The sequence below is a fragment of the Ramlibacter sp. genome (genome assembly GCF_036383835.1).
GTDB lineage: Bacteria > Pseudomonadota > Gammaproteobacteria > Burkholderiales > Burkholderiaceae_C > Ramlibacter.
This window is the reverse complement of record NZ_DASVNN010000020.1, coordinates 1-56,416: the sequence shown is the minus strand read 5'-3', so window position 1 is coordinate 56,416 and position 56,416 is coordinate 1. Positions and strand designations below refer to the sequence as shown.

Sequence of the window (56,416 nt, the reverse complement as noted above, 5' to 3'; positions counted from 1 at the left end):
GAAGCACTGGATCCCCGCCTCCGCGGGGATGACGAAGTCATGAAAATCTTCCAGCGCGAGCAGCGCTCGCTCTTCGGCGAGATCCTCGACTGGATGCTCACGCCGCTGTTGCTGCTGTGGCCCGTGAGCCTGGCGCTGACCTGGCTGGTGGCGCAGAGCATCGCCGGCAAGCCCTTCGACCGCGCGCTCGAATACAACGTGCAGGCGATCGCGCAGCTGGTGACGGTGCAGAACCAGCGCGCCGCCTTCAGCCTGCCGCAACCCGCGCGCGAGATCCTGCGCGCCGACGACTCCGACCAGGTCTACTACCAGGTGCTGGGCTCCCGCGGCGAACTCCTTTCGGGCGAGCGCGACCTGCCCCCGCCTCCCGAGGACGAGCGCCTGCTGCCCGGCGAAACGCGCCTGCGCGACGACGAGATGCGCGGCCTCGACGTGCGCGTGGCCTACACCTGGGTGAAGGTCGACGCGCCCGGCGCGCAGCCGGTGCTGGTGCAGGTGGCCGAGACGCGCGAGAAGCGTTCCGTGCTCGCCACCGAGATCATCAAGGGCGTGATGCTGCCGCAGCTGGTGATCCTGCCGCTGGCGGTGCTGCTGGTGTGGCTGGCGCTGGTGCGCGGCATCAAGCCGCTGTCGGAGCTGGAGGAGCGCATCCGCGCGCGCAAGCCCGACGACCTCAGTCCGCTCGACGAAAAAGTGGTGCCGCTGGAAGTGGCGCCGCTGGTGTCCTCGGTGAACGACCTGCTCACGCGCCTGAAGGGCTCGATCGCGACGCAGAAGCGCTTCCTCGCCGACGCCGCGCACCAGCTCAAGACGCCGCTGGCGGGGCTGCGCATGCAGGCGGACCTGGCGCAGCGCGAACAGTTCAACGCGGAGGAACTGAAGCAGTCGCTCAAGCAGATCGGCCGCTCCAGCATGCGCGCCACGCACACCGTCAACCAGCTGCTGGCGCTGGCCCGCGCCGAAAGCAGCGGCAAGACCCTGGTGCGCCAGCCCTGCGACCTCGCGGCGCTCGCCATCGAGGCGGTGCGCGACACCGTGCCGCGGGCCATGGAGAAGCGCCTCGACCTCGGCTACGACGGCGCCGAGCCCGGGTCGGCCGGGGTGAAGCTGCAGGGCCATCCCACGCTGCTGAAGGAGATGATCCGTAACCTCCTGGACAACGCGGTCAACTACACGCCTTCGTCCGCGCAGCAGCCCGGCGTGGTCACGGCGCGCGTGCTCGCCGATCCCTTCGGCCGCGTGCTGGTGCTGCAGGTGGAGGACACCGGCCCCGGCATCCCCGAAGCGGAGCGCGAGCTGGTGTTCCAGCCCTTCTACCGGACGCTGGGCACCAACGTCGACGGCTCCGGGCTGGGACTGCCGATCGTGCTGGAGATCGCCCGCCAGCACGGCGCGACGATCGAGCTGCAAGATGCAAGGCCGGGCCACGTGCCGCCGGGGACGCGGGTGGCGGTGCGGTTCGATGTGGCGGCGGCGGATGCGCCGGCGGAAGAAATGGCGCAGGCGGCCTAGTCGTCATCCCCGCGCAGGCGGGGGTGACGATCAAGGCTTGTACAGGTTCAACTGCAGCCGCTCCCGCTCGATCGCCTTCGCCACGCCCGGCAGCTGCGCCACCTTCTGCACGTGCGCCCACAGCGCCGTGAACCCCGTCGGGTCGATCTGCGCGAAGCCGCCCCAGCGCAGCAGCGTGAGCGCATAGGCGTCCAGCGGGCCGAACCGGTCGCCGCCGAGGAAGGCCTGGCCCTTCTCCGCGGCCTGCTTCGCCAGCTGTTCGAGGTCGGCCAGCAGCCCCGCGTAGGCCTTGGCGTTGAAGGTCTTCAGCTCCGCCTGCGCCTCCGGCGTGCCGGCGAACTTGTAGGGCATGAACACGTGCGTGAAGGTGGGATGCACGGTGTTGTTCATCCACGCGAGCGTTTCCAGCACCCGGGTGCGCGCCAGCAGGTCCTGGGGCAGGAAGCCCTGCTGCGGATACCGGGCATCCAGGTACTGCACGATCGCCACGATCTGCGTGATGGTCTGCTCGCCGTCCACCAGCACCGGCACCTGGCCGCGCGGGTTGACCGCGCGGAACGGCGCCTCGTTCTGCTCGCCCTTGTGCAGCTTGACCATCACCGGCTCGAACGCCACGCCCGCGCTCTCCAGCAGGCTGTGCGGCACGAAGGAACAGGCGCCGGGGGAGAAATACAGCTTCATCGTCATCGCGGGTCTCCGTGGGGGTCAGCGGCAGGGCCGCAGGGGTTTGGCGGCGAGCACGGGCTTGAGTTCTTCCAGCCGCGGCCGCAGGTTGTCGTCGACGGCCGGCAGCGTCAGGCGCTGGCCGCGCTGCTCGGGCCGCTCCTGCACCACGCGCGCGGTGCGCACGCCGCGCGCGGCCAGCGCGGCGAGCTGCTGCTGCGCCGCGGCTTCGGCCGGGAAACTGCCCAGGGACAGGCCCGGCTCCAGCGCGGGATTCGTGAGGCTCTCGAAGGAGACCCCCAGCTGCCGCAACTCGGCGCGCTTGCGCGCCACCTGCTCCAGTCCCGCGTACGGGCCCATGTAGACGATCCAGCGGGCCGGCTCGGCGATGGGCTCCAGCGTCCAGGCGGCCGAGGGGAAGCTGGCCAGCAGCGGCCGCAGGCTCGCGACCTGCGGCTCGTCCAGCATGGGCGAGGCCAGGCATTCCGGCGGGCGCGGCGCCTGCGCCAGCTGCGCCTCCAGCGAACGCAGCTCGTCGGGGCGCAGCACGCGCACGCTGTCCGGGTGGATCTGCTGCTGCACCCGCTGCGGCTCCGACTGCTGCGTGGGACCGACGCCCCAGGCGAGCAGGTAGCCGTGCGACCAGGCGTAGAAGCCCGCGTTGGCCAGCAGCAGGAACAGGACGATCAGGCGAAGCATGCGTGTGGGGTCAGGAGGCCGCCGGCCGCACGCTCACCTCGGAGCTGCTGATGGCCTGCAGGCCGGCCGCAGTATGCACCAGCAGGCTGCCGTCCTCGCCGACTCCGTGGGCCGTGCCGGACCGGCCGTCGCTGAGCGTCACGGCGCGGTCCCGCAGGACGTCGCGCGCCTCGAAGCGCAGGCGGAAGGCGGCAAAGCCCGCCTGCTCGAAGACCTGCACGTCGCGCACCAGCGCCGGCGCGATGCGCAGCAGGGCCGCCGGCGCCTCGATCCCGGGCAGCAGCCCGGCCAGCGCCGCAGGCGGCGTGGACAGGCCGGAGGCCGGCCGGACCGCGATGTTGATGCCGATGCCGATCACCGCGTAGCGGGCGCCCGCGCCGAAGCTCGCCGTCTCGATCAGGATGCCGGCCAGCTTGTGGTCGCGCACCCACAGGTCGTTGGGCCACTTCAGCCCGATCGCCGGATGCAGGCTTTCCGCCACGCTCACGCCCACGGCCAGCGACAGGCCGGACCAGTCGGCGGGCGCCAGCGGCAGGCCCAGCGAGAAGGTCAGCGAGGCGCCCGCGGCGCTGTCCCAGCCCCGGCCCAGGCGGCCGCGGCCGGCCGTCTGGCGTTCGGCCACCAGCAGCACCGGCTCGTCGCGGCCGGCCCGGGCGCGGCGCATCAGCTCCGAATTGCTGGAGTCGACCTCGGGCAGGATCTCCACCGTGAAGCCGGGGAGCGCAGGCGCGACGGCTTCCCAGATCGCCTCGGCGGGCCAGGTCACAGGGCCGGACGGCCCGGCGGTCCTCATGGCTCAGCGGCGCCGTTTGGGCGCCAGAAGGGTGCCCCTGCAGCTCTTGCTGCCGCACCAGCAGGGATACTCCGCCTTGAGCTTCTTCGTGTAACGCTCGTCGATGATCAGGCCGTAGTCGTAGTTCAGCTCCTCGCCGGCCTGGATGTTGCGCAGCGCCTTGATGAAGACGCGGCCCTCGTCCTCGTCGGCCTCGCAGTTCGGGTTGCAGGAATGGTTGATCCAGCGAGCCGCGTTGCCGCCGACCGCGGCGTCGATCACGCGGCCGTCGTCGATATGGAAGTAGAACGTATGGTTGGGCTCCTCGGGATTCCACGGGTGGCGGCGCTGGGCCTCCTTCCACGTGATGATCTCGCCGATGTATTCGATCAGCGTCTCGCCGGCGGGGATGTCCTGCAGGGCGAAGACGCCCTTGCCGTGCACGCCCGACCTGCGGACCTGGATTCGGCGATTCGTTCGGGGGGCGGCCGGAGCGGGCTTGGCGGGCATCGGAAAATTTCTGTTAAGTTGAATTCGTACACGTGCGCGCGTATGCGCGCGCGAGAAGAGCGCAGATTGTAAGAACCCAAGGAGGGGCGGCCGCAAGGCAGCCCGCTGGATCCCGTGAGCAAAACATTGGTCATTGCCGAAAAGCCGTCCGTGGCCCAGGACATCGTCCGGGCCCTGACGCCCGTGGCCGGCAAGTTCGACAAGCACGACGAGTACTTCGAGAACGACAAATACGTCGTCACCAGCGCGGTGGGCCACCTGGTGGAAATCCACGCGCCGGAGCAGTTCGACGTCAAGCGCGGCAAGTGGAGCTTCGCCCACCTGCCGGTGATCCCGCCCTGGTTCGACCTGAAACCGGTCGACAAGACCAAGACCCGCCTGAACGCGGTGGTCAAGCTGGCCAAGCGCAAGGACGTCACCGACCTGGTGAACGCCTGCGACGCGGGCCGCGAGGGCGAGCTGATCTTCCGGCTGATCGAGCAGTTCGCCTTCGGCAGCGACGGCACCAACGCGGCGGCGGGCAAGAAGTCGGCGGCACTCAAGCCGGTCAAGCGCCTGTGGCTGCAGTCGATGACCCCGCAGGCCATCCGCGAGGGCTTCGAGAAGCTGCGCACCGACAAGCAGATGGAAGGCCTGGCGCACGCGGCCCGTTCGCGCTCCGAAGCCGACTGGCTGGTGGGCATCAACGGCACCCGCGCGATGACCGCCTTCAACTCGCGCGACGGCGGCTTCTTCCTCACCACCGTCGGCCGGGTGCAGACGCCGACGCTGGCGATCGTGGTGGAACGCGAGGAGCAGATCCGCAAGTTCGTCAGCCGCGACTACTGGGAGATCCACGGCAGCTTCCTGGCCGATGCCGGCGAGTACCCGGGCAAGTGGTTCGACCCGAATTTCCGGAAGGACCCCGAGGACCCGGAAAAACGCGCCGATCGCCTCTGGAACGAGAAGGACGCGATCGCGATCGCCAACGCGGTGCGCGGCAAGGCCGCCACGGTCACCGAGGAATCCAAGCCCTCGACCCAGGCCTCGCCGGGCCTGTTCGACCTCACCTCCCTGCAGCGCGAGGCCAACGGCCGCTTCGGCTATTCGGCCAAGACCACGCTGGCGCTGGCGCAGTCGCTGTACGAGCGGCACAAGGCGCTGACCTATCCGCGTACCGATTCGCGCCACCTGCCTTCCGACTACGTGAAGGTGGTGCACGAGACCATGGACGTGCTGGCCGGCAGCGGCATGCCGCACCTCGCGCCCTTCGCGCGGCAGGCGAAGGACGAGGGTTACGTCAAGCCGATCAAGCGGGTGTTCGACGACAGCAAGGTCTCGGACCACTTCGCCATCATCCCGACGCTGCAGGCGCCCAGCGGCCTGTCGGACGCCGAGCAGAAGATCTACGACCTGGTGGTGCGCCGCTTCCTGGCGGTGTTCTTCCCCAGCGCCGAATACCTGGTGACCACGCGCATCTCGCAGGCCGTGGGCCACCACTTCAAGACCGAAGGCAAGGTGCTGGTCAAGCCGGGCTGGCTCGCGATCTACGGCAAGGAAGCCGTCGACGTCGACGAGTCGACCGGCAAGGAAGGCGAAAAGGGCCAGAACCTGGTGCCGGTGAAGCCGGGCGAGATGGTGCGCACCGAAGCGGTGGACGCCAAGGGCCTGAAGACGCGGCCGCCCGCGCGCTACAGCGAAGCCTCGCTGCTCGGCGCCATGGAAGGCGCCGGCAAGTTCGTGGAAGACGACGAACTGCGCGAGGCGATGCAGGAGAAGGGCCTCGGCACGCCGGCCACGCGGGCGTCCATCATCGAAGGCCTGATCAACGAGAAGTACATGCTGCGCGAGGGCCGCGAGCTGATCCCCACGGCCAAGGCCTTCCAGCTGATGACGCTGCTGCGCGGCCTGGGCGTGGAGGAACTGAGCAAGCCCGAGCTGACCGGCGAGTGGGAATACAAGCTCTCGCAGATGGAGCACGGCAAGCTCTCGCGCGACCAGTTCATGCACGAGATCGCCGACATGACCAAGCGCATCGTCATGAAGGCCAAGGAGTACGACCGCGACACGGTGCCGGGCGACTACGCGACGCTGAAGACGCCCTGCCCCAACTGCGGCGGCGTGGTGCAGGAAACCTATCGCCGCTACAACTGCGTGGGCAAGAACGGCCAGGAGCCCTGCGGCTTCTCCTTCACCAAGATCCCTGCGGGGCGTGCCTTCGAGCTGGACGAGGTCGAGGCCTTCCTGCGCGACCGGCGCATCGGCCCGCTGCAGGGCTTCCGTTCCAAGGCGGGCTGGCCCTTCACCGCCGAACTGGCGCTCAACTACAACCAGGAAGAAGAAAACTGGAAGCTGGAGTTCGACTTCGGCGAGACCAAGGACCCGGCCGAAACCGGCGAGATCGTCGACCTCTCCACGCAGGAGCCGCTGGGGCCCTGCCCCAAGTGCGGCCACCAGGTCTTCGAGTGGGGCAGCAACTACGTGTGCGAGCGCTCGGTGCCCACCGAGAAGCATCCCACGCCCACCTGCGACTTCCGCAGCGGCAAGATCATCCTGCAGCAGCCGGTGGAGCGCGAGCAGATGGCCAAGCTGCTGGCCACCGGCAAGACCGACTTGCTGGACAAGTTCATCTCGATGCGCACGCGCCGGCCCTTCAAGGCCTTCCTGGTGTGGGACGCGGAAGCGAGCAAGGTGAATTTCCAGTTCGAGGAGCGCAAGTCCAAGTTCCCGCCGCGCAAGGGCGCGGGCGCCGCGACGAAGACGACCGCCACCAGTCGCGCCAAGGCCAGGGAGCCGGCGAGCGAGGTCAAGGCGACGGCGAAAGCCGCAAAGGCAGTGGTGGCCAAGAAGGCGGCGCCGGCGAAGAAGGCGGCGCCCGCCAAGAAGGCCGCGGCGAGGAAACCCGCCGCCGGCCTGAAGCCGAGTCCCGAGCTCGCCGCCGTGGTGGGCAGCGAGCCGATCGCGCGCACCGAGGTGATCAAGCGGATCTGGGACTACATCAAGGAAAAGGGCCTGCAGGACAAGAAGGACAAGCGCTCGATCAATGCCGACGAGAAGCTGCGTGCGGTGTTCGGCAAGCCGCAGGTGACGATGTTCGAGCTGGCCGGCATCGTCGGCAAGCACCTGTCGTCCCAGTAAGGTCCCCTCACTTCGGCAACTTCGTCGCCAGCGTCGCCCAGTCGATCAGCACCTGCACCGTCTCCGGCGGCTGCATCTCGCGCGTGATCGGCACGGTGGCGCGGCCGATGTTGCCCATGGGGATGCGCCGCAGGAGGTGGCCCAGCGGCAGCAGCGCGATGCGCACGACCTGCCCCGCCACTTCCTTCCAGTCCTTCGCCTGCTGCGCGAGGGCGAGCATGCGGCGATGGCTGTCGAGGTGCATGCCGGCATCGTGCTGGCCGACGACGTGCGCGGCCATCAGCCAGGTCCACTGCGTTTCGAGTTGCCGTCCTTGCGAGGCCGTGTCCGCGTACCCGCGCACGAGGCGGGCGTAGACGATGCGCCGCTCGGGCAGGGAGAGGGTGTCCATAGCACAATTTGTAACATCGCGCCCTCGTCCGCGTCAACAAACGTGAAGCTGTTGGCGATGTACGGCCCCGCTTGTGGCCGTCGCGAGACAGCCCGCCGGCTTCGTTGCATGATCCGCCCGGCATCCACAACGACCGGAGACCCGCCATGAACCGCTCCCTGCTCGCTGCCGCCGTGCTCGCCTTCGCCGCCGCCGGCGCCCATGCCGCCTTCAAGCTGGAAAGCCCCGACATCAAGGCCAATGCGACGATGGACAGGAAGTTCGAGGCCAACGTCTTCGGGTGCAGCGGCGAGAACAAGTCGCCGGCGCTCCAGTGGAGCGGCGCCCCGAAGGACACCAAGAGCTATGCGGTCACGGTGTACGACCCCGACGCGCCGACCGGCTCGGGCTGGTGGCACTGGGTGCTGGTCAACGTCCCGGCCAACGTCACCGAACTGAAGCCCGATGCCGGCAACGGCAACGGTGCCAACGTACCGCAGGGCGCACGCCAGGTCCGCACCGACTACGGCACCAACGCCTGGGGCGGCGCCTGCCCGCCGCCCGGCGACAAGCCGCACCGCTACGTCTTCACCGTGCACGCGCTGAAGGTCGACAAGCTGGAGCTCCCGCCGGATGCCACCGCGGCACTGGCCGGCTTCATGATCAACGCCAACGCGATCGGCAAGGCGACTTTCACGGCGAAGTACGGGAGGGCGAAGGGGAAGTGAGCCGGCGCGGGAGAATGCGCGGGTGAACGACACATCGCGCCTTCCCCCCGAACTCGTCGATTCGATCGAGAAGCTGCGCCTGCGCAGCATCCTGGTCGGCACCGTGCTGCTGCTGGGCGTTCTCTGGCTGCACCTGCTGTCCGCCGTCTTCGCGGGCCTCGCGGGCTTCGTGCTCTACCGCCGCGTGCGCGCCTTCACGGGGCCGGCGCACGGCGCGTGGCAGACGCGCGCGGTGCGCTGGCTGATCGTCTTCGCCGTCGTCACCGCCGTGGGGCTGGCCTTGCTGGCCGCCACGGAGCTGCTGTTCAAGTCGGGCGGACTGGGCCGCCTGATGCAGTTGCTGGCCGACACGCTGGACCAGATCCGCGCCACGGCGCCGGGCTGGGTGGTCGACCGGCTGCCCGAATCGGCGGAGGCGGTGCGCGAGGCGATCACCCGCTGGCTGCGCGAGCATGCGGGCGAGATGCAGCGCTGGGGCGCCGAGGCGCTGAAGATCCTGGTCCACATCATCATCGGCCTGGCGATCGGGCTGATGGCCGCGTCGGCGCGCCACGCGACGCCCGCCGCACCGCGCCGGCCGCTGGTGCTGCTGGCGCAGGCGCGCATGCTGCAGCTGGCCGAGGCCTTCGGCGACGTGTTCTCGGCACAGCTGCGCATCTCCCTGATCAACGCGGTGCTGACGGGCATCTACCTGCTCGTCCTCCTGCCCGCCTTCGGCTACCGCGTCCCGCTGGGGCCGACGCTGGTGGGCTTCACCTTCTTCGCCAGCCTGGTGCCCATCGTGGGCAACCTGCTGTCCAACGCGGCGATCACGGTGGCGGCGCTGACGGTCTCCGTGTGGCTGGGCGTCGCCTCGCTGGTGTTCCTGGTGGTGATCCACAAGCTGGAGTACTTCCTGAACGCCCGCATCGTGGGCGGTCGCACCAATGTGCCGACCTACGCGATGCTGGCCGGCATGCTGGTGCTGGAATCGGCCTTCGGCATCGCCGGGCTCGTCGCGGCGCCGATCTACGTGGCGTGGCTGACGCGGGAGTTGCGCGAGGGCGGCTGGATCTAGCTGCGTCGGGATTGGGGATCAACCCGCCCCGCGCAAATGCCATGCCTTCGCCCGCGTGAACGCCTGGATGCCGTACTTCGACAAGGTCAGTCCCACGCCCGAATCGCCCACCCCGCTCCACGGCAGGCGCGGGCTCACGCGGTCGCAGCAGTTCCAGTAGACGGTGCCCGCGTGCACCCGCGACAGGATGCGGCGGGCGCGCTGCTCGTCCTTCGTGAACACGCCCGCGGTGAGGCCGTAGCGCGTGTCGTTCATCCAGTGCACGGCCTCTTCGTCGTCGCGCACCTTCATGATGCCGACCACCGGACCGAAGCTTTCCTCGCGCATGATCTCCATCGTGTGGTCCACGTGGACCAGCACGGTGGGATCGAACCAGTTGCCTTCGCCGATGCGGCGCTCGCCGCCGACCAGCAGCGACGCGCCCTTGGCGATCGCGTCGTCGACCTGCGCTTCCAGTACATCGAGCTGCGGCGCACGCGTGATCGCGCCGATGTAGGTGTCCTCGCGCAGCGGGTCGCCCATGCGGAAGCCCTTCACCGTGTCCACGAAACGATCGACGAAATCGTCGTGGACCTTCTCGTGCACGTAGATGCGTTCCACCGAGCAGCAGCTCTGGCCGGTGTTGTACATGGCGCCGTCGGCCAGCGATTCGGCGGCGGCCTGCACCTCGGCGTCCTCGCAGACGTAGGTCGGATCCTTGCCGCCCAGTTCCAGCTGCAGCTTCACGAAGCGCTTGCCCATGGTCTCGGCGATGCGCTTGCCGGTCGCATGCGAGCCGGTGAAGAACACGCCGTCGACCTCCTGCTCCAGCAGCGCGGCGCCGACTTCGCCCGTGCCCACCAACGCCATCATCACCTGCCGCGGCACGCCCGCTTCGTGCAGCAGGCGCGCGATTTCCAGGCCGGTGAGCGTGGCGTATTCCGAAGGTTTGTACAGCACCGCATTGCCCGTCAGCAGCGCCGGCAGGATCACGTTGCAGCCGACGAACCAGGGATAGTTCCAGGCCGAGATGTTGGCGATCACGCCCAGCGGCTCGTGGCGGATCTCCTCGCGCATGCCGCTGTCGTCGTGCATGGGCTCCGGCGCGGTCGCGGCCTCCACCTCCTGCAGGAAGAAATCGATGCGCGGCAGCAGTCCGTTGAGCTCGTTGCGCGCCATGCGGATCGGCTTGCCGGTCTCGCGTGTCAGCACCAGAGCGAGCTGTTCGAGGTCGCGCACCACGCCCTCGCGGAAGCGCGCGATGCAGGCCTTGCGCCCGGCCAGCGGCACGGCGGCCCATTCGGGCTGCGCCGCGCGCGCGATCTTCGCCTTGGCAGCGACCGACTCGGCGTCGTCGGCCGGCAGCTCGATGATCAGTTCGTCGGTGGCGGGATTGAGGATGGCGAGGGTGCTCATGTCTTGCGGACCGCGCGTGCGGCCTCCAGGAAATCGCGCAGCAGCGGCGTGTCGTCGATCACGCCCAGCTCCGGGCGATGGAACTCGGGATGCCATTGCACGCCGGCGATCCAGGATTCGCCGGTGTGGCGGATCGCCTCGACCACGCCGTCTTCCGGCGACACCGCCTCCACCACGAAGCCGGGCGCGAGGTCCTTGACGCCCTGGTGGTGCACGCTGTTGATCTTGTGGCGGCCGGCCGGCAGCAGTTGCGCGAGGCGCGTGTCCGGCAGGATGTCGACCTCGTGGAAGTTGAGGTCGTAGGCGACGGCGTCGCGATGCACCAGCGACCGCGGCTTCTGCGTGCGGATGTCCTGGTAGAGCGTGCCGCCATAAGCCACGTTGAGCAGCTGCACGCCGCGGCAGATGCCGAACACCGGCTTGCCGGCGGCGCTGAAGGCCTTCACCAGCTCGATCTCGTACTCGTCGCGCACGCGGTCGCCGTGCCATTCGGGGCGCAGCGGCTGCTCGCCATAGCTGCCCGGCCAGACGTCGGCGCCGCCGTGCATCACCAGGCCGTCGAGCCACTGCGCGTAGTCCTCCACGCGCACCTCGCCGCGGAAGGTCTGGCCGGCGAAGGACGGCACCATCACCGGCAGCGCGCCCTCGGACATCACCCAGTGCGCGGTGGACTGCTCGATCCACAGCAGGGTCTTGGACGGCGCGGCCTTGCGTTCGCCGTCGGGATGGAAGAAGCAGGCGGAGATGCCGATCCGGAGTCGATTCATGTCTTGCTTCGCATCGCTGGGGTTCCACCCCAGCCTACAGGTTGCGCGTGTTGCATCTACATCGCCGCCGTGAAGAGCCGCTCGAAATCCTGCGCCGTCACCGGCCGCGGATTGGTCTGGTGGCAGATGTCCTTCACCGCGATCTCCACCAGCCGCGGGATCTGCTCCTTCTTCACGCCGTGCGTGGACAGCGTGCCGGTGATGCCGACCTGCTGCTTGAGGTGGCCGAGCCAGCGCACGAAGCCGGGGCCGCCGCCGCCCACGCGGCAGACATGCGCCAGCTCCTCGAACTTGTCGGGCGCCGCCTCGATATTCCAGGCCAGCACCGTCTCGATCATCAGCGCGTTGGCCAGGCCATGGTGCAAGTCGCACACCGCACCCAGCGCATGCGCGCAGGAGTGCACCGCGCCCAGGTCCTTCTGGAAGGCAATCGCGCCCATCATGGAAGACATCATCATGTCGCTGCGCGCGGCGATGTTCTTCGGTTCGCGCACGGCGCGCACCAGCGAGCGCGCCGCGATGCGCGCGCCTTCCAGCGCGATGCCGTCGCACAGCGGGTGGTAGGCGGGCGACAGGTAGCTCTCGACGTTGTGCGTGAGCGCGTCCATGCCGGTCGCGGCCGTCACGTGCGCCGGCAGGTCGACCGTGAGCTCCGGATCGGCGAACACCTTCTTCGCCAGGATCTTCGGGCTGAACACCACGCGCTTGAGGTGCGTGGCGTCCTCGCTGATCACCGAAGAGCGGCCCACTTCCGAGCCGGTGCCGGACGTGGTGGGCAGCGCGACGAAGTACGGCAGGTCCTTTTCGATCTGCCGCACCCGCGGGTGGTCCCACGCGTACTCGATGATGTCGCCCTCGTGCGTGGCCGCCAGCCCCACCACCTTGGCGACGTCGAGCGCCGCGCCGCCGCCGAAGCCGATCACGCAGTCGGCGCCGTGCTCCCGGTAGGCCTGCGCGCCCGCCATCACCTGGCTGGCGACGGGATTGCCGGCCACGCCTGAATACACGGCGACGGCCAGCCCCTCGAGATGCGAGCGGAATTCCTGCAGCACCGGCAAGGCGGCCAGCGCCTTGTCCGTGACGACCAGCGGCCGCTTCAGGCCCTGCTCCTGCAGATGCTTGCGCACCTCCTTGCGCGCGCCGGGGCCGAACGCGATCGCCGTGGGAAAGGAAAAGCTCGACAGGCTCATGGTGCGCGGTCCAGGTGCAGTTGCATGTGGTTCTTTCCGAAGGAGCGGCCGTGCACGCGGATCGCATCGGGCTCGACGCCGAAGGAGCGGAAGCCGGCCTGTTCATAGAGATGCAGCGCCGCGGCATTGCCGTCGGTGACCGTCAGCACCAGCGACTCCAGGCCTTCGTGGCGCGCATGGGCGATCAGCGCGTCGAGCAGGGCGCGTGCCATGCCCTGTCCCGCGACTTCGGCGGCGACGTACATGCCGACCACCGTGGCCTTGTGCCGGTTCTTCGGCCGCGGCTCGCGCTCCAGCCCGATGAAGCCGTACAGCTCGCTCGCGCGGTAAGCGCCCCAGAAGGCATGCGAAGCGAGGCGCGCGGCCGCCGCCTCCACCGGCTGCGTCCGGTCTTCCTCGTAGCACGAGGTGAAGGCGTCCGGGTGCTCGCGCAGCGCGCGCAGCCGCAGCGACCGGTAGAGCGTGGCATCGGCGGGGGTCAGCCGGCGGACCTGCATCAGATGATCTCGAAGTAGCGGCGCAATTCCCAGTCGGTCACCGCATCCTGCCACTGCCGCCATTCCCATTCGCGGGTCGCGGCGAAATGCTCGACGAAGGTGTCGCCCAGCCAGTCGCGCGCGATCTCCGAGTCGCGGAAGATCCGCGTGGTCTCGATCAGCGAGCGCGGCGCCCGCGGCACGTCCTCGCCGCCCTGGTTGGTGCCGGTGATCGGCGGCGTGGTGAGCTTCAACCCCTTCTCGACGCCGTGCATGCCCGCCGCGATCACCGCGGCCATGGCGAGGTAGGGATTCACGTCGGAGCCGGGACAGCGCGTCTCCAGCCGCGTCGCCTTGGGAGAACCGGCCAGCACGCGGAAGCTGGCGGTGCGGTTGTCGATGCCCCAGGTCGGCTTCACCGGCGCCCAGAAGCCGTCGACGAGGCGCTTGTAGCTGTTGACGGTGGGCCACAGCATCGGCCCGAACTCCATCATGCAGGCGACCTGGCCGGCGAGATAGCTCTCGAACAGCGGGCTCATCCTGCGCGGCGAGCCCTCGTCGTGGAACAGGTTGGTCTTGCCGTCCGACAGGCTCTGGTGGATATGGCCGCTGCAGCCCGGATAGTGCTGGCTCCACTTGGCGATGAAGCTGGGCATGATGCCGAAGCGCTTGCCGATCTCGCGCGCACCGGTCTTGAACAGGATCGCGCGGTCGGCCTGCTCCAGCGCGCTGGAGAAACCGATGGCCGCCTCGTACACGCCGGGGCCGGTCTCGGTGTGCAGCCCCTCGATCGGCACGTTGAAGGCGAGCATCTCGTCCATCAGCGCGTTGAAGAACTCGCGGTGGTCGGCCATGCGCAGGATCGAGTAGCCGAACATGCCCGGCGTGATCGGCTCCGGCGGCGCGCCCTTCTTCTGCGCCCAGGTGTGCGGGGTCTCGCGGAAGTTGAACCACTCGAACTCCATGCCGGTCATCACCTGGAAGCCGAGCTTCTCCGCGCGCGCCAGCACGCGCTTGAGCGTCTGGCGCGGACACACCGGGAACGGCGAGCCATCGGCATTGATGAACTCGCCGAGGAAGAAAGGCACGTTGCCGTCCCAGGGGACATTGCGTGCCGTGTCGAGATCGACCCGGGCGAGCGCATCGGGATAGCCGTGCTGCCAGCCGGTGACGCTCGTGTTGTCGTAGGTGACGTCGTGGGCATCCCAGCCGAACACCACGTCGCAGAAGCCGAAGCCGCCGCCGGCGGCGCTGTCGAACTTGTCGATGTGCAGGAGCTTGCCGCGCAGGATGCCGTCGATGTCGCTCACGGCGACCTTCACCTTGGCGGCACCGCTCTTGCGCAGCTTCTCGAGGGCGGGATGGTTGCTGGCCACTTGCACTTGCTCCCTGCAGGACAGTCGTCCTTCATCTTGACAGCGTTCACGGCCGTCGTGGGGCAAGCGCAAGCGGATGCAAGCCGGCGGGTTCAGCCGGTACGGTCGTCCTGGGGTGGTGCGGTGTCCAGCTGCGGCGAACCGTCCTCGCCGTGGCTGCTCTCGATCTTCGTGCTCTCGCTCAACCGGGCCAGTTGCTTGCGCAGCATCTCGCGCTGCAAGTCCTTGCCCAGCTCCTTCGTGTAGTAGGCGATCTCGAATTCCGGCCTGCCCCCGTCGGGTTTCCTGTTGCTGTCGGGCATAGCGAAGCAGGATAGCAAGCAGGCGCTCACATTCTGTAGGAGAAAGACGCTTCGCTTGTGGGACGGGGATGACCCCGCGATGGCGCGCTCTCCGGCGCCGCGTGCAAAGGCGCGTTGTCCTCGTTGCGAAGCGCGCGCCGCAAGGCGTACGATGGCCCTCCCTTTGATCGCTGGAGGGTTTGCAGTGGCAACGCATCGCGACATCGCCTCGCGGCGCACCGTGGCCCTCGTCGGCCCGAGCGCCGCGGGCAAGACCAGCCTGGCCGAAGCCTTGCTGTGGAAGGCCGGGGCGGTGGGCGCGCCCGGCAGCGTCGAGAGGGGCAGCACCGTCTCCGACCACGATCCCCTCGAGAAAAAGGCGCTGCGCTCGCTCAACACGACGCTGCTGCACTTCACCCACGGCGAGATCACCACCCACCTCATCGACACACCCGGAGCGCCCGATTTCCTCGGGCAGTCGCTACCGGCGCTGGAGGCGGTGGAGACGGCGGCGATCGTCCTCAATGCGGCCACCGGCATCGAGCCGATGGCCGTTCGCATGATGGAGTGGGCAAAACAGCGTGAGCGCGACCGCATCGTCATCGTCAACAAGATCGACGCACAGGGCGTGAACCTCGAGGCGCTGGTGGGCCAGATCCAGGCCGCCTTCGGGCGCGAGTGCCTGCCGGTGAACCTTCCCTCGCAGAAGGGCGAGCGCGTGCTCGACTGCTTCTGGAAGCTCAAGGACGACGGCCCGCCGCCGGATTTCTCCTCCGTCGAGCAGGCGCACCGCGCGCTGGTGGAGCAGGTGGTGGAAGTCGACGCGGCGTTCGTGGAGCGCTACCTCAACGACGGCGACGTCGACCCGGCCGAACTGCACGCGCCGCTGGAGCAGGCGCTGCGCGAGGGGCACCTGGTGCCGATCTGCTTCGTGTCCTCGCGCACCGGCGCGGGCGTGCCGGAACTGCTGGACGTGATCGAGCGCCTGCTGCCCGACCCGACGGAGAGCAATCCGCCCGCCTTCCTCGAAGGCGAAGGCGGCGACGCGAAACCGGTCGAGGCCGTGGTCGACCCGGACAAGCACGTGCTGGCGCACGTCTTCAAGATCACGCAGGACCCTTACGTGGGCAAGATGGGCGTGATGCGCGTGCACCAGGGCACCATCACGCGCGACAGCCAGCTCTACGTGGGCGACGGCCGCCGCCCTTTCAAGGTGGGCCACCTCTTCATGCTGCAGGGGAAAGAGCTGGAGGAGGTGGCGAAGGCGGTGCCCGGCGACCTCTGCGCCATCGCGAAGGTGGAGGAACTGCACTACGACGCCGTGCTGCACGACGCGGCGGAAGACGCGCGCATGCACCTGAAGCCGCTTGAGTTCCCGGTGCCGGTGCACGGCCTGGCGATCGCGCCCAAGCGCCGCGGTGACGAACAGCGGCTGCACGACATCCTGCTGAAGCTGGTGAGCGAGGACCCCTGCCTGAAGGTGGATCACGTCGCCAGCACCAACGAAACCGTCGTCTACGGCCTCGGCGAGCTGCACCTGAAGACGCTGCTCGATCGCCTGACCGACGTGCACAACTGCCAGGTCGACACGCGGCCGCCGCGCATCGCCTACCGCGAGACGGTCACCGCCCATGCCGAAGGCCACCACCGCCACAAGAAGCAGACCGGCGGCGCCGGCCAGTTCGGCGAGGTGTTCCTGCGCATCGAGCCGTTGCCGCGCGGCAGCGGCTTCCAGTTCGTCGATGCCGTCAAGGGCGGCACGATCCCCGGCAACTTCATGCCCGCGGTGGAGAAGGGCGTGCGGCAGGCGATGGAGGAAGGCGTGGTGGCCGGCTATCCCGTCGTCGACCTCAAGTGCACCGTGTACGACGGCAAGCACCACGCGGTGGACAGCAAGGAGATCGCCTTCATCACCGCCGGCAAGAAGGCGCTGATCGCCGCGGTGCAGGCGGCGCGTCCCTGCCTGCTCGAGCCGATCGTGAACGTGGAGATCACGGCGCCGGAAAACAACATGGGCGACATCACCGGCGACCTCGCCTCGCGGCGCGGGCAGGTGAGCGGCACGCGGGGCGACACCACCGGCGCGCTCACGGTGCTGGCGCTGGCGCCGCTGTCGGAACTGGCGAGCTACCAGTCGCGGCTGAACTCGCTCACCGGCGGCCAGGGCCGCTACACGATCGCCTTCAGCCACTACGAAGCGGTGCCGCCGACCGTGCAGCAGCAGCTGGCGTCGAAGTACCAGTTGAAGGAGGAATGAAGTCACCCCCGCGCAGGCGGGGATGACGAAGTCTAGTCCTCGCGCCCGATCCGTCGTACCAGCCGGCCGTGTTCGCGCGGCTCGCGCTGTGCCGGCGGCGTGTGCGCCTGCGCGGGCACGACCTGCTGCTGCGGCACCACCGCGCGGGGTTGTTCGACCTGCCGGTGCGGGCGGGCGGCCGCTTCGCGCTCCGGCTGCGCTTGCTGCTGCTGCACTTGCTGCTGCCGCTCCCGCTGCTGGGCCCAGCGTTCACGATGCGTCCGCTCCTGCTGCACCTGCTGCTGTTGCTGCTGGATTTGTTGCTGCTGGATTTGTTGCTGCTGTTGTTGCTGTTGCTGCAGCAACTGCTGGCGGCGCATCTGCCAGGCTTCGCGCTGGCCGCGCTCCTGGTCGCGTTGCTGCGCTGCTTCGCGCTGCGCGGCACGCTCGTTCTGCTGCCGCACCGATTCCTGCTGGCGACGGAAGTCGCCGGCGCGGCGCTGCTCCTCCGCCTCGCGGATCTGCTGGCGCGCGGCCCGATCGGCATCGCGCTGCAGGCCGTCCTGTTCGCGCTGGGCGCGGAGTTGCTCCTGCACCGCCGGGGCGACGAGGCGACCGCCCCACTGGCGACCCGGCGCGACGGGCTGCACCTGCGCCTGCGCCGGCGGGGCGGCCTGCAGTCGCGGCATCAGGCGGTTCTCGCGTTCGCGGCGGAAATCCGGACGCTGCGGCGCGACCCCGGGCTGCACGTTGGCGATCATCCGCGGCTCCACCGCCTGCCAGTGCCGGTTCACCGCGCGGCCGCGGCGGAAATCGTCGTCGCGCATCGCCGTGATCGCGAAGGGCCGCTGGCGCCACACGTGGTCGCTGTAGTGCCGCGGATAGCGGTTCAGGTCGATGTTGAAGTTGGCGAAGTTCACGTAGCGCGGGGACGTGCGGTACCACGGCCACCAGGCCTCGCCGGGCGCGAGCGGATACCAGCCGACGCCGGGACCGCTGTTCAGGCTGAAGTGCGATGCGCCGCCGCCCACGAACACCACCAGCGCCGGCGAATACACCGGACGCGCGGCGAGGCGCCCTGGCACCCAGGCCCAGCGGTCGCCGATCATGGCCCAGCGGCCGTAATGGAAAGGCGCGAAGCCCCAGGGCGCATCGTCCACCCAGGTCCAGCCCCAGGGCGAGACCCAGGCCCAGTGGCCGTAGCGGTAGGGCGCCCAGTCCTGCACCGCGACCTGCGGATACCAGACCGCGCCGTAGTTCGGGTCCTGGCCCCACGTGCCGTACGGGTCCAGCTGCGAATAGCCGACCACGCCGCGCGGCACGTAGCGCGCCGCCATCGACTGGTCCTCGGCGCGATTGCGTTCCGCGGCCCAGGCGGCGAATTCGTCCTGCCGGAACGCGGGCACCTGGACCTGCGCGAGGCCGCGGCCGGAGAAGCCTGCCGTCTGGCCGGCCCCCAGGTTCACCGCCTGGCCGCCTTCGCCGAACACCGTGACCATGCCCCTGGCCACCGTCACGCGCGTGACGCCCGCCCGGTCGTCGACGTCGACGCGGAAATCGCCCGGCTGCGTCGCGCGCACCGCCACGTTGGGCGTGTCGATCTCGAAGTTCTCGCCCTGCGCGAGGTCGCGCACCCGTGCATTGACCGTGCCCTGCTGCAGGATGAACTGCGCGCTGCGGTCGTCCAGGTCGCTCACCCCGAGGTGGCTTTCCGCGTCGACATGCAGGGTGGCCGAGCCGAGCTGCAGCTCGGCGCGCGCGCCGCGGTCGGCCCAGACGCGGTCGCCGGTGGTGAGCGGCCGGTTGGGGGGCAGCTCCACCCACTCGTCTTCGCCGTCCGCGGCGAACACGATGCCGCCCTGGCGCGCGCTCACGAAGGCGGCGCGCCCGGGCGGGTCCGCTTCCGCCTGCGCGAAGGCGACGGAAGCGATCGGGAAGAAGAGCAGCGCGGCCAGCCAGGGCAGGCCGCGCCGGACGAGGGCGGAGGTACGGGTTTGCATGGCAGTGGTTCCGCGGGACTTCATGGTCCCTCAACGCGCGAGCGTGAACCCCTGCCGTAAACCCTGCGTAAATTGCGCAACCCGCCGCGCGGCGGGATCCCCGTACGTGATTTCTTCACGCGGCGCCGGGCCGGGCGCCGTAAAGACTACGCGCGGAAGATGGCTTCCAGGTCGGCCTCGCCGTTGCTCTGATCGAGCTGCAGGCTGCCCTCGATATGGTCGAGGTGGTCGAGCATCAGCTTCTCGGCGCGCGCGCGATCCCGCTTGGCCACGGCGTCGATGATCATCTGGTGCTCGTCGTCGCGGCAGCTCTGCGCCGTGGGCGCGTCGTAGAGGAAGATGGTCAGGCAGGTGAGCATGCACAGCTCGCGCATGCTGCGCAGGTAGGCGGAGTTGCCCGCCATTTCCGCCACCAGCGTGTGGAATTCGCCGGAGAGGCGGATCACCGCGCGCTTGTCGCCGCGGCGGCGCGCATCGGCTTCCAGCTCGATGTGCGAGCGCAGGCGGGCGATCTTCTCCGGCGCCAGGGTGTCGATGAGGCGGCGCAGCACCGCCGGCTCGATCAGGCGGCGGGCCTCGAAGACGTCGCGCGCCTGCTCGGTGGTGGGCTTGGCGACGTAGGCGCCGCGCTGCGGGAACAGCTCCACGATCTGCTCGTGCGCCAGGCGCGCCAGCACCTCGCGGATGCGTGCGCGGCTCACGCCGAAGATGTCGGCCATCTTCTCCTCGCCCAGCTTGGTGCCGGGATGCAGGCGGTGCTCGAGGATGGCGACGTAGATGCGCTCGTAGACCTCGTCGACGGTCTTCTCGCGCTCGGCGCGGACGGGTGGCGTCTTGCGCGCGCTGGCAGCGGGCATGGTTGCGGTCTTGCCGGAATGGGGGTGGGAGTGGCCGGCGGCGATTCTATCGGCGGCCCTCGCCCCTCGCAGGTTCAGGTCCATTGGAACAACTCCCCCCAGACGGTAATCGCGGCCGGCGAGCGGCCGGCGGCGCGCGCCAGGCCCCACACGGTGGTGCTCACGGTGTCCAGCAGCGGGATGCCGTGCGCGCGTTGGATGTCGCCCGCGAGCTGCGCGGCGTTCAGGTTGGTGCAGAAGGTGGTGATCGCCTGCGGCTTCGCCTTCGCGACGTCGTCCATCAGCTCGCGCAGGGTGTGCGGCGTGACGCCGGCGAAGTCGTGGTTGACGCGGATGCCCAGGTGGCGCTCGGCCACCACCTCGATGCCGATCGCCCGGTAGTTGGCGACGATGCGCTCCTGCACGTCGGGGGTGTAGGGCGACACCAGCGCCAGCCTCTTCACCTGCTTGATGGCGAGCAGCTCGTTGAGCGCCAGCACCGCGGTGGTGGCCGGGATGCCGGTGCGCTCGCGGATGCGCTCCACCAGCTGCCGGTCGCGGTCGAAGCCGAGCCAGCCGGAGGAGGTGCCGCTCCAGCCGATCGCATCCACCTTGGCGTCGGCCAGCAGTTCGGCCGCCGCCAGGATCTTGCTGTCGTCGAACTGGCCCAGGGCGGCCGCGTCCAGCGCGATCTCGGTCACCTTGAAGCGGGAGAAATGGGCGCTGGCGCCGGGCAGGCCGGCCACGATGGCGCTGGTCAGCGGTTCCAGCGCGGTGTTGGAAGAGGGGGTCAGCACCCCCAGGCGCAAGGGTCGGGTCAAGGGAAGTTTCTCCATGGGCCGGGCGTCCGGTGCCCTGCAGTATGGGCGATGGGCGCCAGCGGATTCCACCTATTTCGGTCGAAATTGTCGACATTGGTGTAAACACCGAAGCCGCGCCCGGGTCCCGTCAACCATAGTTCGCCGGTCGAGAGGTCGCCCGAAAGTACGCCTTCGGATGGCCCGGAAGTTGCAGTCGTCCTCCTGGAAACCATGACCCACCTGAACTTCGCCCCAGGCCGCAGCCTGGAATCATTGTCGACAATGTTGTCTGCACTTCAACGGCGCACGCGCCGCACTGATGTGGTGCGGAAAGGGCCGGCGCATGGCTGACCCGACCCTGGACCTGGTGATCCGAAACGCCCGCGTGGCGACCGCCAGCGACACCTTCGCCGCCGACATCGGCATCCGCGCCGGCCGCATCGCGCTCCTGGGCGAGGCGCTGCCCGCCGGCAAGCGCGAGATCGACGCCGCCGGCCGCACCGTCACCCCCGGCGGCGTGGACGCCCACTGCCACCTGGACCAGCCGATGGAAGGCCCGGCGAAGATGGCCGACGACTTCCTGACCGGCACCCGCTCGGCGGCCTGCGGCGGCACCACCACCATCATTCCCTTCGCGGCGCAGATGAAGGGCCAGTCGCTGGAAGCCGCGGTGGTCGACTACCACGGCCGCGCCGAAGGCAAGGCCTGCATCGACTACGCCTTCCACCTGATCGTGAGCGATCCCACGCCGCAGGTGCTGACGAAGGAACTGCCCGCGCTGATCGCCCAGGGCTACACCTCGTTCAAGGTCTACATGACCTACGACGACCTGAAGCTGGACGACGCGCAGATCCTCGACGTGCTCGATATCGCCCGCCAGCACGGCGCGCTGGCGATGATCCACGCCGAGAACGCCGACTGCATCGAGTGGCTCACCAAGCGGCTGGAGGCCGCCGGCCGCACCGCGCCGCGCTGGCACGCGCATGCGCGCCCGATGCTGGTGGAGCGCGAGGCCATGCACCGCGCGATCGCGCTGTCGGAACTGGTCGACGTGCCGATCCTGATCGTGCACGTGTCCGGCCGCGAGGCGATCGAACAGATCCGCTGGGCGCGCGGCCACGGCCTGTCGATCTTCGCCGAGACCTGCCCGCAATACCTGTTCCTCACCGCCGAAGACCTCGGCATCGACGACAGCTACCAGGGCGCGCGCTGCGTCTGCAGCCCGCCGCCGCGCGACAAGGCCAACCAGGAAATCATCTGGGACGGCCTCGGCGATGGCCTCTTCACCGTGTTCTCTTCCGATCACGCGCCCTTCCGCTTCGACGATCCGCAGGGCAAGAAGATCGGCGGCCAGGAAGTGCCCTTCCGCCACATTCCCAACGGCATCCCGGGCCTCGAGACGCGCCTGCCGCTGCTGTATTCCGAAGGCGTGCTGGGCGGCCGCATCACGCTGCAGAAGTTCGTCGAGCTCACGTCCACCAATCCCGCCAAGGCCTATGGCCTGCACCCGCGCAAGGGCACGATCGCCGTCGGCAGCGACGCCGACCTGGTGCTGTGGGACGAGCGGGACGTGACCGTGGACAACGCGAAGCTGCACCACGCCGTCGACTACACGCCCTACGCGGGCATGCAGCTGAAGGCCTGGCCCGGCCTCACGCTCTCGCGCGGCGAAGTGGTGTGGGACGGCAAGGACTTCACCGGCCAGGCCGGCCGCGGCAAGTTCCTGCCTTGCGGCACGCCCTCGTTGCTGCCCAGGCGCGCCTGAGGAGACCACCATGCGCGTGCTGCTGATCAACCCCAACATCACCGACAGCGTGTCGGACCTGATCCGCGCCGAGGCGAAGCGCAGTGCCTCGCCCGGCACCGAGATCGAAGTGCTCACGGCGCCCTTCGGCGTGGCCTACATCGAGACGCGCTTCGAGGCGCTGGTCGGGGCCTACGCCACCGCGCAGGTCGCCGCCGAACACTGCCACCAGGCCGATGCGGTCGTCGTCGCCGCTTTCGGCGATCCGGGCCTCACCGGCCTGCGCGAGCTGCTGCCCGTGCCGGTGACCGGCATGACCGAGGCGGCGCTCGCCAGCGCCCACCTGCTCGGGCACCGCTTCTCCATCATCGCGATCTCGCAGCGCATCCAGGCCTGGTACCGCGAGGTCGTCGAGAGCTACGGCTTCGGCGACCGCCTGGCCAGCATCCGCGCGCTCGATCGCCCGCTCAGCAGCATCGGCGGCGTGCAGGAAGAACACGCACAGGCGTTGAAGGACCTGGCCGAGCGCGCCGTCGCCGAAGACGGCGCCGAGGTGCTGATCCTCGCCGGCGCGCCGCTCGCGGGCCTCGCCCGTTCGCTGCAGGGCCAGCTGCCGGTGCCGGTGGTCGACGGCGTCTCCAGCGCCGTGCGCCACGCCGAGACCCTCGCCGCGCTGAAGCCCGGCCGCGCGCGGCGCGGCAGCTTCGCCCTGCCGCCCGCCAAGCCGCACCGGGGGCTGCCCGATGCGATCGCGCGGCTGCTCGATTCTCCCCGTGCCTGACCCTCCACCACACACACAACAGGAGCATCACCGTGATCCAACCCTCCATCGCCGGCCGGCCGGCCCCGCTGCCATGAAGACGCTGCTGCCGCCCGGACGCACCAGCCGCGCCATCGCCGGCTTCACCGACACCGCCGCCCTCGCCTGCGGCTGGTGGCTGATCGCCCTCAGCATCGTCACCTGCATCGAGATGCTGGGCCGCAAGGTCTTCGGCTTCAGCCTGCAGGGCGTCGACGAGGTCGGTTCCTACACCTACGCCATCGTCGGCAGCATCGGCTTCGCCCACACGCTGGTGACGCGCAGCCACACCCGCGTCGACTTTCTGATCTCGCGCTTCTCGCCCAGGGTGCGCGCGGTCCTGAACCTGGCGGCGATGGTCACGCTCACCGCGCTGGCCGTGCTGTGCCTCTGGCGCGCCGCCCACACGCTGCTGGAAAGCATCGACCTGAAGGCCACCGCGTCCACGCCGCTGGCCACCCCGATGTGGGTGCCGCAAAGCATCTGGCTGGCGGGCTACGTCCTCTTCGCCGTGGTGGCGACCTGGGCCGCGATCCATGCGCTGCGCGTCTTCCTGCGCGGCGACATCGAGGCGCTCAACGACCAGTTCGGCCCGCAGACGCTGGATGAAGAAATCGAAGCCGAAACCGAGCTGCACATGAACCAGGACGCTCCCGCCACCCCCGCGGCATCCGCGGCGGCCGCGCCCTTGATGGACCTGCACACCGAAGGAGCGAAGGCATGATCAGCCCCGTCGAAATCGGCATCGGCCTGGCGCTGATGCTCGGCCTGATGTTCCTGGGCCTGCACGTGGCCACCACCATGCTGGTGGTGGGCCTGCTGGGCGCCATGATCCACTTCGGCATGCCCGCCTTCAACGCCCTGGGCGAACAGCTCTGGGCCGCCGGCGAGGACTACCTGCTGCTGTCGATCCCGCTGTACATCCTGCTCGGCGAGATCCTGATGCGCGGCGGCGCCACCGACAAGATGTACCAGTCGCTCGCCGACTGGTTGAAGCGCCTGCCGGGCGGCCTGCTGCACACCAACATCGGCGCCTCCGCCCTGTTCTCCGCGGTGTCGGGGTCCTCGGTCGCGACCGCGGCCACGATCTCCACCGTCGCCCTGCCGGCCTTCAAGAACCGCGGCTACGACCAGCGCATGGTGCTCGGCTCCATCGCCGCCGGCGCCAGCCTCGGCAACCTGATCCCGCCGGGGGTGGCCTTCATCATCTACGGCTCGATGACCAACACCTCGGCCTCGCGGCTGTACATGGCGGGCGTGGTGCCGGGCGTGATCATGACGATCCTGTTCCTGATCACCATCCTCGCGGTGTGCGTGTGGCGGCCCGGCATGGCCGGCAAGGCCGAGAGCTCGGTGAGCTGGGGCCAGCGCCTGCGCCACTCGGTGCACCTGATGGGCCCGCTGCTGGTGTTCGGCGTCGTCATGGGCGGCATCTACACCGGCTGGGCGACCGTCACGGAAAGCGCCGCGCTGGGCGTGATCTGCTGCCTGCCGATCGCCTGGGCCTACGGCAAGCTGAACGTGAAGATGCTGCACGAGTGCTTCCGCTCGACGCTGCGCCTCACGGCCATGACGGCGCTGATCCTGGTCGCTGCGCTGTACCTGAACTTCGTGCTGTCGATGCTGGGCGTGCCGCAGTCGCTGGCCAGCCTGATCAAGTCGCTGGACGTCTCGCCGCTGATGCTGCTGTGGGTGCTCGCGGTGATGTACGTGGTGCTGGGCGTCGCGTTGGAAACGATGCCGATGATGGTCGGCACGCTGCCGGTGGTCTTCCCCATCATCCAGGCCGCCGGCATCGACCCCGTGTTCTTCGGCGTGTTCATGGTGCTGATGTGCGAGCTGTCGCTGCTCAGCCCGCCGATCGGCATGACGCTCTACGTGATCCAGGGCGTGCGCGGCGAAGGGACCATCAACGAGGTGTTCCAGGGCACGCTGCCCTTCCTCGTCGCGATGATCGCCATGACCGCGATCCTGATCCACTTCCCCGCGATCGCCACCTACCTTCCCAACCTGATGTTCGGACGATGAAGACCATGAAGCCTCTCCACCTCCTCGCTGCCGCCGCGCTTGCGTTCGGCCTGACCACGGCCCACGCCCAGACCAAGCTGCGCGTCGCCGGCAACTTCGTCGCCGCGGGCCTGCTGCAGCAGCAGAAGGAGCAGCCCTTCTTCGACAACCTCGCCAAGACCAGCGGCCTGCCCCTCGAGATCGACTACAAGCCGATGGACGTGGTCGGCGTGAAGGACGTCGACGCGCTGCGCGTGATCAAGTCGGGCCTGTTCGACGTGGTGGCACTGCGCCTCGCGCAGGCCTCGCGCGACGATCCCACGCTGCTGGGCCCGGACATCGTGGGCCTCTCCACCGACTACGACACCGCCCGCAAGGTGTGGGACGCCTGGAAGGGCCCGCTGGATGCGCGCCTGCAGGAACGCCATGGCGCCAAGCTGCTGGCCACCTATCCCTTCGGGCCGCAGATCCTGTTCTGCAAGAACGCCTTCACCAGCCTGGCCGACATGAAGGGCCGGAAAGTGCGCGTGAGCGACCAGGTGCTCGCCAAGTTCATGGAGAAGATCGGCGCCATCCCGGTGACGATCACCTTCGGCGAGACGCAGCAGGCGCTGGAGCGCGGGGTGACCGACTGCGCCATCACGGGCCCCAGTTCCGCCAACAGCGCGGGCTGGCCGGAAGTCACCACGCACGTGATGCCCCTGGGCTTCCAGGTGCACCAGGTGGCCTTCGCGATCAACCTGGCCAAGTGGAAATCGCTGCCGGCCGACCAGCAGACGAAGCTCGCGGCCGCCTTCCAGAAGTTCGAGGCGGATGCCTGGGCCTATTCGCGCGAGCTGTGGGAGGACGCCTCCCGCTGCAACGTCGGCAAGGACTGCCGCATCGGCAAGAAATTCAAGATGAAGGAAGTGTCGCCCACGGCTGCCGACCGCCAGCTGGTCGCCGACGCCGTGCGCACCGTGTCCTATCCCCTGTGGGCCGAGTCCTGCGACAAGGTCTACGACAAGTGCTCCGCCGCCTGGAAGCAGGCCATCGGCCCGATGGTCGGCCTGAAGTGATCTCGTTTCTCCAACCGAAAGGAAATCCCGCCATGAAGATCGTGAAACTGGCCCTGGCCGCCGCGCTGGCGCTGGGTGTCGCCGCCGCGCAGGCGCAGAACGTCAAGCTGCGCGCCGCCGGCAACCTGGTGGCCACCGGCCTGATCCAGCAGACCAAGGAGCAGCCTTTCTTCGAGAACTTCGCGAAGAACACCGGCGTGCCCATCGACGTCGACTACAAGCCGATGGACGTGCTGGGCGTGAAGGACGCCGACGGCCTGCGCGTGCTGAAGTCGGGTCTCTTCGACATCGTCACGCTGCGCCTGGCGCAGGTGTCGCGCGACGAGCCCTTCTTCCTCGGCCCCGACATCGTCGGCCTGTCGACCGACTACGCGACGGCCCGCAAGGTGGTGGACGCCTACCGCGAAGCCTTCGACAAGCGCCTGCAGGAACGCTACAACGGCAAGCTGCTGGGCATCTACGCCTTCGGTCCGCAGGTGCTGTTCTGCAAGACGGCGATCACCGGCCTGGCCGACCTCAAGGGCAAGAAGGTCCGCGTGTACGACGCCTCGCTGGCCAAGTTCATCGAGAAGATCGGCGGCATCCCGGTGACGATCTCCTTCGGCGAAACGCAGCAGGCGCTGGAGCGCGGCGTGACGGACTGCGCGATCACCGGCCCGAGCTCCGCCAACAGCGCCGGCTGGCCCGAGGTCACCACGCACTTCATGCCGATCGGCTTCCAGATCGCGCTGAACGCCTATGCGATGAACCTGGACAAGTGGAAGGCGCTGCCGGCCGACCAGAAGGCCAAGCTGACCGCCGCCTTCCAGAAGTTCGAGGGCGAGGTGTGGGACTACTCCAAGGACATCTTCGACGACGCCGTGCGCTGCAACGTGGGCAAGGACCCCTGCAAGACGGTCAAGAAGTACAAGATGACCGAGGTGGCGGTGAAGCCGGCCGACCTGAAGCTGATCCACGACGCCCTGAACACCGTGTCGCTGCCGACCTGGACGGAAGTCTGCGACAAGTCCTACGACAAGTGCTCCGCGACCTGGAAGCAGGTGGTGGGCCCGGTCGTCGGCATCAAGTAAGAAGCGATGGACTGGCAGCTCTCCGCCACCGAACTGCAGCGCCGCTACCGCGACGGCAGCCTGACGCCGCTCGCGGTGGCGCGGGCCTGCCTCGCGCGGCTGGAAGCGGTGAACCCGCGCATCAATGCGTTCGTGGCGCGGCGCGACCCGGACTTCCTGCACGAGGCGGCGGCTTCCACCGACCGCCACATGCAGGGCCGGCCGCTGTCGCCGCTGGACGGCATTCCGCTGTCGGTGAAGGACAGCCTCTACACCGCGGACCTGCCGACCACCTGGGGCTGCCCCGCGCTGCGCGCGCACGCCACCGGACAGGACGAACTGTCGGTGGCGCGGGCGCGGACCGCCGGTGCATTGATCATCGGCAAGACCAACGTGCCGGAGTTCGCGCTGGAGGGCTACACCGGCAACCCGGTCTTCGGCGTCACGCGCAATCCGTGGAACCTCGCGCTCACGCCCGGCGGCTCCAGCGGCGGCGCGGTCGCTTCGGTGGCGGCCGGCATCACGCCGCTCGCGATCGGGCAGGACGGCGGCGGCTCGATCCGCCGGCCGGCCTCTCACACCGGGCTGGTGGGCCTGAAGCCCTCGCTGTCGACGGTGCCGCGCGAGCACGTGCTGCCCAGCCTGCTGCTGGATTTCGAGGTGATCGGGCCGCTGGCCCGCACCGTGGCCGACGCGCGCCTGCTGTTCAACGTGATGCGCGGGCCGGCGAACGTGGATCGCTCCTCGCTGGCGGCGGAACAGGCGCGCACGCAGGTGCGTCCCGCCACGTCGCTGCGCATCCTCTACGTCGAACGGTTCGGCGCCGCGCCGCTCGATCCGCAGATCGCGGCCAGCGTGCAGCAGGCGGTGCAGAGACTGGAAGCGCTCGGCCACCGGGTGCAGCAAGGCCCGCTGCCGCTGGACCTGGACTTCTACGCCGAAGCCTGGCCGCAGATCGGCCAGGCCGGACTCGCGCAGCTGTTCGACCGCCAACCGGACTGGGCCGCCCAGGCCTCGCCCAAATATCTCGACATGGCGGACAAGGGCAAGCAGCTCCCCGCCGCGCGCCTGTGGCAGGTCCTCGAACAGGTGAAGAAGCTGCGGCGCGACAGCGTGAACCTGTTCCATGACATCGACGTGATCGTGCTGCCTTCGGCCGCGGCGCTGCCGTGGAAGGCCGAGGACGCCTATCCGGCGCGCATCGACGGCCAGGAAGTCGGCCCGCGCGGCCACGCCGTGTACACCGGCTGGGTGAACGCCGCGGGCCTGCCCGGTCTGGCCGTTCCCTGCGAACCCTCTCGTGAAGGATTGCCCATCGGCATGCAGCTGGTGGGACGCTACGGCAGCGACGACACGCTGCTGGATCTCGGCGCCGCCTACGAGGCGGCGCATCCCTGGGCCCAGCGCTGGCCCACCCTCTGACACCATCCATCCTAGGAGACATCCCATGCAAAGACGCCTTCTGCTGCAGGCGGGGGCGGCCGCCGCCTGCGCTGCCACCCCCCTCGCACGTGCCCAGGCCTGGCCCAGCGGCCCGATCCGCATCGTCGTCGGCTTCCCGCCCGGCGGCGGCGCCGACGCGCTCGCCCGCGTCGTCGGCGAGAAGCTGCAGACCGTGTGGAAGCAGCCGGTCGTGATCGACAACAAGCCCGGCGCGTCCGGCACGCTGGCGGCGGAATACGTGGCGCAGCAGGCGAGCGACGGCACGACGCTGCTTCTCACCACCATCAACAGCCATGCGCTGGCGCCGGCGGTGCTGCCCAAGCTGCGCTACCACCCCGAGCGCGACTTCGTGCCGGTGGCGCTGCTGGGCCTCACGCCCAACCTGCTGATCGCGGGTGCGCAGCAGCCGGCCAAGACGGTGAAGGACGTCGTGGCGCTGTGCAAGGCGCAACCCGGCAAGGTCACCTTCGGCTCCGCCGGCCCCGGCACCGCGCAGCACTTCGCGCTGGAACTGTTCAAGCTGCGCGCCAAGGTCGACGCGCTGCACGTGCCGTACAAGGGCAGCGGCCCGCTGCTCACCGACCTGATCGGCGGCCAGATCCAGTACAGCTTCGAGACCATGGCGGCGGCCACGCCCCACGTGAAGTCCGGCCGCGCGATCGCGATCGCGCAGACCCGCGGCAAGCGCGTGAAGGCCTACCCCGACGTGCCCACCATGCAGGAACAGGGCTTCGCCGGCTTCGAGACCTTCAACTGGTACGGCCTCTCCGGTCCCGGCAAGCTGCCCGCGACGATCGCCAGGAAGATGAATGCGGACATCCAGGCGGTGCTGGCGCTGCCCGAAGTCCGTGAAAAGTTCGATACCTTCGGCGTGGAGGACGGCGGCGGCTCGCCCGAGCGCTTCGCCGAACTGGTGCGCACCGAGATCGTGAAGTGGGCCAAGGTGGCCAAGGAAGCCAACGTCCGCGTCGACGGCTGACGCGACCCTGACGCTGCGGCGCTTGCTGCGCCGCAGCGAATCCATCCCTTTCAGGCAAAACGGTTTCGACTTGGCATGCTAACGATAGCAGCGTACGCTGCTGGCCCACGGTTGTACCGAACACGAACAAGGAGACGAACGTGAGCAAGATCCTGATCCTGGGGGCCTCCTATGGCTCCCTCCTGGCTTCCAAGCTGCTGTTCGCGGGCCACGAGGTGAAGCTCGTGTGCCTGCCGGCCGAAGCCGACCTGATCAACAGCGAGGGCTTCCGCGTGCGCATGCCCGTGCGCGGCCGCGCCGAGCAGGTCGTGATCGATTCGCGCCAGCTGCGCGGCAAGGTGTCCGCCGCCGGCACGAACGACGTGAACCCCGCCGACTACGACCTGGTCGGCCTCGCGATGCAGGAGCCGCAGTACCGCTCGCCGGGCGTGCGCGAACTGCTCTCCGCCGTCGCGAAATCCAGGGTGCCGTGCATGTCGATCATGAACATGCCGCCCCTGCCCTACCTCAAGCGCATCCCCGGCCTCGACACCGATGCGCTCAAGCCCGCCTTCACCGACGCCAGCGTGTGGGACGCCTTCGACCACCGCCTGGTGACGCTGTGCAGCCCCGATCCGCAGGCGGTGCGTCCGCCCGACGAGAATGTCAACGTGTTGCAGGTCACGCTGCCCACCAACTTCAAGGTGGCGAGCTTCGACAACGCCAAGCACAACGACCTGCTGCGCCAGCTGGAGCGCGACGTGGACAACGTGCGCTTCCCGGCGCCGGAAGGCCCGATCGAACTCCCGGTGAAGCTGCGCTACTCGGAATCGATCTTCGTGCCGCTGGCCAAGTGGTCCATGCTGCTGGCGGGCAACTACCGCTGCATCACGCCCGACGGCACGCGCACCGCGCAGGAAGCCGTGCACACCGACATCGCCGAATCCAAGTCGGTCTACAACTTCGTCTACGACGTCTGCCTGCGCCTGGGCGCGCGCGACGAGGACCTGGTGCCCTTCGAGAAGTACGCCGCCGCGGCGCAGAGCCTCACGCGTCCGGCGTCCGCCGCCCGCGCGCTGCAGAACGGCGTGCCCAACATCGAGCGCGCCGACAAGCTGGTGCAGCTGATCGCGCGGCAGCTGGGCCTGCGCCATCCCGTGATCGACCGCATCGTGGACCTGGTGGACACGCGCCTGCACGCCAACCGGCAGAAGGCCGCGGCCAAGTAGGATCGCGTTCTTTCGTCACGAGGAGTCCCCATGTCCAGCCAAGAACTGGCGGCAGCGCTCGCGGGCGCGCACCGCCAGCGCCGCACGATCGCCGCCGCGCCTTTCGAGTCGCTGCTGAAGGAGGCCGAACAGGCCTACGCGGTGCAGGAAGAAGTGGCGCGCGCGATGGGCTGGTTCGACCGCCCGGTGCCGCAGCACTGGAAGTCGGGTGGACCCTCGCAGGCCGCCACGCTCACCCACGCCGGCCTGCCGCCGCGGCACGTGTGGGCGAGCCCCGCGGATGCGGGCGGCACGCATTTCAACTGGCGCCTGATCGAAGCCGAGGTCGCGCTGCGCCTCGGCCGCGACGTCACGCCGGCGGATGCGCAGGCCTTCAATCCGGCGGCCGCGCACCAGTGGCTGGACGGCATGGCGGTGTCAATCGAGATCGTCGACTCGCGCTGGGAAAACCGCGCCGCGAGCGCACTGCTGAAGCTGGCCGACCTGCAGTCGCATGGCGCGCTGGTGCTGGGTGCGTGGAAGCCGTTCGCGCCGCGCGACTGGGCGAAGCAGACGTGCGTCGTGCAGATCGGCAACGCCGCGCCGCAACCCTTCCAGGGCACGCATTCGCTGGGCGATCCCGCCTGGCTGCTGCCGACCTGGCTGCGCCACGTCACGCGCCACGGCGCCACCGTGCCGCGCGGCACCGTGGTCACCACGGGCACGTGGTGCGGGATGCTGGAAGCGAAGCAGGGCGACAAGGTGAAGGCGGTGTTCGAGGGCATCGGGGAAGCGGAAGTCCAGCTCTGATCCCGTCATCCTTGGCTCTCTCTCCGTCATCCCCGCGAAGGCGGGGACCCAGGGCATTGAAGAAGCGGCGCACTGCGCCGCTTTTTCTTTGAACGCTCTGGATTCCCGCCTTCGCGGGAATGACGACGAAGGAGAATGCGGGCGTGACATCGCCCTCCCCGTCCCTCCGCTCCGCCTGGACGATGCTCCTGGTGCTGATCTCCGGCTTCGCCCTCAGCCAGGCCTTCCGCACCGCCGCCGGCATCATGGCGCCGCCGCTCGCGCAGGCCTTCGCGCTCACGCCGCAGCAGCTGGGCCTGTTCGCCGGCGCTTTCCACTTCGCCTTCGGCGGGTTGCAGCTGTTCATGGGCATGGGCATCGACCTCTACGGGCCGCGGCGCACGGTGCTGGCGGTGTTCCCGCTCACCATCGCCGGCGCATTGGTCACGGCCAGTTCGGACAGTTACGCCGGCCTGATCGCCGGCCAGGTGCTCACCGGCATCGGCTGCGCGCCGGCCTTCCTGGCCTGCACGGTGTTCATCGCGCGGCGCTTTCCCATCGAGAAGTATTCGGCGGTCAACGGCGCGGCGCTGGGCATCGGCTCGGTGGGCCTGCTGCTCACCGGCACGCCGCTCGCCTTCGTGATCGAGGCCTGGAGCTGGCGCGCGGGCTACGTCGCGCTCGCGGTGTGCGCGGCGCTGGCCTGGCTGGCGATCCTGCTGCTGGTGCGCGAGGAGGCGCCGGCCCGCGCGCACAAGCTCGACGTGTGGGGCGCGCTGCGCGGCTACGGCGAGCTGTTCCGGCTGCCGCACACGCTGGGCATCATCGGCCTGTCGCTCTTCACCTATGCGTCCTTCCTCTCGCTGCGCGGCCTGTGGCTCGGTCCGCTGCTGATCGACCGCTACGGCTTCAGCCTGGTGCAGACCGGCAACGTGGCGCTGGCGGTGTCGGTGCTGGGCATGCTGGGGCCGCCGCTGTTCGGCCGCCTCGATCCGGGCGACCGCACGCGGCGCCTGTGGATCACGGGCTTCACGCTGGCGTGCGCAGTGATCTTCGCCGCGATGGCCCTTCCGATCGGCGCGACGGTCGAAGTGGTGCTGGCGCTCGCGATCGGCATCGTCTCGGGCTACATGGTGATGCAGTACGCCGACGTGCGCGCCAGCTACCCCGCGCACCTGACCGGCCGTGCCATGGCCGTGTTCACCATGGCCATGTTCCTGGGCGTCGCGCTGATGCAGTGGCTTACCGGACTGGCCGCCAGCGCGGCGTCCGCGCTGCGCATCGAAACCTACACGGCCGTGTTCGGCGCGATCGCTGGCCTGCTCGTGCTGGGCACCGCCTGCTACCGCTTCCTGCCCGGTCCCCGTGCGGCCAGCGGGGCTGCGGCCGAGCCGTCACAATCGGCTCCATGAAAATCGCCAAAGACACCGTCGTCACGCTGCACTTCAAGGTCTCCGAGCCCACCGGCAAGCTGATCGAGCAGAGCAAGGACCCCATGGTCTATCTGCACGGCGGCTACGACAACACCCTGCCCGCGATCGAGCAAGCGCTGGACGGCCAGGAGCCCGGCGCCGAGATCACGCTGAACCTGCAGCCGGAAGAGGCCTTCGGCGTGCGCGACGAAGCGCTGGTGCGCGTGATCCCCAAGAGCGAATTCCCGCCCGGCGTGAAGGTGGGCGGCCAGCTCGAGGGCCGCACCGACGACGGCACCCCGCACGTCTTCCACGTCATGAAGATCAAGGGCCCCGAAGTCCACCTCGACGGCAACCATCCGCTGGCCGGCCGGGCGCTGCGCTTCGTGCTGAAGGTGGCCAACGTGCGCACGGCGACGGGCGAGGAGATCCAGCACCGGCACGTCCACGGCGACGGCGGCGTCCACCACTGAGTACCCCTTGTCATTGCGGGCTTGACCCGCAATCCATGGATCCCGGGTCAAGCCCGGGATGACAATGAAGCGATGAACTCCCCCGTCCTCGCCGTGCGTCCCCTCGGCTTTCCGTGGGAAACGGCCGATCCCTTCCTGTTCTGCGCCTATCACGACGATGCCTATCCGAAAGGCAACGGCGCGATGGGTCCGGCCGTGTCGCTGGCGGGCCGCGACATCGGTCAGGACTTCAGCCGCAAGGACGGCTGGAGCATGTACCACGGCGACAGCGTGCCGGGCTTTCCCGCCCACCCGCACCGCGGCTTCGAGACGGTGACCATCGTGCGCCAGGGCCTCATCGACCACGCCGACTCGCTGGGCGCCGTCGCGCGCTTCGGCGAGGGCGACGTGCAGTGGGTGACCGCCGGCCGCGGCATCGTGCACTCGGAGATGTTCCCGCTGCTCAAGACCGGCGAGGACAACCCGCTGGAGCTGTTCCAGGTCTGGCTGAACCTGCCGAAGCGCAGCAAGATGGCCGATCCGCACTTCACGATGTTCTGGAACGAGCAGGTGCCGCGCCGCGTGCTCGAGGACGCCGAAGGCCGCAAGACCGAAGTGGCGGTGATCGCCGGCACCTTCGGCGACACCGCATCGCTCGCGGCGCCGCCGGACTCCTGGGCCGCGCAAGAGGACGCCGATGTCGCGATCTGGACGCTGCGCATGGAACCGGGCGCGGGCTTCCAGCTGCCGCCGGCGAAGCTCGCGGGCACGCAACGCACGCTGTACCTGTTCAAGGGCGATGCCGCGGCGATCTCCGGCCAGCCGGTGCAGGGGCCGGCGGCGATCACGCTCGATGCCGGCGTGGAAGTCGCGATCGCGGCGGGCGACACCGTCTGCGAATTCCTGCTGCTGCAGGGACGCCCGATCGGCGAGCCGGTCGCGCAGTACGGCCCCTTCGTGATGAACACGCAGCAGGAAATCGCGCAGGCGATGCAGGACTACCGCCGCACGCAGTTCGGCGGCTGGTCGTTCGCGGATGCGGCGCCGGTGCACGGCGGAGAGCCGAAGCGCTTCGCGAAGTATCCGGATGGCCGCGAGGAAACGCCGGCGGCGTGACGGCGCCGCCACGCTAGGCATTTCGCTGATTGGCCCGCCGCCAGCCCGGCGGTAGAAAGTTCGCTCCCATAACAACCAACAGGGATGGAGAGATGAGGCGAACTTTCGTAGCGGCGCTGCTGCTGGGGGCCGTACCCACTTTCGTGATCGCGCAGGGCATCGCGGTGCCCGCCGCCAAACCGGCGCCGCAGGCCGCCAAGGCGCCGGCATGGCCGACCAAGCCGGTCAGGCTGCTGATCGGATTCCCGCCCGGCTCCGTGCAGGACGCCTCGGCACGGGCCATCGCCGAACCGCTCGCCAAGGTGCTCGGCCAGCCGGTGCTGGTGGAGAACAAGAGCGGCGCCTCGGGCACCATCGCGGCCGACCAGGTGGCCAAGTCCACCGACCAGCACACCTTCGGCGTGATGAACAACAGCCAGCTCACCATCGCCAAGATGCTGAACCCGGCCATCGCCTACGACCCCGAACGCGACCTCGCGCCGGTCGCCCTGATCGGCACCACGCCCATGGTGCTGGTGGTGAGCGCCGGCGCCCAGGGCAACACGCCCGCCGAGTGGCTCACCTGGCTGCGCGCGCAGGGCGCCAAGGCGAGCTACGGCTCGCCCGGCAACGGCACGCCGGGCCACCTCGGCATGGAGCTGATCAAGAGCCGCGGCAGCTTCGACGCGATGCACGTGCCCTACCAGGGCAACCCGCAGATCATCACGGCGATGCTGGGCGGCCAGCTGCACGCCGCGCTGCTGCCGCCGGGCCTGGCGATGCAGCAGGTCAAGGCCGGCAAGCTGAAGGCGATCGGCGTGACTTCGGAGCGCCGCAGCATCCTGGCCAACGACCTGCCGACGCTGCGCGAAGTGGGCGTGCTCGGCGCCGACGTGGAGCTGTGGACCGCACTGGCCGGCCCGGCCTCGCTGCCGCCGCACGTGCGCGAGAAGCTCGGCGCCGCCATCATCGAGGTGGTGAAGGGCGAGGAGACGCGCCAGCGCCTCGTCGGCGTCGGCTGGCAGCCCACGCCGTCCACCGCCGAGGGCCTGCGCATCCGCATGCGCAGCGACACCAAGACCTTCGGAGGCATCATCCTGATGCGCAACATCCGCTCCGAGAGCTGAGCTTCAGGCGCCCTGTCGGAATCGACGGGGCCGTTTTCCTCGAAGCCGGCCTACACGGCCGGGGCGGGTGGCTGGACAAGCTCCCGCCCATGATGAAGAAAACCCTCCTCGTGCTGCTGGGCTGTGCCTGCGTCCTGCCGGCCTTCGCCGCCACCGACCTGTTCGCGAAAACGGACGCCAACCACGACAAGCGCATCAGCGCCGCCGAACACGCGGCCGCCTCCCGCGCCATGTTCCAGGCCATGGACGCCAACAAGGACGGCAAGGTGACCGCCGACGAGATGACGGCGGCGCAGGGCAAGATCACCGGCAGCAAGCGCTCGCCCATGCGCTCGGAAGAAAAGATCCGGGCGATCGACAGCAACAAGGACGGGGTGCTGTCGGCGGAGGAACATGCCGCCGGCTCCGAAGCGATGTTCGCGATGATGGACCGGAACAAGGACGGCAAGCTCACGCGTGGGGAGTACAGCGCGGGGCACGCGAAGCTGCTGGCGAAGAAGTAGCACGCCGTCATCCCCGCGAACCCGTCATCCCCGCGGAGGCGGGGATCCAGGGCATCCAAAGAAAAAGCGGCCTGCGGGCCGCTTTCTCCAATGCTCTGGGTTCCCGCCTCCGCGGGAATGACGCTTGGCCTTACTTCGCCACCACGCGCACCATCTCCAGGCACTTGTTCGAGTAGCCCCACTCGTTGTCGTACCAGGCCACCAGCTTGACGAAGGTGGAGTCCAGCGCGATGCCGGCGTCGGCGTCGAAGATCGAGGTGCGGGCATCGCCGACGAAATCGGTCGCCACCACCTTGTCTTCCGTGTAGCCCAGCACGCCCTTGAGCGCGCCTTCGCTCTGCGCCTTCATCTCGGCGCAGATCTCGGCGTAGGTCGCCGGCTTGTTCAGTTCGACCGTCAGGTCCACCACCGACACGTCGGAGGTCGGCACGCGGAAGGACATGCCGGTCAGCTTCTTGTTCAGCTCGGGGATCACCACGCCCACCGCCTTGGCCGCGCCGGTGGAGGAGGGGATGATGTTCTCCAGGATGCCGCGGCCGCCGCGCCAGTCCTTGTTGGACGGGCCGTCCACGGTCTTCTGCGTCGCGGTGGCGGCGTGCACGGTGGTCATCAGGCCGCGCTTGATGCCCCACTTGTCGTTCATCACCTTGGCGATCGGCGCCAGGCAGTTCGTCGTGCAGGACGCGTTGGAGATGATCTTCTCGCCGGCGTACTTCTGGTGGTTCACGCCGAACACGAACATCGGCGTGTCGTCCTTGGACGGGGCCGACAGGATCACCTTCTTCGCGCCGGCCTGCAGGTGCTTCTCGCCGCCTTCCTTGGTCAGGAAGATGCCGGTGGACTCGATCACGACGTCGGCGCCGACTTCGTTCCACTTCAGCGCGGCCGGATCCTTCTCGGCGGTCAGGCGGATCTTCTTGCCGTTGACGATCAGCGTGTTGCCGTCGACGGCGACCGTGCCCTTGAAGCGGCCGTGCACGGAGTCGTACTGCAGCATGTAGGCCAGGTAGTCCGGCTCCAGCAGGTCGTTGATGCCGACGATCTCGATGTCGGAAAAGTTCTGCACCGCCGAGCGCAGCACGTTGCGGCCGATGCGGCCGAAGCCATTGATGCCTACCTTGATTGCCATTGCATGGACTCCTGAGATGAAACCTCGAACCCTTGTCATCCCGGCCTTGAGCCGGGATCCAGGCTGCGCTGGTTCAAGCGCCGTCTGGATTGCGGTTCAAGCCCGCAATGACAAGGCACATTACTCGGCGCGCTCGAGCACCGCGCGGACCGTGTCGGCCACGTTCTCCGCCGTGAAGCCGAAGTGCTTGAACAGCACATTAGCAGGTGCCGACTCGCCGAAAGTGTCGATGCCCACCACGGCAGCGCAACCGTATTTCCACCAGAAATCGGTCACGCCGGCTTCCACGGCGATGCGCGGCACGCCGTCCGGCAGCACGCTCTCCTTGTAGCCGCGGTCCTGGCGGTCGAAGGTGGTCGTGCTGGGCATGGAGACCACGCGCACGGCGACGCCTTCGGCGGCCAGTAGCTCGCGCGCCTTCAGCGCCAGCTGCACTTCGGAGCCGGTGGCGATGATCACCGCGGCGGCCTCTTCCTCGTCGGCCAGCACGTAGGCGCCGCGCTCGATGTCCGCCAGCTGCTGCTTGGGCGCGTAAGGCAGGTTCTGCCGCGACAGCAGCAGGGCCGTCGGCCGGTTCTTGTTCTGCAGCGCGACGCTCCAGGCCACCGCGGTCTCGGCGGTGTCGGCGGGGCGCCAGACGTCCAGCAGCGGGATCAGGCGCAGGCTGGCGGCATGCTCGATCGACTGGTGCGTCGGGCCGTCTTCGCCCAGGCCGATGGAGTCGTGCGTGAAGACGTGGATCACGCGGCGCTTCATCAGCGCGGCCATGCGGATCGCGTTGCGGCTGTAGTCGCTGAAGGTCAGGAAGGTGCCGCCGTAGGGGATGTAGCCCCCGTGCAGCGCCACGCCGTTCATGATGGCGGCCATGCCGAACTCGCGCACGCCGTAGTTGATGTGGCGGCCGATCCTGCCTTCCGTGCGCACGACGTCGCCGGACGGGTCGAAGCGCAGCGGCGGCGTGCTCCTGGTGTTGGTGAGGTTGGAGCCGGTCAGGTCGGCCGAGCCGCCCAGCATCTCGGGCAGCGCCGCGGTGAACGCTTCCAGCGCCATCTGCGAGGCCTTGCGCGAGGCGACGGTCTCGCCCTTGGCATGGATGGCGGCGATCGCATCGGCGGCCAGCTGCGCGAAGTTCGCCGGCAGCTCGCCCTTCATGCGGCGCGCCAGTTCGGCGGCCAGTTCCGGGTGCGCGGCGCGGTACGCGTCGAAGCGCTGCTGCCACTCGGACTCGAGTTCGTCGCCCTTGGCGCGCGCATCCCATTCCTCGTACACGCCCTGCGGCAGCTGGAAGGGCTCGTGCTCCCAGGCCAGCGCGCTGCGGGTGAGGGCGATTTCCTCGGCGCCCAGCGGCTCGCCGTGCGCCTTGGCGGTGTTGGCGCGGTTGGGCGAGCCCTTGCCGATGTGCGTCTTGCAGACGACCAGCGTCGGCTTCTCGGCGCTGCGGCGCGCATCGGCGATGGCGCGGTCGACCGCTTCGATGTCGTGGCCGTCGATCGGGCCGATCACGTTCCAGCCGTAGGCCTTGAAGCGGGCCGGCGTGTCGTCGATGAACCAGGGCGTGACCTGGCCGTCGATGGAGATGCCGTTGTCGTCGTACAGGGCCACCAGCTTGTTCAGCTTCCAGGCGCCGGCGATCGCGCAGGCCTCGTGGCTGATGCCTTCCATCAGGCAACCGTCGCCCAGGAACGCGTAGGTGTGGTGGTCGACGACGTCGTGGCCGTCGCGGTTGAATTCCGCGGCCAGCAGTTTCTCGGCGAGCGCCATGCCCACCGCGTTGGTGATGCCCTGGCCCAGCGGGCCGGTGGTGGTCTCGATGCCGGGCGTCACGTCCACTTCGGGGTGGCCGGGGGTCTTGCTGTGCAACTGGCGGAAGCCCTTGAGCTCGCCGACCGGCAGGTCGTAGCCGGTGAGGTGCAGCAGCGCGTACAGGAGCATCGAGGCGTGGCCGTTGGACAGCACGAAGCGGTCGCGGTCGAACCAGTGCGGATTCTTCGGGTTGTGCCGCAGGTGGCGATGCCACAGGGCCACGGCGATGTCCGCCATGCCCATGGGGGCGCCCGGGTGTCCCGAGTTCGCTTGTTGCACGGCGTCCATGGCGATCGCGCGGATCGCGTTCGCCATCAGGGAATCGTTGGCCATCGGGAGCAGCTCCGGGGGGAAGGTCAGGGGAAACCCGGCATTTTATCTTGTGGGCCCGGCGCGACTTTGTTGGCTGCCTGTGCGGGGCCCTTCGCATACATTCGAGGGCATGAAGGGCCTGCACCTCACCGCCGACCTGTACCGCTGCCGCTGCGCGCCGGATTGGCTCACGGATGCAGCCAAGCTCGGCGCGTGGTGCCTGGAAGCGGTGGACGCCGTGGGCCTGCGGGCCGTCAACCAGCTGTTCCACACCTTTCCGGCCACCGGCAAGGGACCGGGCGGCGTCACGGCGACCGTGCTGCTGGCCGAATCGCATGTCTGCCTGCACACCTGGCCCGAGGAAAAGTCGGTGACCTGCGACGTCTACGTCTGCAACTTCAGCGGCGAGCACTCGGCCAAGGCACGCGGCCTGATGGAGGCGCTGGTGCAGCGCTTCCAGCCGGAATGGACCGAACAACGCTCCCTGGATCGAGGCGAAGAATGAGCACCCCCCAAGCCATGATCCTGGCCGCCGGACGCGGCGAGCGCATGCGGCCGCTGACCGACAGCTGCCCCAAGCCGCTGCTGCGCGTGAAGGGCCGGCCCCTGATCGACTACCACCTGGAGGCGCTGGCGCACGGCGGCTTCCGCGATGCGGTGATCAACACCGCCTGGCTCGGCGAGCAGCTCGAGGACCACTATGGCCACGAGAGCGAACACGGCGTGCGCATCGCGTACTCGCACGAAGGCAAGGACTTCGGCGGCGCGCTGGAAACGGCCGGCGGCATCGCGCGAGCGCTGCCGCAGCTCGCCGATGCGTTCTGGATCGTGGCGGGCGACGTCTACATGCCCGGCTTCCTGTTCACCCGCGCCGCGTTCGACCGCTTCCTCGCGGGCGGCAAGCTGGCGCACCTGTGGCTGGTGCCGAATCCGCCGCACAACACGAAGGGCGACTTCGGCCTGTCGCCCGAGGGCCTGGCGCTGAACCAGGCGGACGTGCGCCACACCTATTCGACGACGGCCCTGTTCCGCAAGTCCTTCTTCGATGCGCTGCCGGCGGGCAATCCGCAGGGGCTGAAGGTCGCGCTCGCGCCGCTGCTGCGCCAGGCGATGGACCGCGGCCAGGTGAGCGCCGAGCTGTACACCGGGCCCTGGATCGACGTCGGCACGCCGGAGCGGCTGGCGTCGCTGAACGCCTGAACGGCTTCAAAACCCTGGATTCCCGCCTCCGCGGGAATGACGCCAGAATGTCCCCATGAACACCACCGTGCCCACCTCCGTCTACGCCCGGCGCCGCGCCCGCATGGCCGCCCAGCTGGGGGCCAACGGCATCGCCCTGATCCCCACGGCGCCGGAGCGGCCGCGCAACCGCGATTCCGATTTCCTCTTTCGCCACGACAGCTACTTCTACTACCTGACCGGCTTCACCGAGCCGAACGCCTTCCTGGTGGTGACGGGCGACGGCCAGAGCACGCTGTTCTGCCAGCCCAAGGACCTGGAGCGCGAGATCTGGGACGGCTACCGGCTCGGCCCGGAAGCGGCGGTCGGTGCGCTCGGCGTCAACGCCGCCTTCCCGATCGGCGAAGTCGACACGCAGATGCCGCGCCTGCTGGAGAACCGCGAGACCGTGTGGTTCCCCTTCGCGATCCATCCGGGCCTGGAGGAGCGCGTGGCGAGCTGGCTCAACCAGGTGCGGGCGCGCGTGCGCTACGGCGCCCTGTGCCCGGAACAGCAGCGCGACCTGTGTTCCGTCCTCGACGAGATGCGGCTGGTGAAGGACGCGCACGAGCAGGACATCATGCGCCGCGCCGCCGCGATCAGCGCCCGCGCCCACGTGCGGGCGATGCAGACCTGCGCGCGCATGCTGCGCGCCGGCCAGGACGTGCGCGAATTCCACCTCGACGCCGAGCTGATGCACGAGTTCCGCATGGGCGGTTCGCAGTACCCCGCGTACAGCTCGATCGTCGCCGCCGGGCCCAACGCCTGCGTTCTGCACTACCGCGCCGACGTGGCACCGGTGCACGCCGGCGAACTGGTGCTGATCGACGCCGGCTGCGAGCTCGATGGCTACGCCAGCGACATCACGCGCACCTTCCCCGCCGACGGCAGGTTCACCGGCCCGCAGCGGGCGCTGTACGACATCGTGCTCGCTTCGCAGGAAGCGGCGGCGGCCGCTACGAAGCCGGGCGCGCGCTTCACCGATCCGCACGAGGCGGCGGTGAAGGTGCTGGCGCAGGGCATGCTGGACGTGAAGCTGCTCGATGCCGGCAAGGTCGGCACGCTGGACGACGTGATCGAGAAGCGCGCCTACTTCCCCTTCTACATGCACCGCACCGGCCACTGGCTGGGCATGGACGTGCACGACTGCGGCAGCTACGTCGAGCCGGGGGAAGTCGGGACGGTGAGCGAACGCAAGGATCCGCTGTCGGGCGAGACCATCAAGAACCGCCCGAGCCGCATCCTGCAGCCGGGGATGGTGCTCACGATCGAGCCGGGGATCTACGTGCGCCCCGGCGAGGGCGTGCCGGAACACTTCCACCACATCGGCATCCGCATCGAGGACGACGCGATCGTCACGCCGCAAGGCTGCGAGCTGATCACGCGGGGGGTGCCGGTGAAGGCGGAGGAGATCGAGGCGTTGATGCGGGGGTGAGCGCCGCCACGATCGGCTCGCATTCGTAGGCTGGGGTGCAACCCCAGCGACGGCGCGAAGCGCTGGGGTTCCACCCCAGCCTACGAAGCCCGTCCTGCCTTGTCTCCCAGGGTAAACGCCTCCTCGAAGATCGAATACCCCGCCCAGTCGCTGTGCGCGAAGCGCAAGCGCCCCGACGGCGGCGGCGAGGGCATCTTCGACAGAGCCCCCGGCACCGGCACCGGCATCGCGTGCCCATACCGCGTCACTTCCACCCGCGTGAGATGCCGCTCGAGATCGCGGTGCGGCACCGACAACTCCTTCACCACGCGATCGCGCCAATCGGTCCACGGCTTCTGCAACACGTCGCCGCGCGCGGGCTCCCCCGGCGCGCAATACCAGGTCAACACCGTCGGCCCCGGCGCCGGATTCAGGTCCTGGTGCGTCGCATCCACGTAGCCCAGGCTGGTCTCGCTGCCGTACACCACGTTGTCCCAGGCCGGCGCCGCGCCCGGCGTCTTCCACAGCGGCTCGCGCAGGTGCAGGTTGGCCACCACCCAGGGCGCATGGCGGGTCATGCGCGCGAGCGCCGTCACGGCCGCCGGCGGGTTCTCGATCACCCGCGCGGCGACGAAGGCCGGCAGCGCCACGATGCACTGCTGCGCCTGCCAGCGCTCCACGCGCTGCGTGCGCACGTCCCAGGTGTCGACCTCGACGCCATGCCGCTGCTGCGCGATGCGCAGCACGAGCCGGCCGCCGCGGAAGCGCTCCTGCAGCGGCGCGGCAAGCGCGCGCGCCAGGAAGCCGTTGCCCTCCGGCCAGGTGAGCAGGGCGTCGCGCTCGCCGCCTTCGTCCGCATCGGGCGGATGGAAACCGTGGCGCGCAGCGAAGTAGTGCAGTCCCGCCCAGGCCGACACCGTGGCGATCCCCGCGCCGTAGTCGTCGCGGCAGCAGTAATCCAGGTACCAGCGCAGTTGCGGATCGTTCAGCTCGCGCGCCGCGAGCCACTGCGCGAAGGTTTGCGTGTCGAGCGCGCGCAGCGGCCGGCGATCGCGCAGCGGAATGCGGAAGGCGCCGCCGCGGCGCGCCGCCGCCACCTCGCGGGCGAAACGCACGTACTGCGCCCGGGTCGTCGCACCCACGCCATTCAAAGGCAGCAAACCCTCCTGCCACTCGCCCTGGAAGTACAGCCGCTCCTGCGGCGCATGGCACAGGTGGCGCTCGTCGATCTCCCAGCGGCCGGCCACGCGCCTGCGCAGGCCCAGTTCCTCGAGCAGGTCCTGCACCTCGGGCGCGTCGTCGCCCGGCACCGGCAGGTAATGCGCGCCCAGCGGGCAGGCGATGCCGCCCACCTGGCCCGCGCGGCTGTTGCCGCCCGGCGCATCCTCCAGGTCCAGCAGCACGAAGTCCTCGATGCGCCGCTGCCGCAAGGCGCGCGCCGCCGCCAGCCCGGCGATGCCGGCGCCGGCGATCACCACCTGCGTGCGGTGCGTGGCGTGGGGCGCCGGCCAGTCGCGCCGCGTGCGCAGCAGGTGGCCGCGTTCCACCGCGGCGCCCGCGAACGCGCCTTCCACTTCCGGCCGCGACTCGCAGCCGGCCAGGGCCGCGGCCCCCGCCAGCAGCGCCCGCCGCGTGATCATGGATGCACCTTGCCCCATTCGCGTTCGTAGGTCGTCACGAGCGCCTGGTTGGCGAGGCGGTTCACCTCGGCAGGCACCCGCGCCATGTCGCGCGGGAAGTCGAACAGCGGCGGCACCCCCTGCACGGTGAGGAAGCGCAGGCCCTCGGGCAGCGCCTCCGGCGCGCGCCACGGCCGGCGGCTGGCGATGATGAAGCCCCACTCGCCGAAGCTGGGCACGTGCGCGTGATAGGGCGCGGTCTGCAGGCCCACCGACTCGAGGGTCGCCACGACCGTCCAGAAACTCTGGCGCGCGATCAGGGGCGAGGTGGTCTGGATCACCGCATAGCCGCTGGCGGCGAGCCGCTGTTCCAGCAGCGCGTAGAAGGCGTTGGTGTACAGCTTGCCGATGGAGAAGTTGGTGGGGTCCGGGAAGTCGACGACGATCACGTCGAACACGTCCTGCACCTGCTGCAGCCACTGGAAGGCGTCGGTGTTGATCACCTTCACCTTGGGCGAGCGCAAGGCACCGTCGTTCAACGCGGCCAGCGCGGGGTCGGACGAGAAGATCCGCGTCATGTTCGGATCCAGGTCCACCAGCGTGATGCTCTCGACGCCCGGATAGCGCAGCAGCTCGCGCACCGCCAGGCCGTCGCCGCCGCCCAGCACCGCCACCTTGCGCGGCGCGCCGTGCGCGGCCATCGCGGGGTGCACCAGGGCTTCGTGGTACCGGTACTCGTCCGACTGCGCGAACTGCAGGTTGCCGTTGAGGAACAGGCGCAGGCCGGCGCGGCCCTGCGTCACCACGATGCGCTGCCAGGACGAGCTCTCGGCGAGCACGATCTTGTCCTGGTAGAAGCGGTCTTCGGCCAGCGAGGTGATCTTCTGCGAGCCGGCGAAGGCCGCGCCCAGCGCGCCGACCGTGAACAGGCAGGCCAGCGCATGCGCGACGAAGCGGCGCAGCTCGTGCCGGAACAGCCAGAGCGCCCACAGCGCCACCAGCGCGTTCATCAGCCCGAACAGGAGCCCCGTGCGGATCAACCCGAGCTGCGGCACCAGCAACAAGGGAAAGGCCACAGACACCGCCAGCGCACCGAGGTAGTCGAAGGTGAGCACCTGCGACACCAGCTCGCGCAGCGCCACGTTGCGCTTGAGGATGCGCATCACCAGCGGGATCTCCAGTCCCACCAGCATGCCGACCACCAGCACCAGGCCGTACAGCAGCACGCGGAAGGCCTGCGGCTGCCAGGCGTGCGTGAGGAACAGCGTCGCCGGGAGCAGGCCGCCGACCAGGGCCACCAGCAGCTCGATGCGCAGGAAGTGCGCCGGCAGCTGGCGCTCGAAGAAGCGCGACAGCCACGAGCCCACGCCCATGGCGAACAGGTAGGCGCCGATCACGGTGGAGAACTGCAGCACCGAGTCGCCCAGCACGTAGGAGGCGAGCGCGCCGGCGGCGAGTTCGTACACCAGGCCGCAGGCCGCGACCACGAACACCGATGCGAGCAGCGCCACTTCCAGCGGGCGCGGCCCTTTCTGCACGCTCATCCCACGACGGCCGCGGCGACGATGATCGACAGCCCCAGCGCCATGGCGCCGACCACGATCGCCAGCGCCATGTTCTGCTTCTCGACCAGTTCTTCCCACAGCTTGTAGGGCGTGAGCTTGTCGATGATCACGAAGCTCACCCAGAAGACCATCACGCCGATGAAGGCGTAGAGGATGGAGCCGAAGAAGGCGCCCGGTTTCAGCCACTCAAGGTTCATGATGACCTCCAGAAAAAGCGTTCACTTGTGGAATCCCCCGCCGGATCCGCTGTAGCCGGAACCGCCCGAGGTGTAGCCGCTGCCGCTGCCGCGGGCCCAGTTCTCGTCCTCGCAGGCCTTGAGCATGGCCACGACGATGAAGATCAGCAGCAGGATCAGGATGATGGTGGCGCAGCCGCAGCCCGTGCCGCCGCCGCTGGGCGTGGTGGGGCCGGCGTCGCCGCGCTGCACCGCGTCCTTCTTGCCTTCCAGCTTGAAGGCACGCACGATCTCGATGCTCGCGAGCCTGCTGCCCATCGACCAGGTGCGCTCGCGCGGCGTCTCCTCCATCGAGAGCAGGCTGTCGCCCTTGGCGTAGTCGCGGTTGAAGGTGCGCTGCCCGCGCTCCACCGGCCAGTAGAACTCGCCCGCGACGAAGTTGGTCTGCGCCTTGTAGGCGTACTGCTGGCGATAGGTGGTGCCGAGGTAGGTCGCGGTGGCGAAATCGGCGCCGGGGTTCGGCGCGCCGGTCACCGGCTTGACGAGGCTCCAGCCTTCGCTGGAGTCCACCAGGAAGGAGAAGCCGCGCTTGGCGTTGTACAGGAGGTATTCGTCCCAGCCGAAATGCTCGTCGGGATCGTCGGGCTCGGTGCCGACGCGGTTCTGGTAACCCACCACCTGCCAGTGGACGCCCTGCAGCTGGCCGACGCTGCCCAGCGGGACCAGCGGTTCCACCGGCTCGTCCTGCTCCGCGTGCGCCAGCTCGCCGCCGATACCCTGCGACAGGTCGATCAGGCTGTGGCAGGCGCGGCAGGTGACGCTCTTGCTCTGCGTGAACTGGACTTCGATGGCGGCGCCGCATCGAGGGCAGTTGAACTGGCGGCCCTGCTCCGTCTTGACGTTGCCGTCCTTGAGGCCGGTGAACCGCAGTTCGTCGAGCGCGATCGGCCGGCCCCGCGAGGCGGCGGCCGGCGTGCTGCCGAAATCCAGCGACAGCACCTCGTTGTCGGCGCTGCGCAATTCCACCATCGCGAAAGGCGCATGCAGCGGCGGCAGCTTGGGCAGTTCGCCTTCGGCCGCGACCAGGGCGACTGTTTCGTTGGAGGCGACCTGGTAGGTCTTGCCGTTGACCGCGGTGGTGGCGCCGATGCGGAACTGGTCCGGCTTCGGCACGCTGCGCCCGAACGGCGCCGGCAGGGCCAGCACGTAGGCGCCGTTGTCTTCCGCCAGCCAGGCGCTGGCACCATCCTCGAACAGGCAGTTCCACTCGGTCCAGGCGCCGGAGGGGCCGCGGAACTGCAGCCGTCCCACCAGCGCGAAGGGCCGCTGCTGATACGCGCCGCGCGCGAACAGCTGCAGCGGGCTGTGGTCTTCGAACAGCTCCGCCATCTTGCCCACGCGCGCCAGCGTGGCGCCGTCGCGCACGACGGTGCTGCGGCAAAAGCCGCACACCGCGTGCGTCGACTGCGCGCTGCGGAATTCGACGGGGGCGCCGCACCCGGGGCAGGGCGCGGTGTAGGAACGTTGAGGGCTTGTCATTGCGGGCTTGCCCCGCAATCCAGGCGCACACGCGCCACCATGGGTCCCGGCTCAAGGCCGGGACGACAAAGGCCGGTGGTCCTCAAACCAGCTTCTTGAGCAGTTCCGCCTTCTTGGCGTCGAACTCCTCCTGCGTGAGGATGCCCTTGGCCTTGAGCTCGCCGAGCTTCTCCAGCGTGGCCATCACGTCCTCGGGCCGCACGGTGGCGGCGGGCGCCGCGGCGGGCGCTTCCGCCGGCTGCAGGCCCCTCTGCAGGTTCTGCGCGAGCACCTGGCCCAATGCGACGCCGGCGCCCAGCCCCATCGCATCGCCCGCGATGCCGCCGCCCGAGCCGGCCGCCTTGGCCATTTCGGGGATCGCCTGGCCAGTCTGGTACTGCATGAACTTGCCCATGTCGTTGCCGACCATGCCCATGCCGATGCGCTGGTCCAGCACCTTCTGCAGCTCCTCCGGCAGCGACACGTTCTGCACCGTCATGCCGTCCAGGCGCAGGCCGATCGCCTCGAAGGCCGGGCCCAGTTCCTTCTGCAGCGCGTTGGCGAACTCCACCTGGTTGGCCGCGAGGTCGAGGAAGGGCACGCCGCTTTGCGCGATGGCGTCGGACATGTGCTGCAGCACCAGCCCGCGCAGCTGGCCATCGAGCTCGCCCACCGTGTACAGCTCGCGCGTGCCCGAGATCTTGGTGTGGAAGGCACGCGGATCGACGACGGTGTAGCTGTAGTTGCCGAAAGCGCGCAGGCGCACGGCGCCGAAGTCCTTGTCGCGGATGGCGATCGGCTGCGTCGTGCCCCAGCGCTGGTCGACCTGCTGGCGCGTGCTGAAAAAGTACACGTCGCTCTTGAAGGGCGACTCGAACAGCTTGTCCCAGTTCTTCAGGTAGGTGAGCACCGGGATGGTCTGCGTCGTCAGCTTGTACATGCCGGGACCGAAGACGTCGGCGATCTTGCCTTCGTTGACGAACACCGCCATCTGCGACTCGCGCACGGTGAGGGAGGCGCCGTACTGGATCTCCATGCCGGCCATCGGGAAGCGCCAGGCGAGGGTGCCCTCGTCCTGCTCGGTCCACTGGATGACGTCGATGAACTGCTTCTTGATGAAGTCCATGAGACCCATGGCGCACTCCTCTCTTCGATGTTGTGCGGATCATGATAGCGGCTGGGCCCCTCATTGCAGAGCCAGCGCGGCCCGGCCGTGAACTTTTGCGGGAGAAGTCGAGTCCTACCCGCCCCCATGCAGCAGCCACCCAACTACCTCCAGGACGATTCCACCGGCGGCGTGCCGGTGAAGATGTGGACGCGCGGCGTCCCCGTCGAGGACGAGGCCAGGCGCCAGCTGGCCAATGCCGCGCGCCTGCCGGTCGTGTTCAGGCACATCGCGGCGATGCCCGACGTGCACTTCGGCATCGGCGCCACCGTCGGCTCGGTGATCCCCACCTTCCGCGCCATCATCCCGGCCGCGGTGGGCGTGGACATCGGCTGCGGCATGATCGCCTGCAAGACCACGCTGCGCGCGGACGACCTGCCGGACAACCTGGCGCCGCTGCGCGCCGCGATCGAACGCGCGGTGCCGCACGGGCGCTCGCCTGGCTCACGCGATCCCGGCGCCTGGCAGAAGACGCCCGGCGCGGTGGACACCGCCTGGGCGCAGCTGGAGCCGGAATTCACCGAGCTGTGCCGCGACTACCCGAAGCTCACCAAGACCAACAATCACCAGCACCTGGGCACCCTGGGCACCGGCAACCACTTCATCGAAGTCTGCCTCGACGAGGAAGGCGCCGTCTGGTTCATGCTGCACTCGGGCTCGCGCGGCGTGGGCAACGCGATCGGCACCCTATTCATCGAACTGGCGAAGCAGGATGCGATGCGCAACGACGTGCACCTGCCGGACCGCGACCTCGCGTACTTCGAGGAAGGCTCGCGCTACTTCGGCGACTACGTGCGCGCGGTCGGCTGGGCCCAGAAATTCGCGCGCCTGAACCGCGAGGTGATGATGCGGCGGGTGATCGAGGCGGCGAAGACCGTGATCCGCAAGAACTTCCAGGCGCACCTCGAGGCGGTGAACTGCCACCACAACTACGTGCAGAAGGAAACGCACTTCGGCGAGGAGGTCTACGTCACGCGCAAGGGCGCGGTCAGCGCGAAAGCCGGCGAGCTGGGCATCATCCCGGGCAGCATGGGCGCGCGCAGCTACATCGTGCGCGGCAAGGGCAACCCGGACAGCTTCCACTCCTGCTCGCACGGCGCCGGCCGCGCCATGAGCCGCGGCGAAGCCAGGCGCCGCTTCACCCTGGCCGACCACCGCGCCGCGACCGAAGGCGTGGAATGCCGCAAGGACAAGGACGTGATCGACGAGACGCCGGCGGCGTACAAGGACATCGACCGCGTGATGGAGGCGCAGGGCGACCTCGTCGAGGTCGTGCACACGCTGAAGCAGGTGGTGTGCGTGAAGGGATGAACTCCCGTCATCCCCGCGCAGGCGGGGGTGACGGCTACACCAGGTTCCGCAACTCCCGCAGCGCCACCGACAGCATCGCCAGGTCGCTTCCCGGCGTGTCCTTCAGCTCCGCCAGCAAGCGCTGTGCGCGCGCCAGCGCCTGGCGGTTGCCCGCTTCCCAGCGGTCCAGCACTTCGCGCACGCTGCCGGCTTCGTGGCCCAGCGCTTCGTTGGCGATCGAGCGCTGCAGGTCCGTGAGGTCGTCGGTCAGCGCCAGTTTGGCGAGGCTTTGCCAGAAGCTGTCGGCAGGCAGCAGCTCGATCTGCTGCCGCATGCGATCCAGCCCGAGACGGTCGCCGACGCCGGCATGCACCTGCGCCGTGAGCTCCAGCGGCCGCTTGCTCGCCTCGGCGATCTCCGCGATGTCCAGTGCGTGGAACAGGCGCTCGGCGCCGTCCACCTGCGCGGCGAGCTCGTGCGGAACGCCGGCGGCGATCCAGCCTTGCGCGCGCGGGGACGGCTGCGCGCCCGCCTCGGCGTGCGAGCGCAGCGCCTGCACCGCCGGCGCGAAGCGGCTCACCTGCTGCTGCGTCGGCTCGAACAGGCGGCGCGAGCGCAGGAACCAGGTGGTGGCGCGCGTCACCAGCGAGCGCAGCGCGAGCACCATCTCGGCCTGCACCGCGTCGGGCACCCGGCTGTCCAGCGCCTCGATCTTCTGCCATACCGGCACCAGCCCGAACACTTCGCGGGACGCCAGGTAGGCGCGCACCACCTGCGGCGGTGTCGCGCCGGTGATCTCGCCTTCCCGGTGCACGAAGGTCGGGCCGACCCGGTTCACCATGCTGTTCAACACGTGCGTGGCGATGATCTCGCGGCGCAGCGGATGGCGCGGGATGAAGCCAGCGAACTTCTCCTTCAGCAGCGTCGGGAAGTAGCGCTCCAGCGCCGTCGCGATCCAGGGATCCTCCGGCAGGTCGGAGGCGATCAGCTCGTCGTTCAGCCACATCTTGCTGTACGCGAGCAGCACCGCCTGCTCCGGCGAGGTGAGGCCCAGTCCCTTGGCCTTGCGATCGGCGATCGCGTCCTCGCTCGGGAGGAACTCGATTTCGCGATTCAGCTCGCCCTTCTTCTCCAGGAAGCGGATGAAGCGGGCCTGTTCCTCCAGCTGCCGCGGGGCGAGCCGCTGGCCGAGCGACAGCGCCTGCGTCTGGAAGTAGTTGTCGCGCAGCACCAGCGCGGCGACGTCGTCCGTCATCTGCGGCAGCAGGGTGTTGCGCTGCTTCCCGGTGAGTTCGCCGTCGCCTTCCGCGATCCCCAGCAGGATCTTGATGTTGACCTCGTGGTCCGAGGTGTCGACGCCCGCGGAGTTGTCGATCGCGTCGGTGTTCAGGCGCACGCCGGCCAATGCCGCTTCGATGCGGCCCCGCTGCGTGAAGCCGAGGTTGCCGCCCTCGGCCACCACCTTGCAGCGCAGGTCGTCGCCGTCGATGCGCACCGCGTCGTTGGCGCGATCGCCGACTTCGGCGTGCGTTTCGCTCGACGCCTTGACGTAGGTTCCGATGCCGCCGTTGTACAGCAGGTCCGCCGGCGCCTTCAGGATCGCGCTCACCAGTTCGGCCGGCGTGAGCTGCTCCGCCTCGATGCCGAGCGCCGCGCGCGCTTGCGGCGACAGCGGCACCGACTTCTCGGAACGCGCCCAGATGCCGCCGCCTTCGGAGATCAGGCTGCGCTCGTAGTCGGCCCAGGACGAGCGCGGCAGCTGGAACAGGCGCTCGCGTTCGGCGAACGAGCGTTCCGCGTCCGGATTCGGGTCGATGAAGATGTGGCGATGGTCGAAGGCGGCCAGCAGGCGGATGTGACGCGACAGCAGCATGCCGTTGCCGAACACGTCGCCCGACATGTCGCCGACCCCCACCACGGTGAAGTCGGTCGACTGCGTGTCCAGCCCCAGCTCGCGGAAGTGCCGCTTGACGCTTTCCCAGGCGCCGCGCGCCGTGATGCCCATCGCCTTGTGGTCGTAGCCCTGGCTGCCGCCGGAGGCGAAGGCGTCTCCCAGCCAGTGGCCGTATTCGGCGCTGATCGCGTTGGCGTGGTCGGAGAACGTCGCCGTGCCCTTGTCGGCCGCGACCACCAGGTAGGGGTCGTCGCCGTCGATGCGCCGCACCTGCGGCGGCGGCACGGTCTTGCCGCCCACCAGGTTGTCGGTGAGGTCCAGCAGACCGCGCAGGTAGTCCTGGTAGCAGGCGATGCCTTCCTTCATGAAGGCCTCGCGGTCGGAGGACGGCGGCGCCTTCTTCAGAACGAAGCCGCCCTTGGAGCCCACCGGCACGATCACCGTGTTCTTCACCATCTGCGCCTTCACCAGGCCCAGCACCTCGGTACGGAAGTCGTCCGGCCGGTCCGACCAGCGCAGGCCGCCGCGCGCCACCTTGCCGCCGCGCAGGTGGATGCCCTCGAAGCGCGGCGAATAGACCCAGATCTCGTACAGCGGCCGCGGCTGCGGCAGGCCCGGCACCTTGGCGGAGTCGAGCTTGAAGCTGAGGAAGGGACGGCGCGCGCCGGCAGCCCCCGATGCGCCCACGCCGGTGCGCCAGAAGTTCGTGCGCAGCGTCGCCTGCACCAGCGCCAGCAGCTGGCGCAGCACCCGGTCTTCCGACAGGTTGCTCACCTTGTCCAGCGCCTGCTGCAGCGCGTTCACCTGCGAAGCCGCGCCCTGCTCGTCCTGCTTTTCCGGATCGAAGCGCAGGCGGAACAGAGACACCAGCATGCGCGCGATGCGCGGATGGCTGGCCAGCGTGGCGGAGATCGTCGCCTGCGACTGCGCGAAGCCGATCTGCTTGAGGTACTTCGCGTAGGAGCGCAGCACCACCACTTCCTCGGCGGACAGGGCCGCCAGCAGCACCAGGCGGTTGAACTCGTCGTTCTCCACCTCGCCGCGGAACACGCGCGCGAAGGCATCCTCGAACAGGCGCGCCAGGGCCTGCGGATCGATCTCGGGATTGGGCCGCGCCTCCAGCGCGAAGTCGTGCAGGAACACCGGCTCGCCGCCGGGCCGCTCGATGCGGTGGTTGTCCTCGGTAAGGACGCGCACGCCCATGTGCTCCAGCATCGGCAGGCTGTCCGACAGCACCACCGGCGCGCCGAGGCGGTACACCTTCAGGCCCAATCGGCCTTCAGTGGCGCCGAGCGGCCAGTACAGCGCGAGCGCGAACGGGTTCTCGCGCGACAGGGTCTCCAGCTTGCGGATGTCGTGCACCGCGGCGCGGCCGGCGGTGCGTTCCCGATAGGCCACCGGGAAGGCGGCGCTCCAGCGGCGGTCCAGGCCGAGACCGCCGGCTTCACCCTCGGTCTCCACCAGGGCGTCGCGCAGTTCGTCTTCCCAGCGCCGTGCCACGCCGGCCAGCTTGCGCTCCAGGTCCTTGCGGTCGAAGGCCGGCATCGGGTTGGGCGCGATGCGCACGGTGAAGTGGATGCGCGCGAGCTGCGTGCCGGACAGCAGCACGTCGAAATCGACGTGCGTGCCGTTCAGCTCCTTCATCAGGATGCGCTGGAACTTCAGGCGCAGCTGGGTCGAGAAGCTCTCGCGCGGCACGAACAGCAGGCAGGAGACGAAGCGGTCGAACGGGTCCTTCCAGGTGAACAGGCGCAGCCGGTGCCGCTCGCCGAGGGCGAGGACGCCGGTGGCCGTGTCGTACAGGTCGTCGGGCGTGATCTGGAACAGGTCGTCGCGCGGGAAGGTCTCCAGCGTGTGCTGCAGCGCCTTGGCGAGGTGGCCGCCGGGCGCGAAGCCGGCGCGCTGTTCCATCGCCTCGACCTTGCGCCGCAGCAGCGGCGTCTCCAGCACGCGCGACATGTAGGCGGCCGACGTGAACAGGCCGATGAACCGGTGCTCCCCGATCACCTGCCCCTTGCCGTCGTAGCGCTTGACGCCGATGTAGTCGGTGTAGCCGTCGCGGTGCACGGTGGAACGCGTGTTGGCCTTGCTCACCACCAGCGCCGGCGAGGGCGCGCGCGCCAGTGCGCGTGCCGCCGGCGGCAGGGCGGCGAAACTGGCCGAGGCGCCGGGACCGCTGCCCTCGCGCAGGAGCCCGAGCCCGGTGCCCGGCACGCTGCGCAGCACGAGGTTGCCGTCTTCTTCCAGCAGGTCGTGCTGGCGGTATCCGAGCAGGGTGAAGTGGTCCTCGGCGAGCCAGGCCAGGAAGGCCCGGCTCTCGGCCGCTTCCTCGGGCGACACGCCCGCGGGCGGCTGCTCCAGTGCCTTGGCCGCGTCGTGCAGGCGGGCCACCATGGGCTGCCAGTCCGTCACCGCCGCGCGCACGTCGGCCAGCACGCGCTCGATGCCCTGGGCCAGCGCGGCGCGCTGCCCGGCGTCGACGGTGCGGTCCACCTCGATGTACATCCAGGATTCGCGCGGCAGGTCCGGCGCGCTGTGCCGCGGCTGCACCGACTGCAGCACGCCGTTCGCATCGCGCTGCACCGCGAAGATCGGATGCACGATCAGGTGCAGCGCCAGGCCGTGGCGCGCGATCTCCAGCGACACCGAGTCCACCAGGAAAGGCATGTCGTCGTTGACGACCTGCACGATGGTGTGGCGCGAGCCCCAGCCGTCGGCGCCGGGCGAAGGGCTGAAGACGCGAACTTTCGGCGCACCCGGCGGCCGCTGCGAAGCGAACTGCCAGTGCGAGAGCAGGGCGCCGAGCAGGTCTTCCGGCGTGCGCTCGTCCAGGTCCTCCAGGTCCACCTGGCGGAAGTATTCGCGGGCGAAGCCGTCCAGCGGCACGGCGCTGGCGGGAGCGGGACGGTCTGCCGCGCGGGCGAGCAGGGCGGCAATGCGCTCTTCGCGCTGCGCTTCGGTGATGGTGGCGGCCATGGGCGGGTCTCCTGGGCGCCACTGTACGAGCGGGCACGCCGCCGTGCCAATGCCAAGTGCGGGCGACCTCATGCGCAACAGGCATGAGCCCGCGCCGCCACGCACCAGGGGCCATTCCGTGACGGACTGCCGCCTCCGCCGATGGGCGGAGCCCCAGTCGTAACGCCGTTGCTACACTGACGAGCTGGGTCCCGGGCATCCATACGAACAACCGTGCACCGCCCCCGGGACCGGCCGGGCGGCTGCATCGCTGGAGGGAAAAACCATGAAGATCCTGCGCCTGCTGGCCGCCATGCTGGCCCTGGCCGCCGCCCTGAACGCACACGCGCGCGGCAACGTCCCCATCGTCAACCACGAGGCGATTGCCGCCACGCGCGCGTCGGGCCAGCCCGCCACCGCCGAACAGATCCGCAACGCGCTGCAGCTGGCCGGCGCCAGCCGCGGCTGGACGATCACGCCGGCCGGCAACGGCAAGGCGCTCGCCGTGCTGGACGTGCGCGGCAAGCACTCGGTGAGCACCGAGATCACCTATGGCCCCGGCAAGTACGCGATCAAGTACCGCGACAGCAGCAACATGAACTACGAGCCGGGCGACGGCGCGGGCACGATCCATCCCAAGTACAACATGTGGGTGCAGAAGCTGATCGACGACACCCGCATGCAGCTGCTGAAGCCCTGAGGGCCAGGAGATCCCGATGCGCGTCCTCCACCTGCTTCTCGCGACCGTGCTCGCGGCCACCGTCCTGCCGGCATCCGCGCAGCGGCTGCCCGTGCCGATCGTGAACCCCGGAAACCTGTCCGCCGCCGCCGCTCCCGGCAGGCAGCTGAAGGCGGAGGACGTGAAGAAGGCGATCCTCGCCGCGGCCCTGGCCACCGAACGCAAGTGGGCGATCACCGAAGTCGCCCCGGGCCGGATGATCGCCACCTACCACGTGCGCACGCACACGGTGACGTCCGAGATCCACTACACGGCCGCGGACTTCTCGGTGTTCTACCGCGACAGCATCAACATGAAGTACGCGCCCGGGCCGGACGGCAAGGGCGTGATCCATCCGTTCTACAACCAGTGGGTGCAGGAGCTCGTGCAGGCGATCCGCATCGAGCTGGCGAAGGCCTGACCGCTTGAGCACGCAGACGATTCCCCGCGCGTCCGTCCCGTATGTGGAGGAGACGCGCTTCGGCAAGTGGTTCCTGAAGACCGAGACGTGGCGCGTCCACGTGCTCGAACGCGCGATGTCCGACCTGGTGGGGCTGATCCCCGATCGCCGCGCGAGCTACGACGTGGTGGTCGATGTCGGCTGCGGCAGCGGCTACTCGCTGTCCAAGCTGGCGCAGCGCTTCGTCCCGCGCGAACTGGTGGGCGTGGACATCGATCCGCAGATGCTCGCCATGGCCCGCGCCGAGGCGGCGCGCTCCGGCGTGGCGGTGAAGCTGCTGGAGTCGTCCAACACGCGCATGCCGCTGGAGGATGCCTCGGTGGACCTGCTGTTCTGCCACCAGACCTTCCACCACATCGTGGAGCAGGAGCAGGCGCTGGCCGAATTCCTGCGGGTGCTGAAGCCGGGCGGGCTGCTGCTGTTCGCGGAATCCACCCGGCGCTACATCCACTCGTGGATGATCCGCGCGCTGTTCCGCCATCCCATGGACGTGCAGCGCAGCGCACCGGAGTACCTGCAGATGCTGCGGCAGGCGGGCTTCGCCGTGCCGGAAGCGCAGGTGTCCTATCCCTATCTCTGGTGGAGCCGGGGCGACCTCGGCATCCTGGAGCGGTGGTTCGGGGTGGTGCCGCCGAAGGAGCGGGAGGAGACGTTGTTGAACCTGGTGGCGGTGAAACCGGCGTGACGTGGCGTCGGGGTTCGGCGCTTCGCGCGCTCACCCCGACCTACGGGTCCCGCTCTTCGTAGGTCG

The 56,416-nt window shown here is 69.3% G+C and carries 49 protein-coding genes; 27 read left to right on the top strand and 22 right to left on the bottom strand.

Annotated elements, in window-relative coordinates:
* Positions 1–39 precede the first annotated feature (39 nt).
* Positions 40–1,512 (top strand): sensor histidine kinase, encoded by a 1,473-nt coding sequence (locus tag VF522_RS03835; RefSeq protein WP_330906900.1) that lies wholly within the window; start codon positions 40–42, stop codon positions 1,510–1,512.
* Between the two features lie 30 nt (positions 1,513–1,542).
* Here the strand turns inward: VF522_RS03835 and VF522_RS03830 are convergent, their stop codons facing one another.
* From VF522_RS03830 to VF522_RS03815, 4 genes are read right to left on the bottom strand one after another with little or no spacing between them, the layout of a single operon-like run.
* Entirely contained in the window at positions 1,543–2,199 is a 657-nt protein-coding gene (locus VF522_RS03830; protein ID WP_330906899.1) for a glutathione S-transferase family protein, read from the bottom strand.
* An 18-nt stretch (positions 2,200–2,217) separates the two neighbouring features.
* Positions 2,218–2,874, bottom strand: a complete 657-nt coding sequence (locus VF522_RS03825) for an SPOR domain-containing protein (RefSeq protein WP_330906898.1) — start codon at positions 2,872–2,874, stop codon at positions 2,218–2,220.
* A 10-nt stretch (positions 2,875–2,884) separates the two neighbouring features.
* Entirely contained in the window at positions 2,885–3,667 is a 783-nt protein-coding gene (locus VF522_RS03820; RefSeq protein ID WP_330906897.1) for a biotin--[acetyl-CoA-carboxylase] ligase, read from the bottom strand.
* A 3-nt stretch (positions 3,668–3,670) separates the two neighbouring features.
* Positions 3,671–4,156, bottom strand: coding sequence for an SET domain-containing protein (locus VF522_RS03815; RefSeq protein ID WP_330906896.1), 486 nt, complete (start codon positions 4,154–4,156; stop codon positions 3,671–3,673).
* 114 nt (positions 4,157–4,270) lie between these two features.
* Between VF522_RS03815 and VF522_RS03810 the strand changes: the two genes are divergently transcribed.
* Complete coding sequence (locus VF522_RS03810) at positions 4,271–7,273, top strand: DNA topoisomerase III (protein WP_330906895.1); 3,003 nt, start codon at positions 4,271–4,273, stop codon at positions 7,271–7,273.
* 7 nt (positions 7,274–7,280) lie between these two features.
* Here VF522_RS03810 and VF522_RS03805 read toward each other — a convergent pair whose 3' ends face one another.
* Positions 7,281–7,664 (bottom strand): DUF3703 domain-containing protein, encoded by a 384-nt coding sequence (locus VF522_RS03805; RefSeq protein WP_330906894.1) that lies wholly within the window; start codon positions 7,662–7,664, stop codon positions 7,281–7,283.
* Positions 7,665–7,810: 146 nt separating this feature from the next.
* Here VF522_RS03805 and VF522_RS03800 point away from each other — a divergent pair, with 146 nt between their 5' ends.
* The gene (locus VF522_RS03800) at positions 7,811–8,371 is read left to right on the top strand and encodes a YbhB/YbcL family Raf kinase inhibitor-like protein (RefSeq protein ID WP_330906893.1); all 561 of its coding nucleotides are present in this window, start codon (positions 7,811–7,813) and stop codon (positions 8,369–8,371) included.
* Positions 8,372–8,393: 22 nt separating this feature from the next.
* The gene (locus tag VF522_RS03795) at positions 8,394–9,428 is read left to right on the top strand and encodes an AI-2E family transporter (protein ID WP_330906892.1); all 1,035 of its coding nucleotides are present in this window, start codon (positions 8,394–8,396) and stop codon (positions 9,426–9,428) included.
* Between the two features lie 18 nt (positions 9,429–9,446).
* On the opposite strand, the gene VF522_RS03790 is transcribed toward VF522_RS03795, so the two are convergent.
* The 6 genes from VF522_RS03790 to VF522_RS03765 all read right to left on the bottom strand — a co-directional run bounded on the left by VF522_RS03790 (position 9,447) and on the right by VF522_RS03765 (position 14,934).
* Entirely contained in the window at positions 9,447–10,823 is a 1,377-nt protein-coding gene (locus VF522_RS03790; protein WP_330906891.1) for an aldehyde dehydrogenase family protein, read from the bottom strand.
* Complete coding sequence (locus tag VF522_RS03785; protein ID WP_330906890.1) at positions 10,820–11,590, bottom strand: type 1 glutamine amidotransferase; 771 nt, start codon at positions 11,588–11,590, stop codon at positions 10,820–10,822. Before VF522_RS03785 ends, VF522_RS03790 begins: the two co-directional genes overlap by 4 nt.
* A 56-nt stretch (positions 11,591–11,646) precedes the next feature.
* Positions 11,647–12,780, bottom strand: coding sequence for an iron-containing alcohol dehydrogenase (locus VF522_RS03780; RefSeq protein WP_330906889.1), 1,134 nt, complete (start codon positions 12,778–12,780; stop codon positions 11,647–11,649).
* Positions 12,777–13,277 (bottom strand): GNAT family N-acetyltransferase, encoded by a 501-nt coding sequence (locus tag VF522_RS03775; RefSeq protein WP_330906888.1) that lies wholly within the window; start codon positions 13,275–13,277, stop codon positions 12,777–12,779. The genes VF522_RS03780 and VF522_RS03775 overlap by 4 nt, the downstream gene beginning before the upstream one ends.
* Positions 13,277–14,632: a glutamine synthetase family protein gene (locus VF522_RS03770; protein ID WP_330906887.1), complete on the bottom strand. Its 1,356-nt coding sequence runs from the start codon at positions 14,630–14,632 to the stop codon at positions 13,277–13,279. The genes VF522_RS03775 and VF522_RS03770 overlap by 1 nt, the downstream gene beginning before the upstream one ends.
* Positions 14,633–14,724: 92 nt before the next feature.
* Positions 14,725–14,934: a hypothetical protein gene (locus tag VF522_RS03765; protein WP_330906886.1), complete on the bottom strand. Its 210-nt coding sequence runs from the start codon at positions 14,932–14,934 to the stop codon at positions 14,725–14,727.
* A gap of 151 nt (positions 14,935–15,085) precedes the next feature.
* On the opposite strand from VF522_RS03765, the gene fusA reads away from it, so the two are divergent.
* Positions 15,086–17,170, top strand: a complete 2,085-nt coding sequence (fusA, locus tag VF522_RS03760; RefSeq protein WP_414709438.1) for an elongation factor G — start codon at positions 15,086–15,088, stop codon at positions 17,168–17,170.
* A 32-nt stretch (positions 17,171–17,202) separates the two neighbouring features.
* Here the strand turns inward: fusA and VF522_RS03755 are convergent, their stop codons facing one another.
* The 3 genes from VF522_RS03755 to VF522_RS03745 form a co-directional block, all read right to left on the bottom strand.
* Positions 17,203–19,149 (bottom strand): DUF6600 domain-containing protein, encoded by a 1,947-nt coding sequence (locus VF522_RS03755; protein ID WP_330906884.1) that lies wholly within the window; start codon positions 19,147–19,149, stop codon positions 17,203–17,205.
* 146 nt (positions 19,150–19,295) lie between these two features.
* A complete protein-coding gene (locus VF522_RS03750; protein ID WP_330906883.1) occupies positions 19,296–20,006 on the bottom strand; it encodes a GntR family transcriptional regulator in 711 nt (236 codons plus the stop codon).
* 74 nt (positions 20,007–20,080) lie between these two features.
* Positions 20,081–20,806, bottom strand: coding sequence for a maleate cis-trans isomerase family protein (locus VF522_RS03745; protein ID WP_330906882.1), 726 nt, complete (start codon positions 20,804–20,806; stop codon positions 20,081–20,083).
* Positions 20,807–21,128: 322 nt separating this feature from the next.
* Between VF522_RS03745 and hydA the strand changes: the two genes are divergently transcribed.
* The 15 genes from hydA (at position 21,129) to VF522_RS03670 (ending at position 36,429) form a co-directional block, all read left to right on the top strand.
* On the top strand, positions 21,129–22,550 hold the full coding sequence (gene hydA / locus VF522_RS03740) for a dihydropyrimidinase (protein ID WP_330906881.1): 1,422 nt from the start codon (positions 21,129–21,131) through the stop codon (positions 22,548–22,550).
* 10 nt (positions 22,551–22,560) lie between these two features.
* A complete protein-coding gene (locus VF522_RS03735) occupies positions 22,561–23,310 on the top strand; it encodes an aspartate/glutamate racemase family protein (RefSeq protein ID WP_330906880.1) in 750 nt (249 codons plus the stop codon).
* 73 nt (positions 23,311–23,383) lie between these two features.
* Positions 23,384–24,052, top strand: a complete 669-nt coding sequence (locus tag VF522_RS03730; protein ID WP_330906879.1) for a TRAP transporter small permease — start codon at positions 23,384–23,386, stop codon at positions 24,050–24,052.
* Positions 24,049–25,356: a TRAP transporter large permease gene (locus tag VF522_RS03725; protein WP_330906878.1), complete on the top strand. Its 1,308-nt coding sequence runs from the start codon at positions 24,049–24,051 to the stop codon at positions 25,354–25,356. Before VF522_RS03730 ends, VF522_RS03725 begins: the two co-directional genes overlap by 4 nt.
* A 5-nt stretch (positions 25,357–25,361) precedes the next feature.
* Positions 25,362–26,393 carry a TRAP transporter substrate-binding protein gene (locus VF522_RS03720; protein WP_330906877.1) on the top strand — a complete coding sequence of 344 codons (1,032 nt, stop codon included), beginning with the start codon at positions 25,362–25,364 and terminating at the stop codon, positions 26,391–26,393.
* Positions 26,394–26,425: 32 nt separating this feature from the next.
* Positions 26,426–27,463, top strand: coding sequence for a TRAP transporter substrate-binding protein (locus VF522_RS03715; protein WP_330906876.1), 1,038 nt, complete (start codon positions 26,426–26,428; stop codon positions 27,461–27,463).
* A gap of 6 nt (positions 27,464–27,469) precedes the next feature.
* Complete coding sequence (locus VF522_RS03710; RefSeq protein ID WP_330906875.1) at positions 27,470–28,864, top strand: amidase; 1,395 nt, start codon at positions 27,470–27,472, stop codon at positions 28,862–28,864.
* A 25-nt stretch (positions 28,865–28,889) separates the two neighbouring features.
* Positions 28,890–29,864 carry a tripartite tricarboxylate transporter substrate binding protein gene (locus VF522_RS03705; RefSeq protein ID WP_330906874.1) on the top strand — a complete coding sequence of 325 codons (975 nt, stop codon included), beginning with the start codon at positions 28,890–28,892 and terminating at the stop codon, positions 29,862–29,864.
* A 140-nt stretch (positions 29,865–30,004) separates the two neighbouring features.
* Positions 30,005–31,072, top strand: coding sequence for a hypothetical protein (locus VF522_RS03700; protein ID WP_330906873.1), 1,068 nt, complete (start codon positions 30,005–30,007; stop codon positions 31,070–31,072).
* Between the two features lie 30 nt (positions 31,073–31,102).
* A complete protein-coding gene (locus VF522_RS03695) occupies positions 31,103–31,861 on the top strand; it encodes a fumarylacetoacetate hydrolase family protein (RefSeq protein ID WP_330906872.1) in 759 nt (252 codons plus the stop codon).
* Positions 31,862–32,004: 143 nt separating this feature from the next.
* A complete protein-coding gene (locus VF522_RS03690) occupies positions 32,005–33,252 on the top strand; it encodes an MFS transporter (RefSeq protein ID WP_330906871.1) in 1,248 nt (415 codons plus the stop codon).
* Positions 33,249–33,725: a peptidylprolyl isomerase gene (locus tag VF522_RS03685; RefSeq protein WP_330906870.1), complete on the top strand. Its 477-nt coding sequence runs from the start codon at positions 33,249–33,251 to the stop codon at positions 33,723–33,725. Before VF522_RS03690 ends, VF522_RS03685 begins: the two co-directional genes overlap by 4 nt.
* A gap of 72 nt (positions 33,726–33,797) precedes the next feature.
* A complete protein-coding gene (locus VF522_RS03680) occupies positions 33,798–34,820 on the top strand; it encodes a pirin family protein (RefSeq protein ID WP_330906869.1) in 1,023 nt (340 codons plus the stop codon).
* A 92-nt stretch (positions 34,821–34,912) separates the two neighbouring features.
* Positions 34,913–35,926, top strand: a complete 1,014-nt coding sequence (locus tag VF522_RS03675; protein WP_330906868.1) for a tripartite tricarboxylate transporter substrate binding protein — start codon at positions 34,913–34,915, stop codon at positions 35,924–35,926.
* An 89-nt stretch (positions 35,927–36,015) separates the two neighbouring features.
* Complete coding sequence (locus VF522_RS03670; RefSeq protein WP_330906867.1) at positions 36,016–36,429, top strand: hypothetical protein; 414 nt, start codon at positions 36,016–36,018, stop codon at positions 36,427–36,429.
* A 130-nt stretch (positions 36,430–36,559) separates the two neighbouring features.
* Here the strand turns inward: VF522_RS03670 and gap are convergent, their stop codons facing one another.
* Both gap and tkt read right to left on the bottom strand, forming a co-directional pair.
* Positions 36,560–37,558, bottom strand: a complete 999-nt coding sequence (gap, locus tag VF522_RS03665; protein WP_330906866.1) for a type I glyceraldehyde-3-phosphate dehydrogenase — start codon at positions 37,556–37,558, stop codon at positions 36,560–36,562.
* Positions 37,559–37,678: 120 nt separating this feature from the next.
* The gene (gene tkt / locus VF522_RS03660) at positions 37,679–39,694 is read right to left on the bottom strand and encodes a transketolase (RefSeq protein ID WP_330906865.1); all 2,016 of its coding nucleotides are present in this window, start codon (positions 39,692–39,694) and stop codon (positions 37,679–37,681) included.
* 109 nt (positions 39,695–39,803) lie between these two features.
* Here tkt and speD point away from each other — a divergent pair, with 109 nt between their 5' ends.
* Genes speD through VF522_RS03645 form a run of 3 tightly spaced genes read left to right on the top strand, consistent with a single transcriptional unit; the run spans position 39,804 to position 42,326 of the window.
* On the top strand, positions 39,804–40,178 hold the full coding sequence (speD, locus tag VF522_RS03655) for an adenosylmethionine decarboxylase (RefSeq protein WP_330906864.1): 375 nt from the start codon (positions 39,804–39,806) through the stop codon (positions 40,176–40,178).
* Complete coding sequence (gene murU, locus VF522_RS03650) at positions 40,175–40,873, top strand: N-acetylmuramate alpha-1-phosphate uridylyltransferase MurU (protein ID WP_330906863.1); 699 nt, start codon at positions 40,175–40,177, stop codon at positions 40,871–40,873. The genes speD and murU overlap by 4 nt, the downstream gene beginning before the upstream one ends.
* A 55-nt stretch (positions 40,874–40,928) precedes the next feature.
* On the top strand, positions 40,929–42,326 hold the full coding sequence (locus VF522_RS03645) for an aminopeptidase P N-terminal domain-containing protein (RefSeq protein WP_330906862.1): 1,398 nt from the start codon (positions 40,929–40,931) through the stop codon (positions 42,324–42,326).
* Between the two features lie 80 nt (positions 42,327–42,406).
* Here VF522_RS03645 and VF522_RS03640 read toward each other — a convergent pair whose 3' ends face one another.
* The 5 genes from VF522_RS03640 to VF522_RS03620 all read right to left on the bottom strand — a co-directional run bounded on the left by VF522_RS03640 (position 42,407) and on the right by VF522_RS03620 (position 48,318).
* Entirely contained in the window at positions 42,407–43,945 is a 1,539-nt protein-coding gene (locus tag VF522_RS03640) for an FAD-dependent oxidoreductase (RefSeq protein ID WP_330906861.1), read from the bottom strand.
* Complete coding sequence (locus VF522_RS03635) at positions 43,942–45,468, bottom strand: polyamine aminopropyltransferase (RefSeq protein WP_330906860.1); 1,527 nt, start codon at positions 45,466–45,468, stop codon at positions 43,942–43,944. The genes VF522_RS03640 and VF522_RS03635 overlap by 4 nt, the downstream gene beginning before the upstream one ends.
* Positions 45,465–45,686 carry a DUF350 domain-containing protein gene (locus tag VF522_RS03630; RefSeq protein ID WP_330906859.1) on the bottom strand — a complete coding sequence of 74 codons (222 nt, stop codon included), beginning with the start codon at positions 45,684–45,686 and terminating at the stop codon, positions 45,465–45,467. The genes VF522_RS03635 and VF522_RS03630 overlap by 4 nt, the downstream gene beginning before the upstream one ends.
* Positions 45,687–45,707: 21 nt before the next feature.
* Positions 45,708–47,204 (bottom strand): DUF4178 domain-containing protein, encoded by a 1,497-nt coding sequence (locus VF522_RS03625; RefSeq protein WP_330906858.1) that lies wholly within the window; start codon positions 47,202–47,204, stop codon positions 45,708–45,710.
* Positions 47,205–47,286: 82 nt separating this feature from the next.
* Positions 47,287–48,318 (bottom strand): SPFH domain-containing protein, encoded by a 1,032-nt coding sequence (locus VF522_RS03620; RefSeq protein WP_330906857.1) that lies wholly within the window; start codon positions 48,316–48,318, stop codon positions 47,287–47,289.
* A gap of 117 nt (positions 48,319–48,435) precedes the next feature.
* Between VF522_RS03620 and VF522_RS03615 the strand changes: the two genes are divergently transcribed.
* Positions 48,436–49,659 (top strand): RtcB family protein, encoded by a 1,224-nt coding sequence (locus tag VF522_RS03615; RefSeq protein ID WP_330906856.1) that lies wholly within the window; start codon positions 48,436–48,438, stop codon positions 49,657–49,659.
* A 34-nt stretch (positions 49,660–49,693) separates the two neighbouring features.
* Here the strand turns inward: VF522_RS03615 and VF522_RS03610 are convergent, their stop codons facing one another.
* Entirely contained in the window at positions 49,694–54,508 is a 4,815-nt protein-coding gene (locus VF522_RS03610; protein ID WP_330906855.1) for an NAD-glutamate dehydrogenase, read from the bottom strand.
* A 265-nt stretch (positions 54,509–54,773) separates the two neighbouring features.
* Between VF522_RS03610 and VF522_RS03605 the strand changes: the two genes are divergently transcribed.
* From VF522_RS03605 to VF522_RS03595, 3 genes are read left to right on the top strand one after another with little or no spacing between them, the layout of a single operon-like run.
* Entirely contained in the window at positions 54,774–55,187 is a 414-nt protein-coding gene (locus tag VF522_RS03605; RefSeq protein ID WP_330906854.1) for a hypothetical protein, read from the top strand.
* Between the two features lie 16 nt (positions 55,188–55,203).
* On the top strand, positions 55,204–55,626 hold the full coding sequence (locus VF522_RS03600; RefSeq protein WP_330906853.1) for a hypothetical protein: 423 nt from the start codon (positions 55,204–55,206) through the stop codon (positions 55,624–55,626).
* A gap of 4 nt (positions 55,627–55,630) precedes the next feature.
* Positions 55,631–56,350, top strand: coding sequence for a class I SAM-dependent methyltransferase (locus tag VF522_RS03595; protein ID WP_330906852.1), 720 nt, complete (start codon positions 55,631–55,633; stop codon positions 56,348–56,350).
* Positions 56,351–56,416 lie beyond the last annotated feature (66 nt).

Excerpts from the sequence above, each read along its gene's own strand:
- VF522_RS03790 (WP_330906891.1), bottom strand. The coding sequence starts at position 10,823 with ATGAGCACCCTCGCCATCCTCAATCCCGCCACCGACGAACTGATCATC.
- murU (WP_330906863.1), top strand. The coding sequence starts at position 40,175 with ATGAGCACCCCCCAAGCCATGATCCTGGCCGCCGGACGCGGCGAGCGC.
- VF522_RS03750 (WP_330906883.1), bottom strand. The coding sequence starts at position 20,006 with ATGCCCGCTGCCAGCGCGCGCAAGACGCCACCCGTCCGCGCCGAGCGC.
- VF522_RS03625 (WP_330906858.1), bottom strand. The coding sequence starts at position 47,204 with ATGACAAGCCCTCAACGTTCCTACACCGCGCCCTGCCCCGGGTGCGGC.
- VF522_RS03710 (WP_330906875.1), top strand. The coding sequence starts at position 27,470 with ATGGACTGGCAGCTCTCCGCCACCGAACTGCAGCGCCGCTACCGCGAC.
- VF522_RS03755 (WP_330906884.1), bottom strand. The coding sequence starts at position 19,149 with ATGCAAACCCGTACCTCCGCCCTCGTCCGGCGCGGCCTGCCCTGGCTG.
- VF522_RS03830 (WP_330906899.1), bottom strand. The coding sequence starts at position 2,199 with ATGACGATGAAGCTGTATTTCTCCCCCGGCGCCTGTTCCTTCGTGCCG.
- VF522_RS03605 (WP_330906854.1), top strand. The coding sequence starts at position 54,774 with ATGAAGATCCTGCGCCTGCTGGCCGCCATGCTGGCCCTGGCCGCCGCC.
- VF522_RS03615 (WP_330906856.1), top strand. The coding sequence starts at position 48,436 with ATGCAGCAGCCACCCAACTACCTCCAGGACGATTCCACCGGCGGCGTG.
- VF522_RS03835 (WP_330906900.1), top strand. The coding sequence starts at position 40 with ATGAAAATCTTCCAGCGCGAGCAGCGCTCGCTCTTCGGCGAGATCCTC.
- VF522_RS03775 (WP_330906888.1), bottom strand. The coding sequence starts at position 13,277 with ATGCAGGTCCGCCGGCTGACCCCCGCCGATGCCACGCTCTACCGGTCG.
- VF522_RS03805 (WP_330906894.1), bottom strand. The coding sequence starts at position 7,664 with ATGGACACCCTCTCCCTGCCCGAGCGGCGCATCGTCTACGCCCGCCTC.
- hydA (WP_330906881.1), top strand. The coding sequence starts at position 21,129 with ATGGCTGACCCGACCCTGGACCTGGTGATCCGAAACGCCCGCGTGGCG.
- VF522_RS03725 (WP_330906878.1), top strand. The coding sequence starts at position 24,049 with ATGATCAGCCCCGTCGAAATCGGCATCGGCCTGGCGCTGATGCTCGGC.
- VF522_RS03670 (WP_330906867.1), top strand. The coding sequence starts at position 36,016 with ATGATGAAGAAAACCCTCCTCGTGCTGCTGGGCTGTGCCTGCGTCCTG.
- VF522_RS03780 (WP_330906889.1), bottom strand. The coding sequence starts at position 12,780 with ATGAGCCTGTCGAGCTTTTCCTTTCCCACGGCGATCGCGTTCGGCCCC.
- VF522_RS03715 (WP_330906876.1), top strand. The coding sequence starts at position 26,426 with ATGAAGATCGTGAAACTGGCCCTGGCCGCCGCGCTGGCGCTGGGTGTC.
- VF522_RS03800 (WP_330906893.1), top strand. The coding sequence starts at position 7,811 with ATGAACCGCTCCCTGCTCGCTGCCGCCGTGCTCGCCTTCGCCGCCGCC.
- VF522_RS03610 (WP_330906855.1), bottom strand. The coding sequence starts at position 54,508 with ATGGCCGCCACCATCACCGAAGCGCAGCGCGAAGAGCGCATTGCCGCC.
- VF522_RS03730 (WP_330906879.1), top strand. The coding sequence starts at position 23,384 with ATGAAGACGCTGCTGCCGCCCGGACGCACCAGCCGCGCCATCGCCGGC.
- VF522_RS03820 (WP_330906897.1), bottom strand. The coding sequence starts at position 3,667 with ATGAGGACCGCCGGGCCGTCCGGCCCTGTGACCTGGCCCGCCGAGGCG.
- gap (WP_330906866.1), bottom strand. The coding sequence starts at position 37,558 with ATGGCAATCAAGGTAGGCATCAATGGCTTCGGCCGCATCGGCCGCAAC.
- VF522_RS03635 (WP_330906860.1), bottom strand. The coding sequence starts at position 45,468 with ATGAGCGTGCAGAAAGGGCCGCGCCCGCTGGAAGTGGCGCTGCTCGCA.
- VF522_RS03675 (WP_330906868.1), top strand. The coding sequence starts at position 34,913 with ATGAGGCGAACTTTCGTAGCGGCGCTGCTGCTGGGGGCCGTACCCACT.
- VF522_RS03695 (WP_330906872.1), top strand. The coding sequence starts at position 31,103 with ATGTCCAGCCAAGAACTGGCGGCAGCGCTCGCGGGCGCGCACCGCCAG.
- VF522_RS03815 (WP_330906896.1), bottom strand. The coding sequence starts at position 4,156 with ATGCCCGCCAAGCCCGCTCCGGCCGCCCCCCGAACGAATCGCCGAATC.
- VF522_RS03630 (WP_330906859.1), bottom strand. The coding sequence starts at position 45,686 with ATGAACCTTGAGTGGCTGAAACCGGGCGCCTTCTTCGGCTCCATCCTC.
- VF522_RS03620 (WP_330906857.1), bottom strand. The coding sequence starts at position 48,318 with ATGGGTCTCATGGACTTCATCAAGAAGCAGTTCATCGACGTCATCCAG.
- VF522_RS03680 (WP_330906869.1), top strand. The coding sequence starts at position 33,798 with ATGAACTCCCCCGTCCTCGCCGTGCGTCCCCTCGGCTTTCCGTGGGAA.
- fusA (WP_414709438.1), top strand. The coding sequence starts at position 15,086 with ATGGCCCTCCCTTTGATCGCTGGAGGGTTTGCAGTGGCAACGCATCGC.
- speD (WP_330906864.1), top strand. The coding sequence starts at position 39,804 with ATGAAGGGCCTGCACCTCACCGCCGACCTGTACCGCTGCCGCTGCGCG.
- VF522_RS03640 (WP_330906861.1), bottom strand. The coding sequence starts at position 43,945 with ATGATCACGCGGCGGGCGCTGCTGGCGGGGGCCGCGGCCCTGGCCGGC.
- VF522_RS03685 (WP_330906870.1), top strand. The coding sequence starts at position 33,249 with ATGAAAATCGCCAAAGACACCGTCGTCACGCTGCACTTCAAGGTCTCC.
- VF522_RS03600 (WP_330906853.1), top strand. The coding sequence starts at position 55,204 with ATGCGCGTCCTCCACCTGCTTCTCGCGACCGTGCTCGCGGCCACCGTC.
- VF522_RS03735 (WP_330906880.1), top strand. The coding sequence starts at position 22,561 with ATGCGCGTGCTGCTGATCAACCCCAACATCACCGACAGCGTGTCGGAC.
- VF522_RS03825 (WP_330906898.1), bottom strand. The coding sequence starts at position 2,874 with ATGCTTCGCCTGATCGTCCTGTTCCTGCTGCTGGCCAACGCGGGCTTC.
- VF522_RS03645 (WP_330906862.1), top strand. The coding sequence starts at position 40,929 with ATGAACACCACCGTGCCCACCTCCGTCTACGCCCGGCGCCGCGCCCGC.
- VF522_RS03720 (WP_330906877.1), top strand. The coding sequence starts at position 25,362 with ATGAAGCCTCTCCACCTCCTCGCTGCCGCCGCGCTTGCGTTCGGCCTG.
- VF522_RS03705 (WP_330906874.1), top strand. The coding sequence starts at position 28,890 with ATGCAAAGACGCCTTCTGCTGCAGGCGGGGGCGGCCGCCGCCTGCGCT.
- VF522_RS03785 (WP_330906890.1), bottom strand. The coding sequence starts at position 11,590 with ATGAATCGACTCCGGATCGGCATCTCCGCCTGCTTCTTCCATCCCGAC.
- tkt (WP_330906865.1), bottom strand. The coding sequence starts at position 39,694 with ATGGCCAACGATTCCCTGATGGCGAACGCGATCCGCGCGATCGCCATG.
- VF522_RS03765 (WP_330906886.1), bottom strand. The coding sequence starts at position 14,934 with ATGCCCGACAGCAACAGGAAACCCGACGGGGGCAGGCCGGAATTCGAG.